Here is a 57,671-nt window from a genome sequence, read left to right as displayed (position 1 = left end):
AAAAAAACTTAATACAAAAAGGAACCCTCGATAACAAAGTGATCAAGGGTTCCACATCATATAACTTTCATTAAGAAAGTTTGAATTTTTGTATTTCATCCTGTAGTTCTAAGGCATTTTGACTAAGTTCTACGGCTACTCCACTTACTTGTTCCATCGTCGCTGTTTGCTCCTCGATTGCAGCAGCAATACTTTCGATATTAGCAGATGCATTTGTTGTGCCAGTTGCAATTTCATTTGCAGAAGCTGATACCTGTTCAGCTGATGCAGAAATTTCCTCAGAGGTTGCAGAAATTTCTTCAATCTGGATATTCATCTTTTCTACTGCGGTTACGATTCCTTCGAAAGAAATCCCTGCTTGACCAATAATTTTTACACCATCTGATACAGAGGTTAAAGATTCTTCCGCTGCTTTCTCAACGTTTTCCATATCGCCCTTAATCTCTTGGATTAACTCAACAATTTGGTTGGCAGATAACTTAGATTCCTCTGCTAACTTTCGAACTTCATCGGCAACTACTGCAAATCCTTTCCCTTGTTCGCCAGCACGTGCAGCCTCAATAGCAGCATTTAATGCAAGTAAATTGGTTTGATCAGTTATTGCGGTAATTACATTTGTAATATTTTCAATTTCAGCAGTTTGTTTACTTAGTCTTTGGACTAACTCATTTACCATATTAGATGAATGATTGATCGTATTCATTTGATTACTAGCTTGATCGATGATTTTTCCACCAGATATTGCTGTATGATAGGTTTCTTTAGAGCTTTCGTTCAAGCTTTGTGTGGATTCTGCGATACGTTGAACTCCAGTTGCAGTTTCTTCCATTGCTAAGGCACTTTCGCTAGCTGATTGCGCAGCAGATGTTGAAGCATGAAGTGTATCATTTGCGCGATTAGCCATTTCCGTTGTGGAAGCAGTAACTTCCTCGGTGCTAGCAGACAATTCTTCAGCTGCTGCACTCAAATGTTCGGAGTTTTCTTGGATCCGTCCGAGTAAAGAACGAAGGTTATTTTTCATCAAATTATTAGCAGTTGCTAATTGTCCAATTTCATCTTGTGATTCGACAGGTATATCATTTTGAGATAAGTCACCATTAGCGATTGAATGGGAAATACTAGCCATAGCTTTTAATGGTAAAGTTATTTTTTTATGTACGAATAAAACTAATAAAATCCCTATAATTATACTAATGATACACATTACAATCGAGATAGTTGTTGATAGACTTAAAGCATCATTCGTTTCATCCGTTAAAATCTCTAATTGTTCATCCTGATACTCCATTATTTGTTCAGTCACTTGAAGAATATCGTCATTTGCTTTAGCGATATCTGTATTAAGTATCTCTGTACCCGCCTCTTTATTTTTTTCTTCCGCATATCCTAAATAGGTAGAAGTTGCAATGTTGAATGCCTCATTATGTGCATTTAATTGTTCTATTAACTCTGCCATCGTGTCTGAAGATGACATGCCATCGATTTCAATGATTCGTTCATCAACATAGTTGGCATAATATTCTAGTTTCTCTAATGTTTCAGGTGTGTTATCTGTTAGTAAAGCCCGGACATATTGTCCTTGCATTCCAATCCCTACTCGAATTTCTTCAATAACAAGTATTTGTTTTACCCGATCGTCTAGGGCCTCATCCACTTTGTCTTTTACATTTGTTGAACTTAATATTGCCATACCAGTTGATACAAAAAGTAATAATATCATTGCTATGAAGGATAGATTTAACTTTTTTCCTATACTCATTTATATACCTCTTCTCGTTACTATTTAGTTCATGTGGTTATTATCGACTATTTTTTATCATAATGAAGCTGAATTATAAATAATTTTATATCTTTATTACCATAATTACTTTTATTAATATATAATATTTTGATAAATTAAATAATTTTATGTTTCCAGGTTACTTTTAATACTCTTAGTTGAAACAATATATCTACTTATACGTATAAAAGGGAGGAGGGGATTTACATGTGGGAGGAATTACAGGAGCGTCAATCGGTTTTAAAGATGGAGATTAATAGGAGGGAAAAAGCAAAAAGAAAGCAGCAAACACTGGCAGAGCAATTAGAAACAGCATTACATAAAAAGCAGGAATATTGGACGAGATTAAAGGAAGAACAAAAAGATGTAGAAGATCTAGATAGGTTTTCAATTTTGAAAGTGGTTAGAACATGGACGGGAAAGCAGGATCTAATTCGAGAGAAGGAAATAAGCGAGCTAGCTGCTATAGAAGCGAAGTATAGAGAAATTGAAAAAACAGTAATAGATTTGGAAAAGGATATAACCGTTAACGAAAGAGAATTAGAAAAAGGGGACTGGGAATCTCTTGACTTGGAGTGGAAACAGATTATTGAAAAGAAGAAACAATGGCTTCTTGTAAATAATCACGCTGAGGCGACTCGTCTCGAGAGGTTATACGAACAGAAGACGATTCTTGCAACAAGTATCCGTGAAATAATAGAAGCCATAACAGCTGGTAATGAAGCTAAAATAGCATTAAAGAGAGCGTTAAAGTCGCTTGAAGGTGCTAAGGATTATTCTACGTGGGATACCTTTTTAGGAGGAGGAATAATCGCCACTTCTTTAAAACATAGTAAGCTTGACGAATCGGAAGAAGCAATTCACTATGCTCAGCGTTCCTTACAACGATTTCATACAGAACTTTTAGATATCCAGAAAATCAGTATCGAAAACATAGCTATTGAAAGAGAAAGTTTTGTTACGTTTGCAGATTATGTGTTCGATGATATTTTTTCAGCATGGTCAACTCATTCCAAAATAAACAATTCAATAGACCGAATGGAACAGACACTTCAAAATTTATCGAGTATATCTGACCAATTGCAAAAGCAGCTTAAAGAAACTCAAGAAAAACAATCTAATGTAGAAATAGAAATTGCCCAAATCATTGAGTACTAACATAAAAGAATTTTATTCAGTTCTGACAGAGAGTAGAATGCGCTTTCTGTCATTATTTCTTGGGAAATAATCTGACAAATTAAATGTATTTTCGTCTAAATATTTTGTTTAGGTAATGCTGAGTCGTTTAGTTAGATATTCTCGAGTGAATCATTGGTATTTACCTATACTTATTTTCAATAAATAGAGGATGAAGAATATCTAAAGTGATTGAAATTTCACTTTACGTTGTGTCTGTATGTAGACTAAATAGGGAATAGTATAAGGACACTCAAGTCGGGAGGAAATGATATGTACGATCCAACTATCTTTGAAAATTTAAAAGTGGCATTTGAAAACCATGTATACGATTTAGACAACTTAGAACGAAAGATAGATATCAAAAATCGGGTTGACCAAATGGACCTTTCGATTATCGCTAGAACTTTTAAGATTGAATTTACTCTTGTTGACCAGTCAGACATAGCTGCGGAAATTATACTAGACGCATCTCTAGAGGATCTAGCAGGTGAAATACTCGAAATTAGAAATAAAAATATAGGTTGTACACTGGCGTTGAAATTTAACAAAAATATTCAAAATCCTGATCTGCAATGTGAGGAAATAGAACAAGCTATCAAAAATATTTGGGAAGACGACATAGTGTTAACTCAAACACTAAGTTTTGAATTTGGAACAGAACTTTCTAGCTATACAAACACAATAGAGGTTAGGTTCACACAGAAAATAAATGAAGATCAAATAAGTGATCTTGAAATGTTTCTTGAACATGTTTTAGAAACGTTAGACATATTAAATAAAATATAATAAGCAATTTACTATCTTTCTGTGTGGAAATGGTATATAGTAAAGATAATAATTAAATTGCTTAGATAGAAACAATGAATTCACATATTACAAAAGGTAATCGTGAGTCTTCGGTAGCTTTTTGTAATATGTGAATTTTTTATTCACCATAAATGGAGGTTTTTTACATGACACAAGGTACAGTAAAATGGTTTAACGCAGAAAAAGGTTTTGGATTTATCGAGGTTGAAGGTGGAAACGACGTATTCGCTCATTTCTCAGCAATCCAAGGCGACGGATTCAAATCTCTTGACGAAGGTCAAAAAGTTGAATTTGACGTTGAAGATGGTCAACGTGGACCACAAGCAGTTAACATTGTAAAACTTTAATTCTTAGGAATTAATTAAACATAGTTAGCAAATAAAAAGAGATGCCCATTTTGGGTGTCTTTTTTTTTTTGCTGAATAATACCATTGAGATATAGTTGTTGTTTGGAAGCTTACTGTTCTAAATTTGAATGAAGGCAATACAAATTATAATAAAAAGTTTACTGCGATTACTTTAGTGGCCTTGAATGAAACGAGTTCCTAGTGGATTATATATAGAACTTTTGGGATGTTTAAGATTTTGGACACATGTCCCTGTCAGCTTTTATTCGCCAAAAGTGATAATATTATACTTAGAGAATATTAGAATGGGATGAGTAAAAGATGAGTAATACACATATTTTTTCAAAGCGTGAAGAGATAGCTAATGCGATTATTCATGGAATTGGTGCTGTTTTTAGTGTAGCTGCTCTTGTAATATTAATCGTATCCTCCGTAATGCATGGAACAGCTTGGCATGTTGTAAGTTTTACATTGTTTGGTTCTTCGATGATCCTTTTATATTTGTCATCTACACTTGTCCACGGTTTTCCAGCAGGACGCGTAAAAGATTTCTTTGAGATCATGGATCACTCAGCTATCTACTTTTTTATAGCAGGTACTTATACACCTTTCTTATTTCTTGCTATTAAAGGTACATTAGGTTGGACATTGTTTGGTATAGTGTGGGGGCTTGCAATTGCGGGTACTGTGTTTAAAGCTTTTTTTGTGAAACGTTTCTTGCATACTTCTACCTTATTATACGTCGTTATGGGCTGGTTATTGGTATTTGGATGGAAACCACTTTTGGAGAATGTATCTTCCCAAGGGATTATACTTCTAGCAATTGGGGGAATCCTGTATACAGTAGGAGCTGTTTTCTACGTGTGGCGTGGATTTACCTACCATCACGCAGTTTGGCATGTATTTGTTCTTGCAGCATCTATACTGCATTTCTTTGCTGTCATGACATTGCTACCTTAAAGTAGTAAGCACTTAAACAATGGCTTTGTAGAGAGTTGTTTCAGCAAATGTTATAATAGTATCTAAATGTCTGGCACCAGGATTAGTACTGGATGGCCTTTAAAGTTAGTATGAGGGAAGAGATGAGGATAGTTATGAACAAAAAATCTATATATGGATTAACATTAAATCAACTGATTGAGTGGCTTCATGAGCATGGCCACAAAAAGTCTAGAGCGCTAAAGGTTTGGGATTGGTTATATAGAAAACGTGTCACTAATTTCGCCGACATGACAGACGTGCATGAAGAATGTATTCAATTATTGCAAGATAACTATACAATACAAACGTTAACGGAGCACGTAAAACAAGAAGCAGCCGATGGAACGATGAAATTTTTGTTTAGACTACAGGATGGAAACTTGATCGAAACAGTTATGATGAGACATAAATACGGCATTTCCGTTTGTGTGACGACTCAAGTCGGCTGTAACATCGGTTGTAGTTTCTGTGCAAGTGGCTTACTCGCAAAAAGTCGTGATTTATCAAGTGGAGAAATAGTGGAACAGATTATGAATATCCAATTGCATCTCGATCAATTGAAGCAAAAAGATATCGTGAGCCATATTGTCGTAATGGGGATTGGGGAACCATTTGATAACTTTACAAATTTGTTAGACTTCTTAAACGTAGTTATTGACCATAAAGGGCTAGCGATAGCTGCAAGGAAAATAACTGTTTCAACAAGTGGAATTGTAGGTAAAATCTATGAATTCACAGATACGAAGATTCCAGTAAATCTAGCGATATCCTTACATGCACCAAATAACGAACTACGAACTAGAATTATGAAAATAAATCGAGCTATGCCAATTGAAAAGCTAATGGAATCTCTAAAATATTATTTAGCAAAAAACAACCGTAGAATTACGATTGAATATATTCTACTTAAGGATGTAAATGATACAAAAGAGGTAGCTGAAGAGCTTGCCGATTTACTTAATGACATAAAAGACCAGCTTTACGTCAACTTAATACCTTATAATCCTGTCGATGAACATAGCCAGTACCAAAGAAGTGAACAGGAATCTGTGTTGTCATTCTATGACACGCTGAAAAAAAGAGGTGTCAACTGCAAAATTCGTCAAGAACATGGAACAGATATTGATGCGGCCTGTGGACAGTTGAGAAGCAAACAGCTTAAAAAGGAAAAAGTGCGTTAATTAGCGTACTTGTTTCCAATAAGAGCACTCAGATTTAGAACATATATCTGAGTGTTTTTTTATTTTGTTTGATACTCCACTTTAGTTAAGAAAAAAAGAAAACGATAACTTTATTTGACGAAGTGTGCCATTTAATTTATGGATAGTAAATTTAATGATACGATATTAGAATAAACTTATCATTGGGGGAGATTCCGTGTTTTTGGATAAGCTAAAGAAGGAACTGCATTACAAGCAGCCGCTTTTTATAGGAGAGGATACAGCGCTACGTTTTGCTGTTTTAATACCACTTGTGCAAGTGGATGACGAATGGCATGTTTTATTCGAGGTGCGTTCATTAACCATGAGAAAGCAACCAGGGGACATTAGCTTTCCAGGTGGTCGAATCGATCCTACAGATGCATCTCCAATGGAAGCTGCAATAAGAGAAACACATGAAGAGCTAGGGGTCGATCCGAAATGTATTCAAGTTCTAGGACAGATGAGTGCATACATTGCATCTCCATCTTTTGTTGTCTATCCCTTTGTTGCAACGATTGACCATCATAAAATCGAATCTTTTAACAGACATGAGGTCGAGGCGGTATTCACTATTCCAGTCAGCTGGCTTAAAAACCATGAGCCTTACATGCACACAGTTTCTGTCCAGCCGATGCCACCTATGGATTTTCCATATGACAAAATTGTCAACGGTGACAAATACCAATGGAGGCCGAGAGATATAGAAGAATGGTTCTACGACTATGAAAAATACACAATTTGGGGTCTAACTGCGAGGGTGTTAAAGCATTTTGTAGAGACAATTAAATTATAATATTTCAGTATAAAACGACCTTTATTGTGAGATTAATAGAGCCCGTGTAGTGACGACATCACTATCACGTGCTCTTTTCTTTTATATTTAGAAGTTGAAGAATCACTCAGATGTTACGAGTTTATATGTTCGAGTCGTTCAAAATTAATTGTTTCAATTAAACCCCCAAATAATTATGTGATATTAAATCGTTTTTTAATAAAAAACGATTTAATAGATTTGAACGGAAAGGCTCCGCCTAGAGCATAAATAAACGCTGTTCGGATTACTTTACGTATAAAATGGACTTACTTATTTATTAATTTTATAAAAATTTTTAGGCCTAGATGCCTAATGCTATTCTTTTTTATCTTTAAATATAATATAATAGGACTACTATTAATTATTACCTTTAGTATGTACAGGTTGCAAAATTTAAGTACAATTGACTCATTAAGCTTAAAGTGGGGAGTTTGGGCGATGCGATTAGTAAAAATAGATAAGTACAAGCCAGGAATGAAATTGGGTAAACCAATATTGAATGACAATGGTAAAATTTTGTTAGCAAAGGGAGTAGAACTGATAGATCGGCTCATCCCAAAATTGAAAAAGTATAATGTTTCAACCATTTACATAGAAGACGAAGTATCTGAAGGGATAGAAATTGTTGAGTCTATACCAGAAGCGTTACGTGTGGAAGCTTTACATACAATTACCGAGGGGTTTCAAGCATTAACGGACTTGAATCAGTCAAACTCAAATCTTCAGGGAATGATGAAATCAAGTAGAGCAATACGTAGCTTTCAAAAGGTTTTTAAGGATATAGTTGCATCACTCACGGACAATCAGCATGCATTAAATTTATTGGCTACAACAAAAGTACACGAAAACTACGTATTCAATCACTCATTGAACGTTTCTATATATGCGTGTCAGCTTGCACTCGAAAATGGGTTACCTCTTAAAAATGTGGAAGAAATCGGAATGGGAGCTATGCTACATGATTTAGGAAAAGTACATGTTCCTTTAGAACTATTAAATAAACAAGGTGAATTAACAAATGAGGAAAATGCCATAGTCAAACAACATTGTGAAAAAGGTTTTGAGGTACTACGAAAAATTCATGAAATTCCATTAACAGTTGCTCATTGTGCATTTCAACATCACGAAAGAGTAGATGGTACTGGCTATCCTAGGGGATTAAAAGGTGACGAAATTCACAAGTATGCGAAAATAGTTAGTGTTGCAGACGTGTTTGATACAGTAACTAATCCAAGAGCCTTCAAACCGGCAGTGTTGCCACATCAAGGACTCGAGATTTTGTATGCGGGAAGTGATACGCAGTTTGACACACATCAAGTTAACTTGTTTAGAGAATGTATCGCCATTTATCCTCCGGGCTTAACCGTTACATTAAATGATGGTCGTACAGGTATTGTTTCAAAATATAATTATAATTCAGCTGGTCGACCAGTGATCAGAATTACCAATAATGAAGTAAATGAAAATGTTTCCCCGTATGAACTTAATCTAGGAGCACGGGAAAACCTGATGCTTGAGATTGTAATGGCAGATGCACTGATTTAGGTGGTGTGTTTTAAATAGGGCACCAGGTTCTTATTGAGTTTAAAATTGTGGCTAGAACCCGGTTCCCTTTATGGCTTTACGTCCACCACATCTGACTGATAGAATCTTTCACGATAATGGGTTTTAAGTTTTCAACTGCTTTTGTGAACCCCTCTTCGATCGACATTAATCCATCCTCATGTTCGATACTTACTACATAATCATATCCATATAATCGTAGAATACTAATGATGTCGGCCCAAGTTTTTTGATCGTGTCCAAAACCAACAGATCGAAAATACCATGCGCGGTCACGCATATTGGCATAATCGGTCATATCCGTAAGTCCATTTCGGTTCATATTTTGCTGATCTATAATTGTATCCTTTGCATGGAAATGATGGATGGCATTCTCACGTCCGAGAATTTTTATGGCCTCAACTGGGTCAATGCCTTGCCACCACATATGGCTAGGGTCAAGGTTAGCCCCAATCATAGGTCCGCATGCTTCTCTTAATCGCAATAGTGTTGCAGGAGTATGTACAGAGAAACCACCATGTAGTTCTAAACCGATCTTGACATTAAGTTTTTGTGCTAAATCATTTTTTTCTTTCCAGTATGGTATAAGTTTTTCTTCCCATTGCCATTTTAATATTTCTTGGAAATCATGTGGCCAAGGTGCTACTGGCCAATTAGGATAGAGGGCATTTTCATGATCACCCGGACATCCCGAGAATGTATTTACTACAGGCACATCTAGTTTTGATGCAAGATGCATTGTTTTTATAAATAATTCATCAGCTGGACCAGCAATTTTTTTCTGTGGGTGCAGAGGATTTGCATGGCAGCTTAACGCGCTAATGATTAAGCCATGATCACTGATCTTTTGCTTAAAGCTCTCCAATTTCGTATCATCGTTTAACAATTCATCCACTTTACAATGAGCATCGCCAGGATATCCACCAGTACCTAATTCAATTGCTTCTATGCCCTTAGAAGAAACATAACTTAACATATCTTCAAAACTTTTATCGGAGAAGAGTACCGTAAAAACACCTAATTTCAATGAGAAAACCTCCTTTATTTATCAGAATATACTGTAATGTAAACCGTTACATTATTACCTTATATAAATTGTTCAAGTAAATCAATAGTTATTTCTAATGAAAAAATAGTTATTGACGCATAATTCGGAATATAATAACATGTAAATGTAAACGATTTCATTTTCCTTTTATGAAATCAGAGAAAGTGAGACTACGTAAATGACAAACATTCAGCAGGTGGCTAAACAAGCAGGGGTATCTGTAGCCACAGTATCAAGGGTATTAAACGGTCAAAATACTGTAACTTCGAAAACAAGAATTAAAGTAGAAGAGGCTATAAAAGATTTAAATTATGAGCCTAGTATGTTAGGGAGAAATTTAAGGAATTCAGAAAGTAGAATTTTTTTAATACTAATTCCGAGCATTTCTAACCCGTTCTATTTAGAAATTATTAAAGGAATTGAACATGTGGCGCTAAGTCAGAATTACAATATCCTATTATGTGAGACTGATTCAAATCCGGAAAAAGAAAATATTTACTTTGACCTTGTTAAGAAAAAAATGGCAGATGGAATTATTTCAATGGATCCAGCAGTTAATATTGAAACATTAAAAGAGCTAGCAGAAAAGTATTCCATCATTCAATGTAGTGAGTATAACGTTGATAGTGGGATACCTTACGTATCGATAGACAATGAAGAAGCATCTTATCGGGCGGTCAAGCATTTGATACAAATAGGTCATAAAAAAATTGCTCTAATGAATTCCGATGAAAAATTTTTATATGCAAGACAGAGGGAGATGGGTTACCAACGAGCATTAGAAGAACATGGTATTCCTTGGAATGATGATTATATTATTTATACAAAACAACTAGGATTTGAACATGGACAACAAGCAGTGAAAAAGATTTTAGCAATACAGGATCGTCCAACAGCAATATTTGCTGTATCGGACCTTTTGGCAATCGGAGCACTCAAAGAAATAAATGCATCTGGATTACATGTACCAAATGATGTAGCAGTAGTTGGTTTTGACAAAATCGATTTTTCTAGTATGACAAACCCAACGCTCACTACGATTGCTCAGCCTATGTATAAGATGGGTACTGTGGCTGGGGAAATGTTAATCGATAAGATCAGAGGTAATGTCGTGGATAGTGTCATATTGAACCATGAACTAGTTCTTCGAGAGTCTACGTGAGAATGTACAACTAAGGTTATTGCTCTGTTATTAAATGGATATTAATAATAGAGCGTTGCCCTTAGTTTCACATGTAATCGATTACAAAAAGGGGAGCTTTTCATAAAAACAAAGGGGGAATGGTGTTGAAGAAGTTTCTGATCATATGTTTATCTTTAGTAACAGTTTTTAGTTTAGCAGCATGTAGTGATAATAAGAATTCTGCAAATGGAAAAGAAGACGATACTCTAAAAATCGGTATTTCTTTACCTTCAGCAACACATGGATGGATGGGAGCACTAATTGATAGTGCTGAAAAGCAAGCTAAAGCACTTAAAGAAAGTGATGGCATTGAATATGTAATGACGAATGCAGCTGACCCAAATAAACAAGCAAATGATGTAGACGATTTGATAGCACAGGGTGTGGATGTTATTGTCATGCTCCCAATTGAGTCTGCAGCACTTTCACCTGTAGGACAAAAGATTAAAGATGCGGGAATTCCTTTAGTAATAGTGGACCGTGAGCTTGAAAATGATGCAGCTACAGTTGTTGTAAAAGGCGATAATGAAGGTATTGGAGTAAATGCGGGTAAATATTTTGTAGAAAAGTTAAATGGAAAAGGAAAAGTTGTGGAAATTTCCGGACCACCAAGTTCAGTTACAGAACAACGTGGATCAGGATTTAAAGAAGCGATGGAAAGTGCAGAAGGTATGGAAATAATTGCTTCACAAAGTGGTGACTTTTCTACTGAAAAATCGCTAGAAGTGATGGAAAACATTTTACAAGCACACCCGCAAATAGATGCAGTATTTACACAAGACGATGGAATGGCACTTGGTGTCTTACAAGCTATCAAAGAAGCTAAGCGAACAGACATCCAATTTGTAACAGGTGCTGGTGGCGGAAAAGCTGTATTTGAAGATATCAAAGCAGACGGTTTTATAACAGCAACCTTCCTATACTCTCCAACGATGGTAGAGGATGCAGTGAAGATTGCGGCAGATATTGCAAAGGGTAATGATCCAGAAGAATCTATGGTAGTCAAAGAAGCTACTCAGGTAACAAAAGAAAATGTGGATGAGTTCTATGATCCAGAATCTAAATTCTAAATGAATATTAGGAAATACAATAGTTGTGCAAACAGTTGTTGTATTTCCTCTTTTCCTATATTAGGAGGGATAAATACCATGACTAAAAATCCTTATATAACAATGAAGAACATGAAGAAGTCATTTAATGGTGTACCCGTATTAAAGAATGTGACTCTTCAAATTGAAAAAGGAGAGATTCATGCATTGTTAGGTGAAAACGGTGCAGGTAAATCCACTCTGATGAATATTCTAGGGGGAGTTCATCAACCTGATAATGGCTCTATCTACATAAACGATAAGGAAGTTAAGATGAGCAATCCAAGAATATCGCAGGAGCAAGGGATTAGCTTTATCCATCAAGAACTAAATATGGTAACAGATCTCAAAGTGTATGAAAATATGTTTTTAGGTTCTGAACTTCGAAACAAAATGGGATTTTTAAAAGTAGAAGAGATGTGCCAGCAAACACATGACATCTTAGCTAAGCTAGGTGTGGACATAGACCCAAAGGAATACGTAAGAAATTTAGCAACTTCCTATAAACAACTGATAGAAATATCGAAAGCCTTGCTTCATAAATCCACCATTATAATTATGGATGAGCCAACAACCTCATTAGCTGAACATGAAGTGAATCGATTATTTGAGTTAATGAAGAATTTAAAGAAATCAGGCATCTCGATTATTTATATTTCCCACAAACTGAAGGAAATAAAAGCAGTTTGCGACCGTTATACCGTATTACGTGATGGAGAAATGATTAAAAGTGGAGATGTAGAACAAGAAGATCTAGATACAATAACTAAGCTAATGGTTGGAAAATCAATTTCCCAAAATCGATTTGTACATGAACATACATTTGGTCCAGTATTGCTAGAGGTGAATAATTTAACTAGCTTTGGATTATTTAAGAACATTCATTTTCAGGTGAAAAAAGGAGAAATAGTAGGCTTTACTGGTCTAGCAGGGGACGGCCGTACAGAACTTTTTGAAAGCTTATTTGGATATCGAAAGAAATACACTGGTGAAATAAAGATCAATAACCAGTTGATAAAAATAGATCACCCACGAAAAGCGGTGGAAGCAGGAATAGGTCTTGTTCCAAAGGATCGCAAGGAAAATGCAATCATTAAAGATTTAAGTGTGATCCATAATATGAGCTTGTCATCTATAGGGAATTTTGAGAAATCAGGATTTATTCTAGATAATGCTGAGAGAGATAAATTTCAGTACTATAAAGAGCTGTTGAACATCAAAGTTCACAACCCACGTATTACAATCGATAAGTTAAGTGGTGGTAATCAGCAAAAAGTCATCATCGCCAAATGGCTTGAAGTCGGAGCGGATATACTAATCTTCGATAACCCTACCCAGGGAATAGACGTAGGGGCAAAACAGGAGATTTATCAACAAATTGTGGCATTAGCTGAACAAGGGAAATCGGTGATTATATTGTCCTCAGAGGCACCCGAGGTAATGAGAATTTGTCATACGATTAATGTGATGTACCAAGGGGAAATAACAGCACGATTTAACGGAGAAGAAGCAACGGAAGAAGAAATTATGCATTATGCAACCGGCTCGAAAAGGGAGGCCGCTAAAATTGGCTAATACAAATGTAAAAGAATATAGTCCGCAAGTTTCAAGTGCAAAAAGTCGTCTTACATGGCTGTGGTCAGAATATAGCGTCATTATTGCTTTCATCATTATTTTTATAGCATCTACTATTATGAATCCTAGATTTCTAGATATTAATAACCAGCTAAATATACTAATGCAGGTTTCTATAATTGGAATTGTTGCATTGGGTATGACTGTCGTTATGCTTTCTGGTGGAATCGACTTATCGGTCGGATCCGTGCTTGCGCTAGTCGGTGTCATCACAGTTTTAGCGTTAAATGCGTCAGGAAGTATACTTGTTGGGATTTTTACTGCATTAGTTGTTGGTTCATTTGCAGGATTCTTAAATGGATTAATGGTTGCAAAAGGCAGGATTGCTTCGTTTATTGCTACATTAGGAATGATGGCGGCAGCACGCTCCATTGCGTTATATATTGCAGAAGGTGGAAGTGTTTCAGGAGAGGTTAAGGGGTTTACTGCCATCGCGAATAATGACTTATGGATATTTGATTATCCAGTTTTAATTTTCTTTGCCATGACCGCGTTGGTATATATTTTGATGCACAAAACGAGGTTTGGAAGATATGTGTATGCACTTGGAAGTAATGAAAAAGCTGCTATGCTTTCTGCAATTCGAGTGGACCGTATTAAAATTGCTGTGTATAGTTTGGCTGGGTTATTGGTAAGTGTAGCTGCTATCATTGAAACGTCACGCTTAAATTCTATTTCATCCTCAAGCTCGGGAGTTCAATATGAGCTCGATGCGATTGCTGCCGTTATAATAGGTGGAACAAGGATGACAGGTGGTCGTGGGAAGATTATAGGGACACTTTTCGGAGTACTCATTTTAGGAATTCTAAATAATATGATGAATTTAATGAATGTTTCTCCGTACCTACAAGGATTTGTAAAGGGCCTAATCATAATTATTGCTGTAGTATTCCAAAAAAGAGAGTAGGTGTAATCATATGGGGTTAAAAGTAGGGATTATTGGGTGTGGGTCAATTACTAAATTGCGCCATGCACCAGAATATAAAGCAAATCCATTCGTGGATGAAATCTTTTTTTATGATCGAAACCCTGAACGTGCAGAGGCGTTAGCAGTCATGTTTGATGGTACAGTAGTACAAAGCGTGGATGAATTATTTACAGATCCCACGATACAAGTAATTAGTGATTGTTCTTCGAATGAATATCACCATATATTTTCCACTAAAGCACTATTAAATGGGAAGCATGTTCTGTGTGAAAAGCCAATTTCCCTTACAATTGAACATGCAAAAGAAATACTTGATGCCCAAAAGCAATCCGGGAAAAAATTTATGGTAGATCATAATCAGCGATTTACTCGCGCGCATCAAAAAGCGAAAGAAATCATTAAAAGTGAAGAACTTGGTAAAGTGCTGACTTTTAGAACAACTTTTGGACACTCGGGACCGGAACAATGGGGAATAAATAAATCAAATTCCACATGGTTCTTTCAAAAGGAGCGTTCTGGTCTTGGTGTTGCTGGAGATTTGGGAATCCATAAAGTGGATTTATTGCATTACTTATTAGATGATGAAATTGAGCAGGTAAGTGCCTTCCAGGGAGCACTCGACAAAGTCGATGAAAATAACGAACCGATAGAAGTATGCGATAACATCGTATGTAGTTTAAAAACAAAAAAAGGTCGTATAGGTACTGCTACGTTCTCTTGGACATATTATGGTGAAGAAGATAATAGTACAATTATCTATTGTGAGAAAGGCATTTTGAAAATTTATCATAGTGAACAGCATCAATTAGAAGTGATTACAAAAGATGGAGAGAAAATACAATATCAACTAGAGAATATCCAAACAAATAACAATCAAACAAATAGTGGTGTAATCGATGCATTTATCGAATGTATTCGCTTTGACCAACAGCCGCTTGTCACTGGAGAGGATGCATTATCTTCGCTAAAAGTCATTTTAGGTATTATAGAAGCGGCTGAAACGAATGCGGTTGTAAAGATATAAAGCACAAGGGTTAAATTAAATTTAATATAAAAGCCGTTTTCTGAGTGAACAGAAAACGGCTTTTATATTATAATTATGATTTTTTTTTGTGAACCTAACTATTTCGCAGTATAGCCGCCATCAACGTGAATAGTAGTACCTGTTACGAAGTCATTTTCTGCTAAGAAGACAACTGCGTGAGCAATTTCTTCAGGGTTACCAAGGCGACCCACTGGATGTTTTGCTACTAAACCATCATAGAAATCACCTAATGATTCTTTATTTACTAAACCTGATTCGATGAATCCCGGAGCTACAGCATTTACGCGAATGTTACGATCAGCATATTCTAATGCAACTGATTTTGTGATTAAGTTAACTGCACCTTTGCTAGCTGCGTAAGGGATTGACGTTGGTTCCCCAACAGTACCTAAAATCGAGGACGTATTAATAATTGCACCGCCACCAGTTTTTAACATTTCACGAAGTGCATACTTAATACCATAGAATACACCATCTTGGTTTACGGCGATAACACGTTTGTATTCATCATCTGTTAATTCGTGTGTAGGTTTTTGAATACCAATACCAGCATTGTTGAAAATAATATCTAGTTGACCAAATTTATCAACCGCTGTTTTTACAAGGTTTTCAACAGATTGCTCGTCTGCTACGTCTGTACGTACAAATAATACATTTTCAAACGTTTCTTTTAATTGTTGTACTACAGCTTTACCAGAATCCTCGTTGTAATCACCAATAACAACTTTTGCACCTTTTGCTAAAAAAGCTTTTGCAGTAGCTAATCCTATACCAGAAGCTCCTCCTGTTACAACCGCTACTTTATCTTTTAAATCAGTCATGATAAATCCCTCCAATTAGTTTATATAAAAATTAATAACAATCTAATTGTATTCCTCTATTTAAGATATTTCAAATTAGAGAATCCTAATTATAAGATAAATATTAAACGAATATTAGCACTTGGTGAAGATGGTGTAGTTTTAGGTTATTGACCTATCTCGAACTATCTTATAATATCCAACAACCTAGCCCTTCAAACATTTATAATTAAGGTTCTTTCCAGTTTTGTTTCCATAGGAAATGAAACGCCAGAATATTAAACGAGTTGATAGCACTATTTTTTTGAACTAATATTAGTATCAAATTTATTATAGCTTGATAATAATACTTGCAGTTTGTTTGGAAACAATATAATATTTAAATAGTAATCGTTACTATTTACAATTCGATACAATTGTGTTGAATGGTTAGGAGAAAAATGGAGAATAGAATACCGGTAACAATATTAAGTGGATATTTGGGTTCAGGAAAGACAACTTTACTGAATCATATTTTACAAAATCGTCAACGGCTTAAAGTAGCGGTCATCGTAAATGATATGAGCGAGGTGAACGTTGATGCTTCTTTGGTAAAACAGGGTGGTTTTTTACGTACGGAGGAAAAGTTGATTGAAATGCAGAATGGGTGTATTTGCTGTACGCTTAGGGAGGATTTGGTAATCGAAGTGGAGAAGTTGGCTCAACTTGGAGATATTGATTACATCGTAATTGAGTCCTCTGGTATCAGTGAGCCTGTTCCGGTAGCTCAGACATTTACTTACATTGATGATAGCCTGGGCATCGATTTATCAAAGTTTTGTAAACTAGACACTATGGTTTCTGTCATAGACGCAAATAGATTTTGGCAAGATTTTTCTTCTGGAGAAACGTTGCTAGATCGTAAGGAAGCAGCGACTTATGACGATGTACGGGAAATAGCCGATTTACTTATTGACCAGATTGAATTTGCGAATGTATTAATTTTGAACAAGGCTGATTTAGTTGATGAAGAGACAATAGGCGAGTTAAAAGCTGTCCTTAAAAGCTTTAATCCAGATGCGAAAATCATAGTGACAGTAAACGCAAATCTTGCTTTAAACGAAGTATTGAATACAGGCTTATTCGATTTTGAAACATCCAGTCAAGGAGCGGGGTGGATTAAAGAGTTAAACGAAGAACATGTTCCTGAAACCGAGGAGTATGGTATTGCCTCTTTTGTCTATCGAAGTCAAAGACCTTTTCATCCAGAGCGCTTAATGAATTGGATTATGGATTGGCCAGTTGAAGTGATACGGACTAAAGGATTTTTATGGCTAGCAACTCGGGATGATACTGCTGTACTGCTATCTCAAGCTGGGCCATCTCTAGGGATAGAAGGAGCTGGAAATGGGATATGGAGTATGGCATCAAGATGACAGAACTAGTATTTATCGGAATAGATATGGACCAGCAACAAATCACATCCGACCTAAACCATTGCTTGTTGACAGAACACGAGTATGCACAGGATTGGACTAGTTTTTCTGATCCACTACCAGCTTTTGAAATTGGTATTCAGATTAAAGAGGAGGAAGTAAGATGAGAGTAAATATCACGTTGGCCTGCACAGAGACAGGTGATCGCAATTACATAACGACCAAAAACAAAAGAAATAATCCAGAGCGTATTGAATTGAAGAAATACTGTCCAAGACTTCAGAAGGTGACACTTCACCGAGAAACGAAATAAAAAATTTTACGTAATTTTAAAACGTAATGATTACGATATAGGAGAGGGTAAAATGGCAAAAAAATCAAAAGTGGTAAAAGATAAAAAGCAACAGAAAATGGTGGCCCATTACGCAGAGCTTCGTAAAGAACTGAAAGATAAAGGGGATTACAGGGCACTAAGCAAGTTACCGAGGGATTCTTCACCTTCACGCTTGAAAAACCGTTGTGAATTGACTGGTAGACCGAGAGGTTATATGCGCAAATTTAATATGTCACGTATTGCTTTCCGAGAGCTTGCACACAAAGGACAAATCCCTGGAGTTAAAAAAGCAAGTTGGTAATGAAGTATTGAGGTATTATGTACTAACAGGGAGGTGAGGGAAATGAACGAACGATTAATAGAGTTTCTCTTAAGAAGTGAAGTCGCAAATCTCCCAAAAGAAAAACAACGCCTTTATAAGTTTATTGTTGATGCAGAAGACTGCTTGGTCGATATAGCGGAAACAGTCGATGAGTTTCAACAGTTGTTAGTGAAACACTCTCCATATGAACAGGCAGTACACCATTTCAACATACCTTTCAATGAGATTGTATACATGATGGATGAAATTGAAACGGAGCTTAACAGAAAAGTTAAAAAGCGATGTGAAAAAGTGGAATGGATAGATTATACGGACCAATTTTCTCGAAGCGTTACAGCTAATAGCAGCAAACGCATATATTTGTTTATCAATTAGTGGAGTTAGTTATTTTCAAAATGAATGTATGGACAATAAATAAATTTCCTAAATAACAAGAAGTGAAAAAGAGACCTGAACGGTCTCTTTTTCATGAAGTTATGTGTTTAAATCCTAGATAATCATTTCGTAGTGAGGATTATCTATAACGAACTAAACTATTTATTAATCCTTCATTTTAAACTTGTGCTATGGATAAAATAGTTTTGTTTGAAGAATATCCATAGCACGTTCAATATCATCTAAATCTTCTTTGGAAGCATTCTCTAGTCGCTTTAGAAAACGAGATTCTATAGTTGCAAAAGCTTCGTTCATCAAGTCTTCTCCATCATTAGAAAGACGAATATATTGTTTTCGTCGATCTTCGGTATCATTTAATTTCTCGATTAAATTTTTCTTACTTAACTTGCTGAGCTCACGACTTGTGTTCGGCATAGACATGTTTTGACAATCGTTAATTTCACTTGGCGTCACTGGTTGACTAACTGAAATATATTCAAGAATGCTATATTGAACCTGCGAAATGGAGTCTGACTTCGCATTTTTTGTTAGTTCATGTGTTACTCGATGAACAGAAGATGTAAATGATACTAGTTTATAAAAAAGAGCATTTTTGTCCATTTCTCTCACCTCTTATAGACAAGGTAACAAAAATGTTATCGAAAAACAATTATCATTTGATAATTAAATTTCTTCGTGCTATTATTTAGTTATCAAATGATAACAAAGAGGTGCGCTATGAAGATGTTGTTAATTTACACATATCCAAATCACAAAAGTTTAAACTATGCATTTTTACAAAAAGTTATTGAGGGGAGTAATGAAAATGCCAATATAGAGGAGTTGCAGGTTTTAGATTTATATGAAGAGAATTTTGATCCTCTACTAGTGTTTAACGAGCAAAAGCGAAGACGTGATATGTATACTGATCCAAATATTGAAAAATATAGAAAACAAATTATGTGGGCAGACAAAATTGTTTTTATCTATCCAATATGGTGGGGGAGACCACCCGCAATGCTATTGGGATATATAGATCAATTATTTTCCTCTAATTTTGCTTATAAAGATAAGAAGGGACTTTTTCCAGAAGGACTTTTAAAAGGAAAGTCTGTAGTATGTGTGTCTACCATGAAGGGACCAACTAATTATCCATTTCTTTGGTTGAACAATTCTCACAAAATTTTAATGAAAAGAGCACTATTTAATTTTGTTGGTATCAAGAAAGTGAAGTTCTTTGAATTTGGAAATATGGAAAGTCCGAAGGGAAATCAAAAGAAAAAGTTAGAAAAGGTTTATAATTATTTCAAAAAGATTGAGCATTAAGAAAACCGAAAACGATTTGAACAACAAGATAAGTACATGAAAGTCATAAAATGATTAAATGGCATGATTCGAAGTAACACTGAATCATGCCTCATTTAGTTACATGAAAGCATTAATAAATAAAGACAGAAAAAGAAAGGTAGTCATGGCACATCCAGCTGCAATGCCTTTTCCTCTACGTTCTGGATCTGCCGATTGGAGTGCGTGCCTAAAGTAAAAAAAAGAGCCCGCAGAAATAAGGAGAAATTCTAATAGAAAGCTTGCTGAAACAGATTCCCATAGACCGAAACCAAGAAGCGGAAAATCACCTACATTTCCAGGGAAAATAGGCATATCCGGTCGATGAACGATCAAATCAAGAATCCAATGGCTAAATACGACGGCTCCTGTTATAACTGCTGATTTTTTACCCCAAAATACTCCTGCAAGATACGCAGCTATTATGGAAAGAAATAGTGCCCCAATGAAGGAATGAGTATAGAATGCATAAATCATCGCATTAGCATATCCACCATCGCCCAATGGCTCTATCGACTCTTCACCTGCTAAACTAAATGGTACAAAGGCAATATCAAGCAATTGGGAGCTGACTAGTAGCGACCAAAGTGGCAGTTCTGGAGCCTTACTTTTAACAACAGCGGCAACTCCAAAGTGTCCAGCGAACATCTCAACCACCTCCTTAATAATAACTTTAATGAAGCACTTCCATTATAACTTGCCAGTGCAAGTGGTATTATAAAGTATTTGTAAATTTTTCAGATAATTGCGTACTGTTAGTTTGTTATCTTATAAATGGAGATATATTAAGAAATTTCATATGGAGGGCATTAGTATTGATAAAGTAAAGTGAAGAGTTAATGGCTGACGGAGAATATTATAAAAGCTTAAAGGAGATTAGAATTTTCTAATCTCCTTTAAAGCGACTCCAATTCACTTTGGAACACTCAACATCCGCAATTATCAGTTACTTTAGTATCTTGGGCTATTTCTGAAACAGGAAAGTCCATCTCTTGCCAAGCTGCAATACCCCCGGTTAACTCTTTAACTTTATAATCTCTTTCTAATAACACTTTCGCTACTTTGGCAGCAGTATTGCACCAGACATCCCAGCAATACACAATAATTTCCTTGTCCTTTGGAATTTCACTTAAGCGATTTTGTAATTCTTGTTCTGGTATAACATTCGCATCTTTTATAGTTAACCTTCTTACATGGGCTGGACCGTTTCTAACATCGATTAAAAAGTATTTTTCGGAATCCATTTGGTGGGATTTCAGAAAATCCATAGGGCTTATAGTTGCTTCGAGACGTGCATTAAAATAATCTAGTGCGTTCATATTTGATATCCTCCTATTTTCTACAGTGAGCTCCAAACTTTAACAAGGAACTCTTTAAACAATTGTTTCTCTTGCTGATTTAAAGGGGTTAAAACTACCGATTCTACATGGCTCAAAAACTCCCACCGGGAATCCAGTACTTCTTTTCCTTTCCTGGTAATTACAAGGCTATATGATCTTCTATCCTTAGGATTTTTTGTCCTCTCAACAAATCCTAGGGTTTCCATATGATCAATATGACTCACCATGGTTGTGCGATCGATCTGTAGGTTTTCAGAAATGTCTTTTTGTGAGGAGTAAGGATTTCCCTCAATAAATAAAAGTACTCCATATTGTCTGGCGTTAATAGTGAAGTCGACAAGTCCATCAGCAAACTTACTTTCCATTTCCTGTAATATCTTTCCAAGTAAAAAACCATAGGAATTATTCCATTTCTCCATTTTAATTTTCATCTCCCATATTAATCAGTTTAATATATAATCAGTTTAACTGATTAATTTATGGAAAACAAGTATCTAAATTTTATAATCTGCAGAAGAATATCTATATAAAGTCTTCCAAAGAAATAAGAGAAGTTTATGTGAGAGGAAACTAAGTTATACTGTAGGAAATTAGATTAAGTACTGAGATTCATAATTTCGGTTGAACAGGAGTTATTAAAGTGAAAGAATTCAAAGTAACTTACTTTTTTGATGAAAACCATTATATAAGAAGATTTATCAATGTTGAGTCTCAAGAAAAGGCGGTAGAGTTAATTCAAAAAGAAAGGGATGAATTTATTTCATTTATCGATAGCAGGGGGATATACCATGAACTGAACACCAGCGGAGTTAGAGTGACTCAAATATCGGAATATCACAGAATAGATAAAACAAAGAAAGCATTAGGGTCTGATAAAACCTGATGCTTTCTTCGTTTTGCTATCTTGTCTTTGTTGTTTACCTTTTTACTTCATAATGCAACTCAGCAAACTGATTAAAACGATTGATGCTTTTTAAGGTAAGCTCTAATTCAAAATCAACTTCTTTAAACAATGGAATCCCTTTTCCGATTAATACCGGAGACACTGTAATAATTAGCTCATCCACTAATTTTTCATTGATAAATGAGTGTATTAGATCTCCACCACCCATTACCCAAATACTTTTACCTTCTTTGTTTTTCAAGTGATTCGTTAAATCGACAACATCTCCACTGAAAAATTTGACGTTCTCATTATCCTGACTTAAGGTTCTGGAGAAAACATAGCATTCCTTACCCTCATAAGGGAAGCTTTCAGTTTCTTGTTCAAGGAGCCAGTCGTAGGTACGTCTGCCCATAATAACCGTATCTACTGTGTCATAGAAGTCAGAATATCCATTATCTCCTTCACCATCTACCTTAAACAACCATTCCAAAGAGTCGTCCTCTGTGGCGATATATCCATCTAAGCTTGTTGCAATGAACAATACTAGTTTTCTTTGATTTGTCATAATAATCTCCTTTTAATTTGATTTCTAGAGAGACCACACCAAACAGGTTATAGATATAATAACGGAATTTCTTTCAATATGGGTTGTTGAGTGGGTTGCACAACGTGTCTGGTAAGTTCTTGTGTAAAAGTAGTATAAAGGTACCCGGGTTAAGATACAACACAGAAAAAATTCTAAGTAGTGTGGAAGTGGTGTCTAACAAAGGGAGCTTTAAAATATAGGAGAAAATAAATGAAAATCTCGTTTCATAAATATCTAACTTCACCAAGGTTCTGAGTGAATCTTGACCTGTTTCCGGTTTTGGGATAGAAGGAAAATGCTTGAATCATGAAGGTTTTAATAAAAAATGTTAGAAGTGAATTTTTTAGGGAAAAGAAACATTAAGAAGAAAAATAGGAAGGTGAATATGATGAAAAAAGAGTCGAACCATGAAAAGGATTCAAATCAAAAAGATCTAACTGTTGAGCAAGGAAAGTCCAATGAGTTAAGTGAAAAACAGAAAGAAGAACTTCAAGTGAAAGATGGCCAAAATGATCATCATGTGGATGAACGGGGCGGAAGATAAGTGTAGAAAGTTAATAGGATGAAATCCATGACTTCATGTGGCATGCTAACTTAAAAGAATCAAACAATAAAAACACCTTTCATTTAAGAGCAGGTATACCTAATCATTAATGGAAGGTGTTTTTTCTATGGGAGAAAACCATAAGAGGTCCAACCATAGTCATGCTAATGGTCGAATAATACTTGTTTACTATTCGTGTATGTAGGTTTTCCTACGTAATAAGCCGTAACTTATTTATCCTCAACTTCTATCAAATAAATGCCTTTCTCAAATCCACCACGTTTTTGTTTCTTAGCAATACGGACTTTCTCTAAATCCTCGTAAGTTGCTTCGTGAAGAGGAAGAGCAGCATGAATTAACTCTAAAATGTCAGCTAGTTCCTCTAATGCAGATATATGGTTCATCGTTCTTTGGAACTCCTGTACTTCTTCATGTAGTTTTTTCTTTATTTCTGTTAAGTGTTCGGAAGGATCAAGTGTACGTGTCGTGAATTTGCTTCCTGAGTTTTCGATGACCTGTGGTATTAGGTCGCGTACTAGCTTGTTATAGACGGGCATTGGGTATCCTCCTTTTTCTTTTATTATAGAGAACATTGGATTATTTGAAAGGGAAGTTTTAGGGGATAAGTTTTTTTGGTGGCATAGTTAATATATCTATTGCTCTTTCTCTAACAGATATTGTTATGAGTTTGATTTTCTTACGGTGGTTAAGAAAATCATTATTCGTAGCTGTCGCTGTATAACCTATGTATTTGTTGAATACAAAAAAGTTTCTGTATACAATGAACTTAGAAACATAATATAAAAGACTGGATACGCTAATATCCAGTCCTACAACTGCTAACCGCAGAAAGAGCGGTTGGTCCTGGGCCTAAAATAACCGTCGAACCTTTGCTGAGGGACGGTTATTTCTTTTTAATAAAGAAAATAATCAATGTCACAACGATTGAAAAAGTTGCTAAAATTACAGCACTTAGCTGTTTCAACAAGCTGATTGCTTCGTATGTGGTCAATGGCATCACCTCCTTGAAAGGAAGTGACAAACCACCCGCTCTGCTATGCAATTGTGCCTTTATTATCACTTAAGAAAATGAACGTTCTGTATTATATCGAAGATCATATTAAATAAACTATCCAGGAAAGAAACAATCAGTAATGTTTCCTTTCTGGATTTTTTAATACTTCGCAAGAAACATTCGTGTTAGTTTGAAAAAACATGAATATCTAAACATTCGTGTTTGTTTGCTACACAGGGACAAGCACAATTTTCATAATTTCTCACTTTTAAGACAAGCTATAAAAAAAGAGAAAGGTGATCGAATGGATTATAATTATGGAATAGGTATTATGCAATATGAATAAGCCCTTCGTACCGCAGCTTGTATATTTTGAACCCAATGCACTAGATTATCCGCTTGGAAAAGAACTGAAGCAAAAGTTTGAGAAAATGGGGATTGAAACGCGTTTTACGACTTCGCACAATCAAATTCGGGATTTGCCTGGGGAAACGGATGCTCAAAAATATCGTATCGCAAAATCCACCTTAGTCGTTGGTATTCGAAAAACGTTAAAATTTGATACGTCCAAGCCTTCGGCAGAATATGCAATCCCGCTTGCGACAGGGTGTATGGGACATTGTCATTATTGTTATTTACAAACGACGATGGGCAGCAAACCGTATATTCGAACTTACGTAAACGTGGAGGAGATTTTCGAAGCGGCGGATCGCTACATCGAAGAACGAGCACCTGAGATTACTCGGTTTGAAGCTGCGTGTACATCCGATATTGTAGGGATTGATCATTTAACGCATTCATTAAAAAAAGCAATTGAACATATTGGTCAAACAGAATTGGGTAGATTACGTTTTGTGACGAAATTCCATTTTGTCGATCATTTATTAGATGCCAAGCATAATGGGAATACCCGATTCCGTTTTAGCGTAAATGCTGACTATGTCATTAAAAATTTCGAGCCGGGCACATCTCCTTTGGATAAAAGAATTGAGGCAGCAGGGAAAGTGGCAAGAGCTGGCTATCCGCTAGGCTTCATTGTTGCTCCCATTTACCTTCATGATGGTTGGGAGGATGGCTACCGCAACATGTTTGAACGACTTGATAAGGAATTGCCACAAGATGCAAGAGATGATATTACATTTGAATTCATTCAACATCGGTTTACAAAACCCGCGAAAAAAGTGATTGAAAAGAATTATCCAAAGTCAAAACTGGAGTTAAATGAAGATGAAAGACGCTACAAATGGGGTAAGTATGGAATTGGTAAGTATATTTATCAAAAAGACGAAGAGGATGAAATAAAATCTCGTCTATACGGCTATATGGAAAAGTACTTTCCGAATGCGAAGTTAGAGTATTTTACTTGAGCAATCATAAAAAGCGTAAGGCTTCTGGGAACAGAGGCTTTACGCTTTTTTTTGTTGTCCCTGTGTAAGAAACATTCGTGTTAGTTCAAACAAACACGAATGTTTGAATTTTCATGTTTGTTTGCTACACAGGGAGCACATTAAAATACTGCTTTGTCTTATTTATAAACGTATGAATAGCAGGTGATACGTAGCGGTTTTTTAAATATGTTAAATAGACAGTTCTTTCCAGTGCAGGTGAATTAATAGATTTTTTTACAAGTGTATTATCTGGGAGGGCTTGAAGATAGTTTTCTGGAATTAGCGTAATTCCAATACCTTCTCGTACCAGACTTAATGCTGTTTCAAAGCGTTCAATCTCGTACTTGATGGTAGGAATTATATCTTCCATTTCAAAAGCATTCAACACATCTTCTCTTGTTTGAAAACCTTCACTACTAATAATGAACGGCTCTCCTACAAGGTCTTTTAATGTTACTGATGAATTATTTGTTAACGGATTGCTTTCATGGAGTACTAATACGAGTTTTTCATTATATAAAGGAATGGTTTCGATATCGTTCTCTTGAATAAATTGATTTGTTATGATGGCGTGTGTCTTGTAGTTTCGTAACGAATTTTTTACATTATCACCACTTAGAACTTCGGTTAATTTTATGCGCATATTGGGAAAATCATCATTGTATTGAAGAATCACCTTTGGAATCCAATGCTTTACTGACTCAATCATTCCAAGTTGTATCTCCCCACTTCCTATATGCTTTACTTCATCCATTTCTTTTTTTACCCTGTCCATCTCTAATAAAAGTTGAACTGCTTTACTATATAAAATAGCTCCTGCCTCAGTTAACTCAATGCTTCTCGTATTACGATCAAGAATTTGAAAGCCTAAATCACTTTCTAAACTTTTTATGGCATTACTAAGGGATGGTTGAGATATATGCAGTTTTTGTGCTGCTTTAGAAAAGCTCTTATAGTCGACAATCGTCACAAAATACGCCAGCTGTTTTAAATCCATAAATGTCACTCCTATTATTTATAGTTTCAAACTATATATTTATAGTAATTATATATTAGAACTAATAAATGTGTTGATTTATAATTGATAAAAATATAAATTCATAAATTTCAGAAAGGATGAATGGTTTGCTAAAAAAAGTAAATGAGGATATTTGGTTAGGTCGGACTGATCATCTTGAGAATAGAACAAGTTTCCGATATCACCAAATTGTTGAATTGGAACAAATAGAAAAGCTTGAATCCTTAAATGAAACTTGTGTAATTATCGGTTTTGAAAGTGAAGAGGGTGTGCGTAGAAATAAAGGTCAACTAGGAGCAGCAAAAGCACCTAACGCATTACGGTCAGAATTGGCAAAGCTACCCTGGAAACTTTCTAAAGAAAAACGTCTTGCAGACATAGGGACAATTGAGTGTATTGGGAATGGCCTAGAAAAAGCCCAACAACAACTTGGGGAAGTAGTTAATAAAGTTCTAAATAAAAAAATGATCCCGATTATTCTTGGCGGCGGTCATGAAACCGCTTACGGACATTATCTCGGTGTTCGGAATCATATTGGAGAAGATGCAAAATTAGGGATTATCAATATTGATGCACACTTTGACTTACGGCCATACGATGAAAAGACTTCTTCGGGGACGATGTTCAGACAAATACTTGAACAAGATGAAAATAGTAATTATTTCGTTCTTGGTATCCAACGATACGGGAATACACAAGAGCTATTTGACAAGGCAGATGAATTAGATGTTACCTATATTTATGAAGAGGAAATGCATCATGGACAGTTTGAACAAGTAAATACAGCTTTAGAGAAGTTCATCCAAAAACATGACTATATTATGCTGACGTTATGTACGGATGTACTAAATGCTGCATTTGCACCTGGTGTAAGTGCTCCATCACCGTTTGGTTTGGATCCGACTATTGTTCGTGCGATTATCAAGGCAGTAATTTCCCATGATAAGGTGTTGTCTTTTGATATTTCCGAAGTAAATCCGGCCATGGATGAAAATAATCGAACTGTAAAACTCGGAGCATATTTAACAAATGAAGCAATTACATCATTTTTTAGGAGGAAGAAAGAATGACACTAGCTCTTGACCAAATTACAACAATCTTTCTTTCCATAGCACTTTTGGTTTTAGGTACATACCTAGTAAAGAAGGTTGGATTTTTAAATAAGTTCTGTATACCCGCTCCAGTGGTAGGTGGATTACTATTTGCATTCCTCGCTACAATAGCCAAATCGTTTGGTTTGTTTGAAGTTACTTTGGATACATCTTTACAAGGATTGTTTATGCTGACCTTTTTTACTACAGTTGGCTTAGGTGCAAGTTTTAAACTGGTTAAATTGGGTGGGAAGTTACTAGTTATTTACTGGCTAGCTTGTGGATTTTTAGCGCTTGCCCAAAACACAATTGGTGTGTCTATGGCATATTTGTTTGACCTTCACCCTTTAATAGGAATGATGGCTGGAGCAGTTTCAATGGAAGGTGGACACGGTGCAGCAACTGCATTTGGACAAACTGTTGAAGACTTGGGCATTAATTCGGCACTTTCTATCGGTGTAGCAGCTGCTACGTTTGGTCTCGTTGCAGGGGGACTTATTGGAGGGCCAATTGTTAAATATCTTGTTACAAAGTATGATCTGAAATCAACGGAAACCGATGATGATACACCACAGGTTGATCTTGAGGAAAATAATAAAGCAATCAAAACGAATACATTTTTCACACAACTACTGCTAATCACTTTCTGTATGGCACTTGGTACATACTTAGGAGGCTTGTTCTCCTCAGCAACTGGATTTGTTCTTCCTGGATACGTTGGGGCTATGTTTGTAGCAGTTATCGTGAGAAATATTGTAGATAAGGTTAATCCTAAAACCGTAGATATGAAGAGTATCGGCTTAGTAGGTGATATTTCTTTAGGTATCTTCTTATCCATGGCACTAATGAGCATTAAACTATGGGAAATAGCGGATTTGGCGCTTCCTTTAATCGCAATCGTCATTGTCCAGGTTATATTCATTGTTCTTTTCGGTATCTTTGTTTTGTTCCGTCTATTAGGAAAAGATTACGATGCTGCTGTTATGGTAGCAGGATTCACCGGACATGGCTTAGGTGCAACACCTAATGCAATGGCGAATATGGCTGCTGTAACCGAAAGATTCGGCCCATCGAAAAAAGCATATCTAGTCGTACCAATTGTTGGAGCATTCCTCATAGATGTGTTTGCAATGCCTATTATTATTACGACAATTAACTTATTCCAATAAACGATAAATAATCCCTTGTTCATGTTGTTGAACAAGGGATTAATTATCGTCCTTGAACATTCGTGTTTGTTTGCTAAATCAAGAACAATCAACAACTTGCGATTTGTGTTCCTGATCTTGCGATTTCTCGAAAGTATATTGCGATTCTCGAGGTAGACCTTGCGATTAGAAGCACTTGACTTGCGATACGCACAAAAACATGAGTCAACTTGCGATTTGTGTTCCTGATCTTGCGGTTTTCCGAAAGTATATTGCGATTCTCGAGGTAGACCTTGCGATTAGAAGCACTTGACTTGCGATACGCACAAAAACACGATTCAACTTGCGATTTGTGTTCCTGAACTTGCGGTTTTCCGGAAGTATATTGCGATTCTCGGGGTCGACCTTGCGATTAGAAGCACTTGACTTGCGGTATGCACAAAAACACGATTCAACTTGCGATTTGTGTTCCTGATCTTGCGGTTTTCCGAAAGTATATTGCGATTCTCGAGGTAGACTTTGCGATTTGTATTACTTGTACCAACACAAGAGTGAAGAATCACCCCATCGCTTCATACAACTTCGTTAAAGCCTCATAACGCTCCGCATCAAAATCCTTCTGACCGCGCATAAACTTTTCTTTTAGATTAAAATAACATATCTCAAAATATTCCTCGTTATGATGATGAATGAAAGGATGCGCCACCTTCTCGTTAGATCCATCTCCGAAGTAACGCTCCATTTTATCTATCGTGCGAATATTAATATTGCGTGAACGCATTTCATGCAAAACAAGCTGGGTATAGGCAAACAAATCGTCTTTTGAATAGTCATAAATATAGTTAATCAAAATATGACGGTCTTCCTTTGCAAAAATACTATTCAATTCACGCCACTGTGCCAACAGTTGGGATTTCGGCAAAACGTTTAGTAAACTGTGGTGCCATAAACGCAAAAAATCACCTCCTGTTCAATCTATTGATATGATAACAAAATAATTTCATTTTTATGTTCATAAAACCTTCCAGTAATGATTGAAGTCGATGAAACACTTTAATTTCCCTATTACAATAAAATGAAAACAATAATAGTGGTTATTTTATTATCAGTTCATAATGATTATTAAAACCGTGATTGTCTGTTCTTCATTGTAAAAATTGGATGTAGCTTCTTTCCTTTTTTATCCACTAAATACTATTTATAGCATTTTGTGGGAACATTCCTTGTCTAATTCCTCGATTTGCTCTTCTTTTATCCAAAAGTTATTATTCCATAAACATACAAACGCTAAAGGAGAATATGTTCCTACCTTTAAATGTTCAATTAAATTTATCCCCTAATTATGATTAATAGAATGACATCCGCACAGAATAAGTAGTAGCTTCTGTAAGAAAAGGATGTGTCACATGGATTTTTTTCAAAGTCAGGAAACGCTAACTACTATTGAATGGGTTCTTCGAGCAGTTGTTGCATTTGTCTTTTTAATCATTGTTGCTAAAGCCTTAGGGCAGCGTGCCATCTCTCAGTTAAGACTTTTAGATTTTGTGATAGCATTAGTCATTGGAAATATAATTGCCCATCCATTATCTGATGAGAATCTAGGGCTAAAAGGATCTGTTACTACAACAACTGTATTGGTCACCTTATATCTGGGTGGGATATTTCTAATGCTTAAATGGCCATGGTTTAGAAGACTAGTAACGCCTCCTCCAATCGATCTTGTAAGGGATGGTGAGATTATATATAAAGGGTTAAAAAAGGCGAGAATCTCTATTGATGTTTTACTAGAGGAGCTCCGGGAGGAAAAGGTAGAGGACGTAAAGAAAGTGGCATTAGCTGTTTGGGAGGCAGACGGGAAAATTTCTGTATTTTTGAATTCACAATATAATCCAATAACCCCTGCAAACTATCAGATGGTAACAGAACCTTTTGATTTACCAAAGCTAATAATAAAAGAGGGGAAACTAGAATCTAAGGAGTTAAAACAAATTAATAAAGACGTGGAATGGGTAGTTTCTAACTTGAAAATTCAATATCAGACCGATATAACTAACGTTCTGCTTGCTACCATTGATAAGAAAGAAAATTTGAAGGTTTTTTTATATAAGTAAATTGAATTGGACCTTGTGTAAGAAACATTCATGAATGTTTTTAACCTTTGTAATTTGTTTGCTACACAGGGAGAAAATTCAATTCACGCCATTGTGCCAGAAGTTGGGATTTAGGCAAAACGTTTAGTATACTGTGGTGCCATAAACGCCAAAAAACAAATTTCGGAAACCAAGTACTAAAACAATTAAGACTAGCGCCCAAGCTTTATGAGAACCTAATACCTTTTACTGTCCAGGGACAACCTCTGGAAAAGATTCCTTTAGGAATTTTAGGAAATCTTGCATCATCGGACTAAAATGCTGATTTTTTCGGTAGATTAAATAGATATATCGCTCGTTTACATAGTTAGGTAAAGGTTGGGTAAAGAATCGACCTTCTTTTATTTCTTTTTCTACACTTAACTTCGGAAGGATAGCGACACCAATGTTAAGCTCTACTGCTTCTTTAATCGTTTGAATTGAACCGATTTCCATGATGATATTGAGTCGGATGCCGTTTTCGAGCATCCACTTTTCTGCTAATGTGTGACTTACTGCCTGTTTTTCATGCAAGATAAAAGCGTACTGGGATAACTCAAATGGCTTTATATTCGTTTTGATTCGCAACGGATGATCTTTATGCATGATGAGAACAAGTTCATCTTCCATGATTGGGATGATTGTTAATTCGGGGTCGTATAGCTTTCCATAAGCAATGACGCCGAGGTCCAATTTATAGTTTTTAACCTCTTCTAAAATAGTAGGTGCTTTATGTACGACTAACGAAATATACATACGATTATGCTCTTTTTGAAATTGTGCTAAATACGGCGGCAAAATATAAGATGCTGTCGTTTGACTGGCGCCAAGCTGTAATTTACCGCGCTTATTATTTTTATAGTCATTCATTACTTGTTCAGCTTGTTCAGAAAGCTGGATTATTTGGTGAGCATAATGATAAAATGCTTCCCCGGCATCGGTTAGAATCCAGCGTTTCAACTGAGGCTGTTCAAATAACTCCACACCTAACTTCTCCTGCAACCCTTTTAAATGGAAAGTCGCAGTCGGTTGTTTTATTTTTAATAACTCCGCAACAGTGCTAAGCTTTCCAGTCTGCACTGTTAAGACAAATACGTTTAACTGTTGTAAATTCATCACCAAGCACCTACTTTCTTTGTTTAATATAGATAAAATCTATGGGTATATCAATATAATTCAGTATTATTTAATAAATCATTTACATTCCCTACATATTCTATTAATCGCCTTCCGTTACTCTAAGGGTAACAAAAATTGAAAAGAGGTAGAGGAATGAAAAAACATTATTGGTTATTATCTGGATTTGCAGCGTTAATGTTAGCAGGATGTTCGTCAGATGTAGAGAGTAAAACTGCAGAAGAAGCAAGTGCTGAATCTCCAGAGTCAACAGAAGTCATGGAAGATCAAACAAAACAAACAGAACCACTTGTAGTGTATTTAAATGACTTTGATGAATTAATCGAACCTTTATTTGAAGAAGCATCAGGCTACGATATTGAACTAGTTAGTGGTAATGGTGCAGAAGTACAATCACGCATTGAGGCAGAAAAATCAAATCCAAATTGGGATGTTGTGTGGCTAGATGGTCAAGGTTCTTTTGCCAGATGGGAAGAGGATGGGATTTTACTAGAGAATATATCGTTAGAAAATGAAATAAACTTAAATGAGTTTGGAGAATCACTTGTACCGACATCGAAAGCATACTATCCAACAGGTGCACATGCAGCAAGTGTCATCGTCTACAATACCAACGAAATATCCGCTGAGGATGCTCCTAAAACATGGGAGGACTTAACAAACTCTAAGTACAAAGGTGTTGTAGGTATGGCAGATCCTGCAGTAGCAGCACCTGCATATCCATTCGTCGCTTGGTTTTTTGAAGATTTAGGAATGGATGGCGGGAAGGAATTCTTCACAAAGTTATTTAATAACGGTACAAAAGTATATCCAAAAAATCCGAACGTTGTTGAGGCATTATTAAGTGGAGATTTAAAAGTAGCAGCGCTTCAAGAATCTAATGCTTACAAAATGAAACAAGACGGAGAGCCAATTGAAATCGTATGGCCAAAAGAGGGAGCACCAGCTTCTGTACGTTATGCAGCTATTAGTAAAGAGACTGACCAAGAAGAAGTAGCGAAAGCATTTATTTCCTTTCTATTAGAAAAAGAAACACAGGAAGAAATGATTTCAGCTGGTACAGAAGGTTACTTTACATCTCCGGTGAAAGAAGTTGCGAGCCCAGAAAATCGTCATCAGGAAGCACCACTATTTATAGCTGATCCAGCTAATGCTGCCAAAAATGAAGCAGAAATTAAAGAATGGTTCGCCGACCAATCTGTTCAATAAAGCTTATGGAAATCTTAAATAAAGAAGGTACAATTGCATATGCGTAATTTCTTTCAAAATAAGCACACTGCTCCAGCCATGCTGGGGTGGGGTGTTGTCATTATATTATTCATCTTAATTTTACTTCCACTTTTAGCAGTTCTCATCCAAATATTTTTACCTGGTATTTTTTTCGGGAAGCTCGACTTTGCGGGCTTCGGGCTTGTATTTGAGATTTTCGAAAGGAAACTGTGGAGTAAATCACTGACGAATTCTCTTATGTTAGCGACAGGCACCGCTGTTTTAGGTACTATACTCGGTACAGCATTAGCAATAATGCGTACATCGAGAGCATTTAAAACGAAATTTGCGCTTGATTTTACTGCGTGGGCATTATTGATATTACCATCTTTTATCATGGCGCAGGGTTGGGTTTTGTTTTCAAGTGGTAAAGGTATCGCAGCTAACGTATTTGGAATGGAGTGGGTAACCGATTTAGTGTTTCAACCAATAGGTCTCATATTTATAATGACTCTTTGTAAATTTCCATTTGCTTATTTAGCTGTAACGGCTGCACTAGAATGGAATGTTTCACAATATAATGAGGCGGCACGTCTAAATGGGGCTTCTGGCTGGCATGCGTTACGAACAGTGCAAATCCCATTAATGATTCCAGCATTATTATCTGGTGCTGCACTTATATTCATGGATACTATAGGAGACTTTGGTTTGCCAGCTTCTCTTGCTGCTGTCTATAGTTTTCCAACACTTTCTTATTCCATTTATACATCCTTATACACTGCACCGATTCGCTTTGATATGGCAGGGATTTTATCATTCTACTTAGTGGCAATCATTGTTGTAGTTATGCTATTTCAATTATTTATTCTTCGAAAAGGTGATTTTTCATTCATCACAGGACGTGCAATTCGAAAAGAGCCGTTACAAACAAAAAATAGCTGGATCTATGATGTTATTAATAGTCTTTTTTTAGTAGTTGCACTTGGTATTCCAATTGGCAGTAGCTTACTGGTTTCGTTTATGGATAAGCTTGGAGATGGTGTTTCGCTAAGTAATTTTACGTGGCGACATTATACGGAGCTACTTAACATAGATTCTACGATTTTTGTAGGACTGAAAAACTCCATAGTTATTGCGGCTTTTGCAGGTATGATTGGTCTTGTTGTTGGCGTATGTATTGGGTATGTATTAATATTTACCGATTTCAAATACCGCGCAATGATCGACTCACTTTCGGTTATATCACTTGCTGTACCTGGAGTAGTACTAGGAATTGGCTATATTTTCATTTGGAATCAACCATTTTTAGAAAGCATCCATCTGCATTTATATGGGACACCCGCCATATTAGTTCTAGCTAGCATAGCAGGGGCTATCCCAATTGCAGCTCGACTTATGATTAGTTCCATGACGAAAATCCCTTCCAGTTTATTGGCTTCTGCTTCAGTTCAAGGAGCATCATTATATTATCGGATTCGAACAATACTGTTGCCATTGATGCGTGCTTCCTTGCTCACGGCAGGCTTAACAGCATTCGGCACGAGTATTTTTGATTTGGCAATTACATCCATTTTATATCCGCCGAATTTTGTTACATTACCAGTAGCGATTAATAAGGCATTTGAAGATTTAAATTATGGATTTGCAACAGCTGCAACCATTACGAGTGGCACACTTATCATTGTTATTATGATGGCATTTAAATGGTTCGTTGAAAAAGGGTTCAGCCTTATGTTACGAGCAATAAAAAAGGAGAAAAAACATGTCATTACAGATTCAAAATGTATCAAAGAAATTTAATCAATTTCATGCGGTCGACAAGGTCAGTTTTGCTGTCCAACCAGGAGAAATCGTCAGTATCTTAGGCCCATCTGGATGCGGTAAGTCTACTCTTTTACAAATTGTCGCGGGATTACAATCATTAGACGAAGGGGAAATCACCCTAAACGGTGAGGTTATTTCATCGTCACATTTCACATTACCCCCTGAAAAACGCGGTATTAATATGGTTTTTCAGGATTACGCATTATGGCCTCATATGACTGTTCGTCAAAATATTTTTTATGGCTCAAAGGTTCGAAGGGTGAGCAAGCAGGAGCAATCGGAGAACCAAAAATTTTTATTTAATCTACTTCAATTAAACGGATTGGAACATCGCTATCCTAGCGAACTTTCTGGCGGTCAGCAACAGCGTGTAGCAATTGCACGTGCATTATCAACAAAGCCTGAGTTGTTACTACTTGATGAACCACTGTCTAATTTAGATATGCAGCTACGTTTTGAAATGCGGAATGAATTATCTTATTTATTGCGAAAGCTTGGTACTACAGCTCTACACGTCACACATGATCCAGTAGAAGCGTATGCATTGGCGGACCGTATTTTAATGCTACGGGATGGTAAAATCGAACAATTTGGTACGCCTATGGAGGTGAGGCAAGCCCCAGCCTCTTTATGGGTAGCTGGCTTGCTCGGGATGAATAACCGTCTGCAAGCAGTAGCTATAAATAGCAATACAGTAAGAATAGGTGCATCCATCCTGCATGGGATCGGCACACTTACGGTGAATGAGGATGTCATTGTAGTGATGGATTCAGAAGCGTTGAAATTAGAAGAACAACAAATAGATTCACAACAGAATACTTTAAATGGACGTGTGACACATTCTATTTTTGAAGGACATCGATGGCGTATTATGTTGGAAACAGCAGGAGGCCGTTTAACTGTACTCCATGATGTGTCAGTAGAAGTTGACAGGGATGTAATGGTGTCCTTCGATCCGAGCGATACATTTTTATATAAACAACCAGAACAGGCAGCTACTCCTTTTCTAGTAAATTCAGGAAAGTAGGTGGATGTTTTGGTACGTATTTTGGCTATTTCGGATATTCACGGACACGTCGATGCACTTCATGTATTACTGAAGTACGCAAATTACCAATCTGATCAAGATGAATTGTTTTTATTAGGAGATTATATAGATAAAGGTCCAAATAGTGAGGAAACATTAAAGGCAGTGGAGCATTTAGTCCAAGAGGGGGCCAATGCCATTATGGGAAATCATGAGAAATGTGCACTCGATGATATCGCTATTGGAAAGACTGCATGGATAAAATGGAAAACCTTTTTACAAAGTCTTCCACTTTATATTGAGAGGAAGCCATTTTTATTCGTCCATGCTGGCATTCGTACGGGAATACCCCTCCATGAACAAAAAATTACGGATTTGCTCACGATACGAGAACCTTTTTTCAATCAGCCAGTTCAAGAAGACGTAACAGTCGTCTTTGGACATACGCCAACTAACCGACTAGGTGTAAACGTTGGCTCCCTGTGGAAGCAACAAAAGAAAATCGGAATTGACACTGGTGCGGGTCAACAGCAATATCTTAGCTTAATCGACTTAACCAATAGCTTACAATACCGTATACTCCTAGCAAATCAGTTAGATAGCCAAGTAGAGATTTTATCATTTTAGCTTGACACTGCTAGATAATTTTAGGTAACGGGTCCAATACAATTTAGACTAGTATTCAAGTGGAGAAGCTTCAAAAATATAAACGCTTCTAAGTACCGGATACCCCATTCACACAAGATTCGCGCCGTTGCAAACACGGACTACCTGAGCTTAGAATTTTTCATAAGAAACCAAAAGGTCTTCAGAATGTGATTATTCCGAAGGCCTTTTGTCGTCAATTCGAAAAGTGAATGCAGTTAACATACCTGCAGTAAGTGCGTTCATTTAAAACATTTCTTTGAATTTTAAGAAGGATTTATATAATAATATATAGAATTGTAAAGTAGGTATATACACAAAGTATACAAACTTTTAAGTGATAGCTAATTTATACGGAGAAGAGTGATTCTATGGAAAATCATCAATTGAGTAAAATGTATGATTATCATGTGTGGGCAAATCAACAAGTGATTCAGCACATGAAGAAGCTTCCAGAGAAAGTTTATAACGAGAATGTTAAAAGTGTATTCTCATCGATTTCAGAAGTTTTAATTCACCTTTATGGTGTAGATATTATTTGGCTGGAGACGATGAAAGAAAGTAGCTTCCAAAATACGATTGAGATAGTAAAGCGCCGAAAATCGAAAGTAGCAGGAGCTTCGATAGATGAACTCGAAAAGTTTTATGCTGAGCTATCGGAAGAATTTTATAACTTTCTTGCAAATGAACAGAATCTCGAACGAATTATCATCACGGAGCATCCTAAATATGGTCGATGTGAATTTGTACTTAATGATCTCCTAACTCATGTAGTAAATCATGGAACCTATCATCGCGGAAATATAACGGCGATGCTTCACCAACAAGGGGAGCAAGGTGTACCAACAGATTATGTATATTATATCTTCGCATCCCAAATGTCATAACAATTAAAACACCGTTCGAAAACCGTGTTTTAACGATATCTTTATTTTCAATGAAAATATTTAATATATGTATAGTAAATTTTTAAAAGGAGCTGTAGAAGTTGGTAGATTATAAGGTTAAAACCTATGAAGAAGCTATACAAGTAATCGATGAGCTCGGGTTGCTACCTCTTGCATCCTTAGTGCCTGGTTATCCCTCGTTGAATAGCATAACTTTAGAAGAAAACTGGCACTCTGATACAGAATTTGATCCTTGGATATGGAGGACTAAATTTTCGTCTGACGGCATTGCAGGTTACGGGAAATTTATTAAGAAGAAATCAATACTAGTATCTCCTAAACTTCTCCCATACCTAAAAATAATTTTGGGATCTGATGAATCGATTGAAGACCGTTATTTAAGTGGAAATGTATCACGGGAAGCATATAGTTTATATAAGATTATTGTTCAAGAAGAGGGAATAGATACGAGAGCATTAAGGTCAAAAGCAGGACTAAAGGAAAAAGAGAAAAAGAAGCTATTTGAAAACGCATTATTAGATTTACAGGGAACAATGGATATTGTAATCTCGGGCATCCAAGAAAAAAAGAATGAAAATGGAGAAACGAATGGTTGGAGTAGTACCGCCTTTGAAACATACGATTCTTGGACAAGCAGAAATAAAATAGCGAGTATGGATATAAATAGAGAAGATGCCAAGAAGTATCTTTTGGCTCACTTTTCAAATGTTTGTAGTAATGAATCCTTAAACAAATTCGAGAAAATTTTTAGATAGACTGTCCCTGTGTAAGAAGAGGCTGGGACAAATGTAGAAATTTTATTGGATAAGGAGAAAGCTTTACCGAATTATGGATATTTAATAAAGTTGATTGGAATGGAGGGGCGACTCCTACGGGAATAGCGTGACGCCTGAGACTACAGGCTCAGGCCACGCCCGTGGAAAGCGTCCCTGGAATGGAAATCAATTTTGTGCACAGTAAAAAACAGCATTTTTCGACAGAGAAAAATGCTGTTTTGGGGTTCTGTCCCAGCCTCTTGAACTTTCGTGTTTGTTTGCTGCACAGGGGAAAATTATTCTATAAAAGCGACAGCGCGAACAGTAATACCTTGAAGTTTTTCAGCTTCCTCCAACATATATGCTACAGCTTGAATGGGATCTTTATAATCGGATACGTCTATTAGAAAAAAATAATATTATCCCTTAAACTAGAAAACACCTCTTATACAGAGGTGTTTTAGCATTATTATAAGTAATTTTTCATCCATTCTTGGAAGTTAGCAATTACTATATCGATAAATTCGATTGTTGATTTGTCTGTTAATTCACCACTATCATTAAATTTTGTATGCGCTGCTCCAACGTATACTTCGTTCATTGGTAGTAAAGGTGAATTTAGGCCACTCGCGAATAAAATATCACGTAGGTGCATTTGAGCTTTTACTGTTCCTAGAACACCCATAGAAGCTCCCATAATCATAGATGGTTTTCCATTCATTACTTTATCTACACGGCTCATCCAGTCAATTGCATTACCTAATACACCTGGAATTGTAGAATTATATTCTGGTGTTACCCAAAGTACTGCGTCTGCTGCTTTTACTTTAGCTTTGATGTCTAATACTTCCTGCGGTGCATCCAGTTCGATATCTTGGTTATACATTGGGATTGGCTTTAAGTCTAAGATTTCTAGCTCAAACTTATCTGCATAGCGTGCTTGTACATGTTTTGCTAGTTTTAAATTGAATGAATCTTCACGGATACTTCCTACGATTGCAACTACTTTCATGATGTGTTCCCTCCAAATTTCCCTTGTAGTGTGTGACTTCTTGTTATTAACGATGACACAATACATTTCTTAGCGGTGCCTCTAATTTGAGTAGCTGATTTTCATATTGTGCCATGTCTTTGCCTCAGTCCTTTGTTAGTATAGAAGGTTACTAAAAGTAAGTCAAAATATTTGGCTCAAGTTTTTCTATTTAGGTATTTAAGAAAATAAAAAGAATCTGTAGTGGCTTCGTCTGGAAAAGATTGGATTTTACTTATAGTTACTTTTAATCCATAAAACTTTCAGTGCAATGAAGAAAAGTATCTTATACACTTCGTTTTATGAAAATGCAGAAATGCAAACAGTTCCAGTGGTGACTTCTCCTATTCCTAATATTACCTCTATGAATTTCAATTATTTTTGGTTCACTTCTTTTTATGAGTTAAAAAATTATTTTCTATATCGCAAAAAGATATTTCCATATAAACCCTCGTATAAAAAACATTTTTAGATGCACGTTATAACAGTCGACACAATCAGAATTTAGAAAATCTAGTAGACCATTTACTTTTGTTTGAAAGCAATCTATTGCCACTTGTAAACAAAAAGGTTTGTATCATTCATTTTTGGGGCAATACATATAAGGGATTATTGAAAATGTAAGATGGGGGTAGAACTTTGAAGATTAAAATTGCGATTTTTACATTATTTTTATTAAGCATGACTTTTTCTACTGCAAGTGCAGTAGAACCATTATTGGGGCAATATAATTTAGCGAATGAAGATATGGATGAAAATCTTATCTATGAGGAAAGTTCTGTAGTTCTTCCGGATCCGTCTATTCATACAGTTGTAGATGGGGATAACTTATATGATATTGCGTCTACATATAATATTTCGGTTGATTTACTTATGGAGTGGAATGGATTAGCCGACCACGTGATTTATCCAAAAGACCAGCTAGTATTAAGTAGTGATACTACACTAGAAAAGCACCCAGATACTATACCGCCAGAAGGGCCTGGAATAGAGATGACAGTGGAGGCAACTGCTTATACTGCCTATTGTTATGGCTGTATTGGAATAACAGCTTATGGTATCGATTTAAGATCGAATCCAGAAGAGAAAGTAATTGCAGTCGATCCGACGGTTATTCCGCTTGGTACTAAAGTGTGGGTAGAAGGGTACGGAGAGGCAATTGCTGGAGATACTGGTGGTGCTATAAAGGGGAATAGAATTGATGTGTTTATTCCTACCTATGATGGTGCAATTGAATGGGGCAGACAGGAAATAACACTTAAAATAATGGAGTAGTCCTATGAGAATAACTATGTGTTTATAACGCCATTTTTCCAAACAGATTCTAGTTGTTTGGGAGGATGGTTTCTTTTTATTTTTTTAGAATGTTTGTTTTTGTAAGTTTTTGGGCAATACTTAGTCAAATTTAAAAGTGATTGAAAGATTGCTTGTAAGGAGGATTTAGTATTGAAAGCAAAAACGATGTTAGTGATTTTAATCATTACTTTTTCGATGAGTTCAGTAACGTATGCTGCTGACCCTTTTTTAGTCGCCACGACTGATGGAGAAGGATCTGATATATTTAAAGCAGATATTGAGACAGATTTTATTTTTTTCGATGATGCATTAAATCTGGAACTAGCTTATGATATTCTTTTTGAGCCTGCAAAATATACAGTGAAAAAGGGTGATAATCTATTTCGGATTGCACTTGAGCATAGTATTTCATTGGAATCGCTAGTGGAATGGAATAATATTGAAGGGGATTTAATCTTTCCGGGGGACGAGTTGCATGTAAGTGATAAGGGAATCCCTAAAACTGTTAATAAAGTAGCAGCTGCATCAACTGTAGCTAGAAGTTCTCCACCTCCTGATCCGGTAGAAGAACCGAAAGCAACCGTATCATCTTCTATAGTTGAACCAGCAAGTTCCGGAGAAGAGATGATTGTTACCGCTACAGCCTATACAGCTTATTGTGAGGGGTGCTCAGGAACAACTGCATACGGAATTGATTTGCGAGCCAATCCCAATCAAAAGGTAATAGCCGTCGACCCTCGTATAATACCACTAGGTACAAAAGTTTGGGTAGAAGGCTATGGAGAAGCGATAGCTGGTGACACTGGAGGAGCTATTAAAGGTAATAAAATTGATGTTTTCATTCCTTCATATGATAATGCTATTGCTTGGGGAGTCAAAGAAGTGAAAATTAAAGTTATCAATTAAACTCAAAAACAGATCAGTGATTATAAGCTGATCTGTTTTTTTGTTTGATTCTCTATTAAAATACGAATGAACCTTATGGAAAGCAAAGTTGACGGTGTAAGAGTATCCCTATTTACTTTGTAAAATTCCTTCATGTAGTTTTTATAAGCAAATAAATAAAATAAGGTGCACCAATTACTGAGATGACGATTCCAACAGGTAATTCCATCGGTGCTAAAATGACTCTACCAAGTGTATCTGCTAGTAGTAGTAATAGTGCTCCCAGCAAAGCTGATAGTGGCAACATTTTGGAATGTGAGGCTCCAACTAAGCGTCTAGCCATATGTGGGGCTATTAAACCAAGAAAAGTAATACCTCCTCCAACTGATACACAGACACCAGCTATAGCTACAGAGATAAATAGCAAAAAACGTCGTTCTTTTTCGATATTTGCACCTACACCTATAGCGATAGAGTCTCCAAGCTTTAATACATCCAATACTCTAGATTTGTAAAGAGCAAGAGGAATTAGTACAACTAACCAAAGGAAAATCATCCACACAAACGTCCAATTCGTCCCCCAAATACTACCAGAAAGCCAAACTATAGCTTTCATAAAGTTAATCGGCTCCATTTTCATTTGAAAAATGGTTAGTCCTGCTCCAAATGCTGCATTGATTCCAATTCCGACAAGTATAAGTCTAACTGGTGTTACTCTACCATTTTTCCAGGAAAGAATGTAAATAAGGAATGCAGCAGTAAAACCACCGATTAGTGCTGCGAATGGCATGACGAAAATAGAAAGCCATCCGGTCATAAATATAGTTCCTTGGAAAAAGTACATATAAAGAACGACTGTAAAGCCTGCACCGGAGTTGATACCAAGAATACCAGGATCAGCAAGTGGGTTTTGTGATATTCCCTGCAAAATAGCACCTGATATTGAAATTCCCAAACCAACAAGTAATGCCATGAATATTCGAGGTAAACGGAACTCGAATATAGTCAGTTCATTTTGGGGGTTACCATATCCAAATAATGTGGCAATAACATCAGCTATCGGGATTTTCATATAACCTGCATTAATACTTATAAGGACGGCAACAATGATTAAAGCAAAGGTCATTATCATAAGAAATTTATATTTTGCTTCATTTTTAGATAAAGTATTTGTCATTATAGTCCTCTCCCTTCTTTACGCGCTAGATAGAGGAAGAACGGTACACCAATAAGGGCAGTAATCGCACTAACAGGCGTTTCAAACGGGGGGTTCACCATACGTCCGACGATATCTGCAGTTATCAATAATATCCCGCCTAATATAGCAGAGCAAGGAATTATCCAGCGATAATCGACTCCTACTAAAAATCTAGTGATATGAGGAATTACGAGACCTACAAATCCAATCATACCAGCAATGGAAACTGCAGCTCCTGTTAAAAGAAGAACGGCGATTGTCCCCAAAAATTGTATGTAACCAGTTCGCTGACCAAGTCCTTTTGCGACATCTTCTCCTAAACTTAACACAGAGATAGAACGAGACAGGATTAATGCTAATATAAGCCCCACAACGATAAATGGAATAGCAAACAAAATATGCTGAGGCTGAATACTAGAAACACCTCCAGCGTACCAATAGCTGATGTCCTTCGAGACATTAAACTTAATACCAATAGCTGTTGATAGAGAACTAAGTAGGGATGTAATGGCTGAGCCGACTAGCGCTAATTTCACAGGGGTAACCCCACCCTTAGCCATAGCGGAAATTCCAAATACTAAGCCAGCCCCGAGACCTGCTCCAACGAAAGAGAACATCATTAAGCCCAAATAACTTATACCTGGTAAAGCCGCAAGAGCAATGGCTATTAAAAATGATGAACCAGAGGTAACACCCATTATGGATGGAGAGGCCAAAGGATTTCGTGTCATCCCTTGCATAATTGCTCCAGAAACAGCTAACGCTGCTCCTACACAAATAGCAGCAATTGCACGAGGTAGTCGAAGTTCACGGATAATAACATGTGAAGAATTGTCTGGGTCAAAATGAAAAATGGCTTTCCAGACATCTTGATAACTTAAGTTAGATGCACCAAAATTTATGGACACAATCATACTAAGTCCTAATAGCATAATGCCGATGATAATGACGGCGGAGCTAGTGAAAGGATTTTTAAATTCTTTTGTGGTTTTTTTGAGATTCTTTGATTTTGTATTCATATGTATCATTATCCCCATCATTCGCAAAAATAAATATTGACAAATGAAAGATTCTGTATTCTAATTGAAATCGAGAATCATTATCAATGAAGTAATTATAACATATGAAAAAGGAGATTAACATGAAAAATTTACTAGGTAAAAATAAGTGGCTGCAATTAGTTGGAGCAAGCGCGTTGGCTTTAACATTGGCAGCTTGTGGTGATGAAGAGAAGACAGACAATCAGACTTCGACAGACCAAACAGAACAAAAAGCTGACACACAAGAAAGTGATACTCGTACATTGACGGATGCGATGGGCAATGAGGTAGAAGTACCAGCTAACCCAAAACGTGTACTAGCTTCATACTTAGAAGATAATTTAGTTGCTTTAGGAATAACACCTGTTGCACAATGGAGCGTAAAAGACGGAGCTAGTATCCAAGGATACTTAAAAGAGGACTTAAAAGACGTTCCAATGATTCCACATGACTTGCCATTCGAAGCGGTTCAAGAATATGCACCAGATTTGATCATAATGGACTCAGCAAGTATGGTAGAAGGCGGTAAATACGAGCAGTACAGTAAAATTGCTCCGACATATGTAATTGGTACAGAAGTAAATAACGACTGGCGCGATGAACTAAAACGTGTAGGGGAAGTATTTGGTAAAGAAGCAGAAGCCCAAAAGGCATTAGAAGATTATGATGCAAAAGCTGCGGAAGCTAAAGAAACGATTGAAGCTGAAGTAGGAAATCCTTCAGTAGCAGCAGTATGGCTAGTAGGCGGGAAATTCTTCGTAGTAGGAGAAAATCTATCTAGTGGAGCTGTAATGTACGGTGATTTAGGATTGAAGATACCTGCAGTAGTGAAGGAAATCTCAGCAAGTGCAACTGGTAACTGGAGCGAAATCTCTTTAGAAAAATTGGTTGAGTTGGATGCAGAACATTTATTCTTAATCAACAGTGATACAACAAGTGGTTCAGCTGCTCTAAGTGATGCTTTATGGAATAGTGTACCTGCAGTAAAAGCTGGAAATGTATATGAGTTCTCACCAGATGAAAGCTGGTTATATACTGGTACAATCGCAAATGAACAAATTATCGATAATATTTTAAAAAGTATTGTAAAATAATTAAGCAAAAGCTCTCTCCCAACTATTGTGAGAGAGCTTTTATTTGTTTTTTAGTTCTTCTGCCAATTTAGAACTACGAAATCTTCTATGACGTTTTAATTCTTCTATTACTTCTCGTGGTTGATAAGAAAGTCGAACATGATAATAATTGATATACTCTACTAGGGCGAAAAGATAAAGAAAAAGAAGCCAATAGAATACGTTTGAAAAATAGAATAATTGATAGAGTAGAATAACGAATCCCATACCGAGCAAGAGTATGTTCAGCTTCTTGAATGCCGTGAAAAATTTAAGTTTATTTTTTGGCAAAAAAGAGAAATTCCTACGCTTAGCTTGTCGCCATTTCAAAAACCAATAATAACTCCCTTGTAATAAAAGAAATTCCAATAAGAAAAAAGCGAACAAAGTGTCTAAAGAAGTTAAATATGGTTTTGTCCATTCATAAGTATTTAAATACATTATCCACACCGTCGCAAAAGCTATTGTTGCAGCCAATTCTCCTGTAAATAATTTAAATAGTTTTGTAGTTAGTTTATGATACATTTATTCACCCCATTCGAACCAAAATAAAAGTCTAGAATCCATAATACGACACTTTAGTTATTTAATCTGCTAAAGGGTTGAGAAGATGTGCAGAATGTTGCATAATAAGAAAATTAATATTTAAATAATGGGAGCTGTTTATATGTCAATCAACACACAAGCAAAAAGTAATTCGCAACAGCAAAACACCTATTTAGAAAACCGTGGACGTCTGCTAGTAAAATGTCCAGATAAGCCAGGAATCGTCTCTGTATTATCTACATTTTTACATACACATAATTCAAATATTATTGAATCTAACCAGTATTCAAGTAATCCAGAGAATGGTACATTTTTCATACGAATTGCGTATCATTGTGACACACTGCTTGAAACAGCATCTAAAATGGAAAAGGATTTCGAACAAATTGCTGCAGCGCATAATATGGAATATAGCTTTAACTATTTGCACGAACGTAAACGTTCTGCAATTTTTGTTTCCAAGGAACCACATTGTTTAATGGAGCTTTTGTGGGAATGGCAAAACGGAGATTTAGATACCGATATTGTCGTAGTCATCAGTAATCATGAAGACGCACGACCATTTGTCGAAGCTTTAGGTATTCCATATTATTATATACCAGCAAACAAAGAAATTCGAAAACAAGTGGAAGCAGAACAAATTCGGTTAATGGAGCAATATAACGTAGACTTACTAATTTTGGCTCGCTATATGCAAATACTAACGCCAGAGTTTGTAGGGTATTTTGAAAATCGTATTATTAATATCCACCATTCATTCCTGCCGGCATTTATCGGAGCTGGTCCATACGAGCGTGCTTACGAACGTGGAGTAAAACTAATCGGTGCTACTTCTCATTATGTAACAAATAATTTGGATGAAGGTCCTATTATAGAACAAGACGTGGAACGGGTAGACCATCGTGATGACGTAGTTGAGTTAAAGAAGATTGGCCGTACTATCGAACGACGAGTATTAGCGAAAGCTGTGAAATGGCATTTAGAAAATCGTATAATCGTGGAAGGTAATAAGACGATTGTGTTCCACTAATAAATATTATAAAGAGTTACTTCGCCACTTTTGACGTCTAAGAGGATATTAATGCTTTTGTACTGAAAGGAAAGTCGAAATAAGGAAATATTGACCAGGTATGAGTTGAATAGGATATCTATTCTGTATATAATGAACATAGACTAGAGAGACTGGATACGCGAATATCCAGTCAGCAATTACGACCGCAGAAAGAGCGGTTGGTCCAAGGTCAAAATAACCGTCAAACCTTTAGCTCAGGGGACGGTTATTTCTTTTTTACAAAGAAAATGATTATGGTCACTACTATGGAAAAGGTTGCTATCAGTACAGCGCTTAGCTGGATCAACAAACTCATCATCTGGTATGTTGTCATGGCAACACCTCCTAACGAGAAAAGTGACCAACCGCCCACCCTGCTATGTAATTGCCCACTTATTATAACATAAAATCGAACTAATGTTCTATTTTAATGAATTCAAAACTAAATAATGTTGAAAAGCCCGACAGATCAACGTTTGTACTCTGTTAGGGCTTGTTTTTGTATTAGCGGCAGCATGACTTTCCTTCGAGGTTCGCTGTAGCGATGGCCGAATGGTTCAACTAAAAAACAGCGAGGATAAAATAATCCCCACTGTTTGAAGTTGCATGTTTTTAGATTTGAATTAGTTTCTGCGCTCGAATATCTCCTAAGAAGAACTTTCCATATGGAATCATTTTTTGAATGGCGATGGATGCTACTATTGGGGTGATTATCCCTAGTGTAGTAAAGCCAATAATGCCATATTGGAAATAATTATTCAGGATGATATCCGTAAAAATATGCAAATACATTATAGAAATCGAGTGTTTTTCAATTTTCGCCAACCAATCTAGCGATAGAATAGCGGTAACTCTTTGAAACAGTCCAAGAATAACGACTATAAACGCAATAGGAATGACTAAGTCCAGCAGTAGATGTTCGTATCGCAGGAATTTCATACTTAGGTGATAGTCGATATAGCCAAGTTTGTCTGTTATTATCGCAGTGATTGCAATGACCAAAGCTCCTATCAACCAAGATTTCGTAATGTTCATCCAAATTGATTTGGCATAATAGCCAAGAGCAAAATAGACGATTGCCATTAGAACGACGTCTAGGTTCCAAAGCATAGGAATTGTTTGTGAAGCTTCGTCTGGAGCGCCGTTAATATATTGCATAGCGAAAATACTCTCTAGATGAGCAACGATATAAAAAACAATGAGTAGTACAATTTGCTTGACTCGACTTAAATACTTTGTCATCATCATGAATAACAAATACGTAAAGAAAAGTGTCGTTACAAACCAGAAAACTCCATAAGCACCACGTGCAAAACGGCCCGCAATAACTAACTTCCATAAATCTTGCAAGTACCAGGATAAGTCAAAGTTACCTCCAGCAAGCTCCATTCCATATCGAACAGTTGTAATAGCTAATAAGAAAAACAAGTAAGGAACTATTAGCTGTAGGAATCTCTTTTTTATAGAGACTCTTGTGTCTTGATCTTCTTTTAATTCTTTAAAAAATAATCCACTTAATAAGAAAAAAGCTGGCATATGAAACCAGTATATATATGTGATGAACGGAAAATCTAATTCACCTGGATAATGTCCGATGACAACTAAAATCATTAAGAATCCTTTTGTTACATCGACCCATGTTAAACGTTTGTTAGCCATAAAACTTCCTCCAAAACATTAATTTCTATGTTTGTTTATCCGTTTTTGGGTAATTATAAACGTATAGTGTGTTTCAATTATATTACATATTGTTAAAAGGAGTTTTGTTATATGTTGGAAATAATTTGTTTTGGGGACAGTATCACTGCTAGAAAAGAGGGCAATCCATCACCCATTTTAACTCATAAATTGATCTCAAAAATGCCTAATTATGAATTTATTAATGCCGGAGTATCTGGAAATACAACGGAGCAAGCAATGTTCCGTTTCAATAAAGATGTGTTATCTAAGCGCCCTGATGCGGTGACTGTACTTTTTGGAGCGAATGACTCAGCGACACATAAGTTTGTAGATTTAGAAACGTTTAAGCGTAATATTTCTTTATTTGCAAAGCAGGTGGGGCCTGAAAAGACAATATTGATCAGCCCTGCTCCTGTGGATGAGTCTCTTCAGCCGAATAGGACGAATGAACGTATGGAGCAATATGCACAGGCTGTTCAGGAGGTTGCCGAAGAAACGGGTAGTTATTTTATCGATTTCTTTCATATTTTTTATTCCAAACCAAACTACAGGGATCTATTAGTAGGGGAGAAGAATGATGGTCTGCATTTTGGTGAAGCTGGCTATGAATTGCTTTCTGATTTAATAGTGCAAAAAGTGGAGGAAATGGAGATTGAGGATGGTTTCTTTAAAAAACTAGTAGACAGATTAATGAGAGGCTAGTATTTTTAAGACGATTCTTGGAGATGATAGGATGAAGATTCGAACGAGGAGTGGATTATTTTGCTGCAATTACAAACGGAGTTGGAAGGAAAAGAAATTGGTTTCGGTGATTTAAGAAGTAGAATAGATAGCCTAGGCTACACGATTGGCGGAAATTGGGATTACCATAAAGGTAGTTTTGACAATGTATTATGGAGAGATGAAGCGGAAACAATATACTTGCGACTTCCATTCGAAGTGGTGGAGGGAGAGCTAGACAATTACGATGCCCAAATTAAGTTCCAAACCCCTTATGTCATCAAGCATGTAGTTAATATAGGTTTAGACGAGGATGAAAATTCTTTGCTAACATCGACAGGCTTCAATCAATTCCAAAATCCAGTTGATAAGGACGGTCAAATTGCCAACAAAAATAAATGGACAGTAGCTGGTGAGCAAGCAGTTGAGAAAATCGTACGGTTAGTCCAATAAAAAAGAGATCATTTCGTAGTGGATGCGAAGTGATCTTTTTTAATAGATAGCGTATATAAGAATGTCCTGTGAACACTGGGTTTGTGGTATTTTTTTCAAAATGAATATTACGACTGATTTCCGTTTTATGAAGTGAAATAGCGAACGAAATTGTATCTTCGAGAGTTTCCTTTATCAATAGGAAAGTAGCTTTTCTCTAGTTATCCAAAAACGTACTTACCTGTTTCTAAAAGTTGTAGGAGGGTGTGGACACTGGGCTCAGAGGATCAGGCTTCTCTTTTTATCCGGTTTTTCTTAGCCCCCGAAGCTACCCTAAAGACCCCACACTTACAATATTCGATATATTTCATTATAATAGAAGCAATAGAGATGTAACTGGAAAGGAAAGCGACCGATGAAATATGAACGAATGATTAATTCGGAGCAAGAAACAAAGGCACTCGCTGAGCAATTGGCAGTCCAATTACATGCCGGTGATGTACTGACGCTAGAAGGCGACTTAGGAGCAGGTAAAACGACATTCACAAAAAGTGTGGCGAAGGGTTTAGGAATTACACGAAACGTAAATAGCCCAACATTTACTATATTAAAGCAATATGAGGGCAGGCTGCCGTTAAATCATTTAGATGTCTACCGACTTGCGGATAGTGATGAGGATTTAGGCTGGGACGAGCTGTTTTACGGCGATGCGGTAAGTATCATTGAGTGGGCACATTTGATAGAAGAGGATTTGCCAGCAGAACGACTGGCGATTCAGATTCTTCGTCTAGATGAGAATGCCAGAAAATTTACGTTTATGCCCTATGGCAAACGATATGAACAATTATGTGAGGAGCTTTTTGAATGATTTGGTTAGGAATAGATACATCAAATACACCTCTTGCGATAGCTATTGTAAAGGATGAACAAGTACTTGCTTCGTTTCAGTCATCAATGAAAATTACGCACTCGATTGGCACGATGCCAGCTATTGAAGAATTAATGGGAAAAGCAAATATTAAGCCAAATGAAATAGAAGCCATTGCTGTAGCGAAAGGACCGGGTTCCTATACAGGAGTTCGTATTGGAGTAACGATTGGAAAAACACTCGCTTGGACACTAAAAGTGCCAATATATTCGGTGTCAAGCTTACATGTACTTGCTGAGAATGCTCCGTATTTCCAAGGTGTTGTTTGTTCCATTATGGACGCACGTCGTAGTAATGTATTTGCTGGAATTTATGCAAACGGTGAAGTAGTAAAGGAAGCACATATATCCTTAGTTGATTTACTAACAACTCTAGATAATCTGGAACAGCCAGTGTTATTTGTCGGCATGGACGTTTCGATACACTGGGAGCAAATAAAAGAAGTACTTGGAGATAAGGTTCAGCAGGCTAATGCCGCTTTCGATTTACCAAATGCAGCTGTATTAATAGAAATGGCGAAAAAAATGGAGCCTTCCGAAGTACATACAGTTGTGCCTGAGTATTTGCGTATTACCGAAGCAGAGGCAAACTGGATGAAAGAGCAGAAGAAAAATGGAAACTAATATAACGTATCGAAAAATGACTTTAGATGATATAGATCAAGTACTGTTGATCGAACAGGAGGCATTCGACACACCTTGGACGAGGGAAGCCTTTGAGCACGAAATGACGACAAATTTGTATTCACATTATCTTGTTGCTGAAACAGAAGCAAAAGATATAATCGGATACTGTGGCATGTGGATAGTTATGGATGAAAGTCATATTACTAATGTGGCAGTAGCTGAACGTATGCGTGGAAACAAAATTGGCGAAGGATTGATGCGGGAGGCTATCCGTGTAGTAACAGAGCAAAATGTAGTACTCATGACACTTGAAGTTAGAGTATCAAATGATGTGGCGAAAAACTTATATTATAAACTTAACTTCCAAGACGGAGGCATACGGAAAAATTATTATTCAGACACCGGAGAGGATGCACTTGTGATGTGGGTGGAATTTAAATGAGAAAAGACCAATATATATTAGGAATTGAAACGAGCTGTGATGAAACAGCAGCATCGATTGTAAAAAATGGGCATGAGATTATATCCAATGTAGTAGCATCACAAATCGAAAGCCATAAACGATTTGGTGGAGTAGTACCAGAAGTCGCATCGAGACACCATGTGGAGCAGATTACGATTGTTATCGAAGAAGCATTAAAACAAGCGGATATGACACCACAGGATTTAGATGCAGTTGCAGTTACAGAAGGCCCAGGGTTAGTCGGAGCACTTCTGATAGGTATAAATGCTGCGAAAGCATTCGCTTTTGCAAATGGGCTTCCACTAGTTGGAGTCCACCACATCGCGGGGCATATTTACGCTAATGCACTAGTACAGAAGATGGAATTCCCACTTTTGGCATTAGTTGTTTCTGGAGGTCATACGGAGCTTGTATTGATGAAGGAAGATGGACAGTTCGAATTAATCGGTGAGACTAGGGATGACGCTGCAGGTGAAGCGTACGACAAAGTAGCTCGAGTATTGAATCTTCCATATCCAGGAGGTCCACATATCGATAAACTTGCTAACGAAAGTGATGAAGCATTGCAATTTCCTAGAGCATGGCTAGAGGAAGGGTCATATGATTTTAGCTTCAGTGGATTAAAATCTGCAGTTATCAATTATCAGCATAACGCCGAGCAACGGGGGGAAGAAATAAATCCTAACCACCTAGCGGCAGGATTCCAGCAAAGTGTAGTGGAAGTGTTAACGACAAAAACTATACGTGCAGCACGTGAATTTAAAGTGAAGCAAGTAATTGCTGCTGGTGGAGTTGCTGCAAATAAAGGACTTCGTAATTCACTAGAGGAAGCTTTTACAAAAGAGAATATACCTTTTTATGTACCACCCATCAAGCTATGTACAGACAATGCAGCCATGATTGCTGCCGCTGGAAATTCTAAGTATTCAGCAGGACATTTAAGTGATATGTCGATGAATGGTAGACCAGGTCTAGAATTAAATAGTTGGAATTAAGAAAAACAAATGCGCCTATTTTAGTACCGAGATTCTGAAACGAGTCAAAGCCTATTCGCTTGTAGTCTAGACTCTAAACAACTAAATGAAATACTCAAATCCTCTTTTCTTCGACAAGAAAAGAGGATTTTTTATCATGGAATTTAGAAGTTGTCAATAGAGAACATTCGTACTTATGCACATTTTGTGGATAACATGTGCGTAACTTAGACGCAAACTATATATAGTATGATTGTTATACACATCAATGTGGACAACTTATTTTTAAAATTGTGGACAATGTGGATAAACCTGTTGATAGATTGATATAACTAGTTTTTCTTTGTGAATAAATATGTGGAGAAAAGTTATTATAAAATAGTACTTGACCAACATATATGTATACTATTCGACACTGCAACAATTATAAGATTAAAACATAAGAAGGATTATCACTGAAATTGTAGAATTCTAGTAATAGGTGGAAAGTATCGGAATAGGTTGTAAGGTTTCATTCTGGCCAATAAAAATAAGATAGAATATTATTACTCAATTTTAGTGAGGAAACTTAGTGAAGATGTTTTTTCAGTATAATTGGTTGGTTAGGGAAGACTGGTATCTATGGTGTGAGAGATTAAGTGAAGAAGAACTGTTATGCAAACGCACAGGTGGAGTAGGAAGCATTTTAGAAACATTATTTCATATAGTAGATGTGGAATGGAGTTGGATTCGTGTTTTACAGGATCAGCCCGATTTTCAGGAGAGTTTTGAAAATTATAGTACTCTGGAGAAAGTAAGGCAATTAGACGCAAAATTTCGATTGGAAGTCGAAGCCTTTGTAAACAACTGGAATGATAGCATGGAAAGTCGCATACTTTACGATACGTTGCCAGATGGAAGAATTGAACGGGATACTTGGGGTGAAGTTATTCGACATGTAATTGCTCATGAGATACACCATATCGGACAATTATCTATTTGGGCAAGAGAATTAGGAAAAAAACCGATATCTGCTAATGTAATTGGACGTGGACTTGCTGATTCAGCAAAAGAATAAATGATTCACAAGACAAACGGAGTTGTAATTTACCGCACATCTTCGATGAAGTTTTATCTTTATCGGAGGCATCTGATTACCTTAAAAATAAGTGAAAAATCTATTGAGGCAATTATAAGTCAGGATAAAATACAATTGAATAATTATGGTTCATTTTTAGGTATGATGTTCCCTTATTCAAAAGTATATGAGGAGGTTATCTTTTCAAAAAAGTCCTTAGATGCTTGGGTAAATGAGACAACAAAAAATAGGAACGAGTTTTCTAAAGATAATTAGGAAGAATCAGTTAGGTTCTATACACATATTTTGAGATTCAAAGGATTAGGTCATTTTTAGAAAAGGTAAAAGAGTGCAACAGCTAAAATATTTTTCTAACAGCTTATTTCAAATGTTGTAAAACGATGGAGGACATAATGTTGAATACGACAAGTATAGAGGCCGTAAAGAGGCATTTGGATAAATACTTTAATAAAATTCATCAAAAAAATACTCAATCAAGCATCCAAATTCTGATTGATAGTAAAAAGTTAGATTTTCAGTATAACTATTCATCAGAAGATTCAAACCAACCTTTCCATATTGCAAGTATTGGTAAAATGTTTACTGCTACTCTAATAATGATTTTAATAGACAGAAATAGTTTATCCTTACACGATCCGATATCAAATTATTTTACAAATATAGAACTTGAAAATCTCTTTATATTTAAGGATAAAGATTATATGAAAGAAGTTACCGTAGAACAATTATTAGCGCATACTTCAGGAATCGGTGATTATTTCGAAGATCCAGTAAATTTAGGTAGTCCGATGTCTAAATTGATCGTTTCCGAATCTGAAAAGAAATGGACTCCTTATGAATTAGTTGAATTCACACGGAAAAGGCAAAAAGCTGCAGGGATACCTGGGAAGGTCTTTCATTACTCAGATACTGGTTATATTTTACTTGGTTTAATCATTGAAAAAGTTTCAGGAAAACCATTTCATGAGAATCTACATGATGAAATCTTTACCCCACTTGGAATGCAGGACTCTTATATGCTATTCTATTCGGAACCTAAAAATCCCCTACAAAAATTTCAAAAGATTTGGCTTAACGGCACAGATGTAACAGACTTTCAAAGTCTAAGTGTGGACTGGTCGGGAGGTGGAATAATATCTACTCCAAATGATCTTCTTTCTTTTAATAGAGCTTTTAGAGAAGGAAGATTATTTAATGAAGAAAAAATACAGTTTATGGAAAAATTCAAACATAAATTCAGAACTGGTATTCACTATGGAACAGGGCTAATGGAAATCCGATTTGAAGAGTTCTTTTTTCTATTGAAAGGGTTACCAAGAGTAAGAGGGCATATTGGAGTTCTTTCAACTCATTTGTTTTATGACCCATCTACTGAGACCCATATTATTATGAATTTTGGATCGAGTAAACTAATGGTTCAAAGTTTCAAGGCATTAATTGAAGTTATTAGACAACTAAAAAGAGTAAAATCATAAGCAATTAGAAAAGGTAGTGAAGCCAAAAAAACGAATTGGTTTCACTACCTTTTTCTTTATGGGGCTATTTCTTCTAATTGTTCCTGTAATTCTAACCATTCATTTGATAGGTCATCTTGTTTTTCCTTCAACTGATCTAGTTCACGCTGTAATTGTTGGACAGCTTCGTGGTCTTGGAAGATTTCAGGGTCACATAGCTTTTCTTCAATTGTAGCAATTTCCACATCAACAGTTGGAATCTGACTTTCCAATTCCTCTAGCTGACGTCGAAGCTGGCGTTCTTTTTTCTTTGATTCTTTATCAATTGTGGATGTGTTCACTTTCGTAACTACCGTATTTTCAACAACTGCATTTTCTAATGCTAGTTCTTCCATTTCTTCTTTTTTCTCTAGGTAATAGTCGTAGTCTCCAAGGAATAGGGTTGCATCCTCGCTTGCTAACTCAATAACCTTTGTTGCAATTCGGTTTATAAAATATCTGTCATGGGATACGAATATGATAGTCCCGGGGAAGTCGAGTAATGCATTTTCGAGAACTTCTTTACTGTCTAAGTCTAAATGGTTGGTAGGCTCATCGAGTACGAGTGTGTTCGCTTTTAAAAGCATTAGCTTTGCAAGAGCGAGTCTTGCCTTTTCACCACCGGATAGTGTAGATACCGTTTTTTGTACATCATCTCCTGAAAACAAGAAACGGCCTAATACAGTGCGGACATCTCGTTCATTCATCAACGGCCATTCATCCCATAGTTCTTGTAAAGCTGTTTTGTTGCCAGTTAATGCAGCTTGTTCTTGATCATAGTATCCAAATTGGACATTCGTACCATACTGGATTTTCCCATCAGCGGCATTTAATTGTTTCATAATTGTTTTTAGTAAAGTTGATTTGCCCACTCCATTTGGTCCAACGAGTGCAATGCGGTCTTGCTTGTACACAGAGAAGGAAATATTCGATGAAACAGTTTTGTTTGGATAGCCAACTGCAATTTGCTCCAGACGAAGTACGTCATTGCCACTTGGTCGATCGATAGTAAATCCGAAAGAAGCAGATTTTTCATCACCATCTGGGGATTCCATCCAATCTGTTTTCTCAATAACTTTACGTCTAGATTGAGCCATTTTAGTTGTAGAGGCACGGGCAAGATTTTTACTGACAAAATCCTCGAGCTTTGCTTTTTCCTCTTGCTGTTTTTCATACTTCTTTCTATCTAACTCATAGTTTTTTGCTTTTTGCGTTAAGTACGAACTGTAGTTGCCAACGTATCTTACTACATTATGCCGAGATACTTCGTAAACAAAGTTGACTACTTGGTCTAAAAAGTAACGGTCATGTGAGACGATAAGAACTGCACCGCTATAATTTTTCAGATAGTTTTCTAAAAAGCTTAGCGTTTGAATGTCCAAATGGTTGGTAGGCTCATCGAGGATTAGCAAGTCTGGCTTACTTAGAAGCATTTTTGCAAGTGCTAGCCTCGTTTTTTGTCCTCCTGACAATGCTTGGACAGGCTTATCATAATCATCTGGGAAAAACTGCATGCCGTGTAATATAGAGCGTATATCTGATTCGAAGCGATAGCCACCTGCCTCATTAAAGGCTAACTGTAATTCATCGTACGTTGCTGCCACTCTTGCATAAGCTTCAGTATCTTCATATATAGTAGGGTCTGCCATTTGTGATTCTAGGGAACGAAGCTCTTTTTCAGAGTTAATGAGATGACTAAAGATTGTCTTCATTTCCTCCCAGATTGTCAATTTAGATTCGAGACCTGCATGCTGTTCTAAATAGCCAAGACGAATATTTTTTGGCATAATTATTTCGCCTGAATCATACGACATTTCACCTGCTATTATTTTAAGTAGTGTAGATTTTCCGGCACCGTTTCTACCAACAAGGGCAACCCGGTCTCGATCCTGAACCTCTAGCTTTACGTTAGTTAATATATCTTCACCGTTAAAGGATTTTGTTATTTGATTGACTTGTAAAACAATCACAATTATTCGCACCTCAATTCTATCCTTAGTGTAATAGATAGGGCTTGTCGTTGCAACGCTCTAGGTTTACAATGGTAGAAATGTCTAGTAAGATAATAACGATTTGTTTGACTAAACTAGGAGGATTTTTATGAAGCCAGAAATACCGAGAATTCCTCAAGCAACTACGAAAAGACTTCCATTATATTATAGATTTTTACAAAGCTTTCATAATGCTGGGCACAAACGAGTTTCTTCGCAGGAATTGAGTGAAGCGATGAAAATCGATTCCGCAACAATTAGGAGAGATTTCTCTCATTTTGGTGCGCT

At 36.4% G+C, this 57,671-nt stretch carries 59 protein-coding genes and 1 pseudogene (1 of these 60 only partly in view); 42 read left to right on the top strand and 18 right to left on the bottom strand.

The window, feature by feature from the left end:
- Positions 1-70 precede the first annotated feature (70 nt).
- A complete protein-coding gene (locus MKY60_RS17850) occupies positions 71-1,759 on the bottom strand; it encodes a methyl-accepting chemotaxis protein (protein ID WP_093495898.1) in 1,689 nt (562 codons plus the stop codon).
- A gap of 228 nt (positions 1,760-1,987) precedes the next feature.
- Here MKY60_RS17850 and MKY60_RS17845 point away from each other — a divergent pair, with 228 nt between their 5' ends.
- From MKY60_RS17845 to MKY60_RS17815, 7 genes are all read left to right on the top strand, one after another.
- Positions 1,988-2,938 carry a hypothetical protein gene (locus MKY60_RS17845; RefSeq protein WP_340930858.1) on the top strand — a complete coding sequence of 317 codons (951 nt, stop codon included), beginning with the start codon at positions 1,988-1,990 and terminating at the stop codon, positions 2,936-2,938.
- 291 nt (positions 2,939-3,229) lie between these two features.
- The gene (locus MKY60_RS17840) at positions 3,230-3,745 is read left to right on the top strand and encodes a hypothetical protein (RefSeq protein WP_093495900.1); all 516 of its coding nucleotides are present in this window, start codon (positions 3,230-3,232) and stop codon (positions 3,743-3,745) included.
- 167 nt (positions 3,746-3,912) lie between these two features.
- Positions 3,913-4,113 (top strand): cold-shock protein, encoded by a 201-nt coding sequence (locus MKY60_RS17835; RefSeq protein ID WP_090568691.1) that lies wholly within the window; start codon positions 3,913-3,915, stop codon positions 4,111-4,113.
- A 321-nt stretch (positions 4,114-4,434) separates the two neighbouring features.
- Positions 4,435-5,073, top strand: coding sequence for a PAQR family membrane homeostasis protein TrhA (gene trhA, locus MKY60_RS17830; protein ID WP_090568695.1), 639 nt, complete (start codon positions 4,435-4,437; stop codon positions 5,071-5,073).
- 134 nt (positions 5,074-5,207) lie between these two features.
- A complete protein-coding gene (rlmN, locus tag MKY60_RS17825; RefSeq protein WP_090569160.1) occupies positions 5,208-6,275 on the top strand; it encodes a 23S rRNA (adenine(2503)-C(2))-methyltransferase RlmN in 1,068 nt (355 codons plus the stop codon).
- Positions 6,276-6,471: 196 nt separating this feature from the next.
- Complete coding sequence (locus tag MKY60_RS17820) at positions 6,472-7,089, top strand: NUDIX hydrolase (protein ID WP_093495901.1); 618 nt, start codon at positions 6,472-6,474, stop codon at positions 7,087-7,089.
- A 459-nt stretch (positions 7,090-7,548) separates the two neighbouring features.
- Positions 7,549-8,655: an HD-GYP domain-containing protein gene (locus MKY60_RS17815; protein WP_340880553.1), complete on the top strand. Its 1,107-nt coding sequence runs from the start codon at positions 7,549-7,551 to the stop codon at positions 8,653-8,655.
- 76 nt (positions 8,656-8,731) lie between these two features.
- Here MKY60_RS17815 and MKY60_RS17810 read toward each other — a convergent pair whose 3' ends face one another.
- Positions 8,732-9,700, bottom strand: a complete 969-nt coding sequence (locus MKY60_RS17810; RefSeq protein WP_340880552.1) for a sugar phosphate isomerase/epimerase family protein — start codon at positions 9,698-9,700, stop codon at positions 8,732-8,734.
- Positions 9,701-9,899: 199 nt separating this feature from the next.
- Here MKY60_RS17810 and MKY60_RS17805 point away from each other — a divergent pair, with 199 nt between their 5' ends.
- The 5 genes from MKY60_RS17805 (at position 9,900) to MKY60_RS17785 (ending at position 15,579) form a co-directional block, all read left to right on the top strand.
- Positions 9,900-10,883, top strand: coding sequence for a LacI family DNA-binding transcriptional regulator (locus tag MKY60_RS17805; RefSeq protein ID WP_093495904.1), 984 nt, complete (start codon positions 9,900-9,902; stop codon positions 10,881-10,883).
- A 125-nt stretch (positions 10,884-11,008) separates the two neighbouring features.
- Positions 11,009-11,974 (top strand): substrate-binding domain-containing protein, encoded by a 966-nt coding sequence (locus MKY60_RS17800; protein WP_090568709.1) that lies wholly within the window; start codon positions 11,009-11,011, stop codon positions 11,972-11,974.
- Positions 11,975-12,052: 78 nt separating this feature from the next.
- Entirely contained in the window at positions 12,053-13,567 is a 1,515-nt protein-coding gene (locus MKY60_RS17795) for a sugar ABC transporter ATP-binding protein (RefSeq protein WP_093495906.1), read from the top strand.
- Positions 13,560-14,534, top strand: coding sequence for an ABC transporter permease (locus tag MKY60_RS17790; protein ID WP_090568715.1), 975 nt, complete (start codon positions 13,560-13,562; stop codon positions 14,532-14,534). The genes MKY60_RS17795 and MKY60_RS17790 overlap by 8 nt, the downstream gene beginning before the upstream one ends.
- Positions 14,535-14,544: 10 nt before the next feature.
- A complete protein-coding gene (locus MKY60_RS17785; protein WP_093495907.1) occupies positions 14,545-15,579 on the top strand; it encodes a Gfo/Idh/MocA family protein in 1,035 nt (344 codons plus the stop codon).
- 98 nt (positions 15,580-15,677) lie between these two features.
- Here MKY60_RS17785 and MKY60_RS17780 read toward each other — a convergent pair whose 3' ends face one another.
- Positions 15,678-16,421 carry an SDR family NAD(P)-dependent oxidoreductase gene (locus MKY60_RS17780; protein ID WP_340930857.1) on the bottom strand — a complete coding sequence of 248 codons (744 nt, stop codon included), beginning with the start codon at positions 16,419-16,421 and terminating at the stop codon, positions 15,678-15,680.
- 419 nt (positions 16,422-16,840) lie between these two features.
- Here MKY60_RS17780 and MKY60_RS17775 point away from each other — a divergent pair.
- The 4 genes and pseudogenes from MKY60_RS17775 to MKY60_RS17760 all read left to right on the top strand — a co-directional run bounded on the left by MKY60_RS17775 (position 16,841) and on the right by MKY60_RS17760 (position 18,846).
- Positions 16,841-17,982, top strand: a pseudogene (locus MKY60_RS17775) (GTP-binding protein).
- Positions 17,979-18,128 (top strand): 50S ribosomal protein L33, encoded by a 150-nt coding sequence (rpmG, locus tag MKY60_RS17770; protein WP_090568728.1) that lies wholly within the window; start codon positions 17,979-17,981, stop codon positions 18,126-18,128. The pseudogene MKY60_RS17775 and the gene rpmG overlap by 4 nt, the downstream one beginning before the upstream one ends.
- 52 nt (positions 18,129-18,180) lie before the next feature.
- Positions 18,181-18,450, top strand: a complete 270-nt coding sequence (gene rpsN / locus MKY60_RS17765) for a 30S ribosomal protein S14 (protein ID WP_090568730.1) — start codon at positions 18,181-18,183, stop codon at positions 18,448-18,450.
- A gap of 42 nt (positions 18,451-18,492) precedes the next feature.
- A complete protein-coding gene (locus MKY60_RS17760; RefSeq protein WP_093495911.1) occupies positions 18,493-18,846 on the top strand; it encodes a hypothetical protein in 354 nt (117 codons plus the stop codon).
- Positions 18,847-19,035: 189 nt separating this feature from the next.
- On the opposite strand, the gene MKY60_RS17755 is transcribed toward MKY60_RS17760, so the two are convergent.
- Positions 19,036-19,467: a MarR family winged helix-turn-helix transcriptional regulator gene (locus MKY60_RS17755; RefSeq protein WP_340930856.1), complete on the bottom strand. Its 432-nt coding sequence runs from the start codon at positions 19,465-19,467 to the stop codon at positions 19,036-19,038.
- Positions 19,468-19,584: 117 nt separating this feature from the next.
- Between MKY60_RS17755 and MKY60_RS17750 the strand changes: the two genes are divergently transcribed.
- Positions 19,585-20,172, top strand: a complete 588-nt coding sequence (locus MKY60_RS17750) for an NAD(P)H-dependent oxidoreductase (RefSeq protein ID WP_241600097.1) — start codon at positions 19,585-19,587, stop codon at positions 20,170-20,172.
- Positions 20,173-20,271: 99 nt separating this feature from the next.
- Here MKY60_RS17750 and MKY60_RS17745 read toward each other — a convergent pair whose 3' ends face one another.
- The 3 genes from MKY60_RS17745 to MKY60_RS17735 all read right to left on the bottom strand — a co-directional run bounded on the left by MKY60_RS17745 (position 20,272) and on the right by MKY60_RS17735 (position 21,949).
- Entirely contained in the window at positions 20,272-20,838 is a 567-nt protein-coding gene (locus tag MKY60_RS17745; protein WP_340880545.1) for a permease, read from the bottom strand.
- A 278-nt stretch (positions 20,839-21,116) separates the two neighbouring features.
- Positions 21,117-21,509, bottom strand: a complete 393-nt coding sequence (locus tag MKY60_RS17740; RefSeq protein ID WP_241600093.1) for a rhodanese-like domain-containing protein — start codon at positions 21,507-21,509, stop codon at positions 21,117-21,119.
- A gap of 20 nt (positions 21,510-21,529) precedes the next feature.
- Positions 21,530-21,949: a MarR family winged helix-turn-helix transcriptional regulator gene (locus MKY60_RS17735; protein WP_241600091.1), complete on the bottom strand. Its 420-nt coding sequence runs from the start codon at positions 21,947-21,949 to the stop codon at positions 21,530-21,532.
- Between the two features lie 221 nt (positions 21,950-22,170).
- On the opposite strand from MKY60_RS17735, the gene MKY60_RS17730 reads away from it, so the two are divergent.
- Positions 22,171-22,413 carry a hypothetical protein gene (locus tag MKY60_RS17730; protein WP_093495913.1) on the top strand — a complete coding sequence of 81 codons (243 nt, stop codon included), beginning with the start codon at positions 22,171-22,173 and terminating at the stop codon, positions 22,411-22,413.
- A 34-nt stretch (positions 22,414-22,447) separates the two neighbouring features.
- On the opposite strand, the gene MKY60_RS17725 is transcribed toward MKY60_RS17730, so the two are convergent.
- Complete coding sequence (locus MKY60_RS17725; RefSeq protein ID WP_241600089.1) at positions 22,448-22,981, bottom strand: dihydrofolate reductase family protein; 534 nt, start codon at positions 22,979-22,981, stop codon at positions 22,448-22,450.
- A 406-nt stretch (positions 22,982-23,387) separates the two neighbouring features.
- Between MKY60_RS17725 and MKY60_RS17720 the strand changes: the two genes are divergently transcribed.
- Positions 23,388-23,546, top strand: a complete 159-nt coding sequence (locus MKY60_RS17720; protein WP_340930855.1) for a hypothetical protein — start codon at positions 23,388-23,390, stop codon at positions 23,544-23,546.
- A gap of 230 nt (positions 23,547-23,776) precedes the next feature.
- On the opposite strand, the gene MKY60_RS17715 is transcribed toward MKY60_RS17720, so the two are convergent.
- A complete protein-coding gene (locus MKY60_RS17715; protein ID WP_340930854.1) occupies positions 23,777-24,103 on the bottom strand; it encodes a nucleoside triphosphate pyrophosphohydrolase in 327 nt (108 codons plus the stop codon).
- A gap of 796 nt (positions 24,104-24,899) precedes the next feature.
- Between MKY60_RS17715 and splB the strand changes: the two genes are divergently transcribed.
- Complete coding sequence (splB, locus tag MKY60_RS17710; RefSeq protein WP_340930853.1) at positions 24,900-25,928, top strand: spore photoproduct lyase; 1,029 nt, start codon at positions 24,900-24,902, stop codon at positions 25,926-25,928.
- Between the two features lie 124 nt (positions 25,929-26,052).
- Here splB and MKY60_RS17705 read toward each other — a convergent pair whose 3' ends face one another.
- Positions 26,053-26,946, bottom strand: coding sequence for a LysR family transcriptional regulator (locus MKY60_RS17705; RefSeq protein ID WP_241600083.1), 894 nt, complete (start codon positions 26,944-26,946; stop codon positions 26,053-26,055).
- A gap of 119 nt (positions 26,947-27,065) precedes the next feature.
- Here MKY60_RS17705 and hutG point away from each other — a divergent pair, with 119 nt between their 5' ends.
- Positions 27,066-28,037 carry a formimidoylglutamase gene (gene hutG, locus MKY60_RS17700; protein ID WP_340930852.1) on the top strand — a complete coding sequence of 324 codons (972 nt, stop codon included), beginning with the start codon at positions 27,066-27,068 and terminating at the stop codon, positions 28,035-28,037.
- Entirely contained in the window at positions 28,034-29,227 is a 1,194-nt protein-coding gene (gltS, locus tag MKY60_RS17695) for a sodium/glutamate symporter (protein ID WP_090568799.1), read from the top strand. The genes hutG and gltS overlap by 4 nt, the downstream gene beginning before the upstream one ends.
- 538 nt (positions 29,228-29,765) lie before the next feature.
- On the opposite strand, the gene MKY60_RS17690 is transcribed toward gltS, so the two are convergent.
- The gene (locus MKY60_RS17690; RefSeq protein ID WP_340930851.1) at positions 29,766-30,161 is read right to left on the bottom strand and encodes a pyrimidine dimer DNA glycosylase/endonuclease V; all 396 of its coding nucleotides are present in this window, start codon (positions 30,159-30,161) and stop codon (positions 29,766-29,768) included.
- A gap of 451 nt (positions 30,162-30,612) precedes the next feature.
- On the opposite strand from MKY60_RS17690, the gene MKY60_RS17685 reads away from it, so the two are divergent.
- Positions 30,613-31,317, top strand: a complete 705-nt coding sequence (locus MKY60_RS17685; protein WP_340930850.1) for a DUF421 domain-containing protein — start codon at positions 30,613-30,615, stop codon at positions 31,315-31,317.
- Positions 31,318-31,542: 225 nt separating this feature from the next.
- Here MKY60_RS17685 and MKY60_RS17680 read toward each other — a convergent pair whose 3' ends face one another.
- Positions 31,543-32,451 (bottom strand): LysR family transcriptional regulator, encoded by a 909-nt coding sequence (locus MKY60_RS17680; protein WP_340880529.1) that lies wholly within the window; start codon positions 32,449-32,451, stop codon positions 31,543-31,545.
- A gap of 156 nt (positions 32,452-32,607) precedes the next feature.
- Between MKY60_RS17680 and MKY60_RS17675 the strand changes: the two genes are divergently transcribed.
- The 6 genes from MKY60_RS17675 to MKY60_RS17650 all read left to right on the top strand — a co-directional run bounded on the left by MKY60_RS17675 (position 32,608) and on the right by MKY60_RS17650 (position 38,840).
- Positions 32,608-33,681 (top strand): extracellular solute-binding protein, encoded by a 1,074-nt coding sequence (locus tag MKY60_RS17675; RefSeq protein WP_340930849.1) that lies wholly within the window; start codon positions 32,608-32,610, stop codon positions 33,679-33,681.
- A 39-nt stretch (positions 33,682-33,720) separates the two neighbouring features.
- The gene (locus tag MKY60_RS17670; protein ID WP_340930848.1) at positions 33,721-35,481 is read left to right on the top strand and encodes an ABC transporter permease; all 1,761 of its coding nucleotides are present in this window, start codon (positions 33,721-33,723) and stop codon (positions 35,479-35,481) included.
- On the top strand, positions 35,444-36,532 hold the full coding sequence (locus MKY60_RS17665; protein ID WP_093495922.1) for an ABC transporter ATP-binding protein: 1,089 nt from the start codon (positions 35,444-35,446) through the stop codon (positions 36,530-36,532). Before MKY60_RS17670 ends, MKY60_RS17665 begins: the two co-directional genes overlap by 38 nt.
- A 9-nt stretch (positions 36,533-36,541) precedes the next feature.
- Entirely contained in the window at positions 36,542-37,159 is a 618-nt protein-coding gene (locus tag MKY60_RS17660; RefSeq protein WP_340930847.1) for a metallophosphoesterase, read from the top strand.
- A gap of 389 nt (positions 37,160-37,548) precedes the next feature.
- A complete protein-coding gene (locus MKY60_RS17655; RefSeq protein WP_340930846.1) occupies positions 37,549-38,064 on the top strand; it encodes a DinB family protein in 516 nt (171 codons plus the stop codon).
- A 101-nt stretch (positions 38,065-38,165) separates the two neighbouring features.
- Positions 38,166-38,840: an AlkZ-related protein gene (locus MKY60_RS17650; protein ID WP_241600062.1), complete on the top strand. Its 675-nt coding sequence runs from the start codon at positions 38,166-38,168 to the stop codon at positions 38,838-38,840.
- A 469-nt stretch (positions 38,841-39,309) separates the two neighbouring features.
- Here the strand turns inward: MKY60_RS17650 and MKY60_RS17645 are convergent, their stop codons facing one another.
- Positions 39,310-39,852: an NADPH-dependent FMN reductase gene (locus tag MKY60_RS17645; RefSeq protein WP_241600060.1), complete on the bottom strand. Its 543-nt coding sequence runs from the start codon at positions 39,850-39,852 to the stop codon at positions 39,310-39,312.
- A 657-nt stretch (positions 39,853-40,509) separates the two neighbouring features.
- Here MKY60_RS17645 and MKY60_RS17640 point away from each other — a divergent pair.
- A complete protein-coding gene (locus tag MKY60_RS17640) occupies positions 40,510-41,145 on the top strand; it encodes a 3D domain-containing protein (protein ID WP_276517623.1) in 636 nt (211 codons plus the stop codon).
- Positions 41,146-41,316: 171 nt separating this feature from the next.
- Positions 41,317-42,072: a 3D domain-containing protein gene (locus tag MKY60_RS17635; RefSeq protein WP_340930845.1), complete on the top strand. Its 756-nt coding sequence runs from the start codon at positions 41,317-41,319 to the stop codon at positions 42,070-42,072.
- A 130-nt stretch (positions 42,073-42,202) separates the two neighbouring features.
- On the opposite strand, the gene MKY60_RS17630 is transcribed toward MKY60_RS17635, so the two are convergent.
- Together MKY60_RS17630 and MKY60_RS17625 are read right to left on the bottom strand one after the other, a co-directional pair.
- Positions 42,203-43,228 (bottom strand): FecCD family ABC transporter permease, encoded by a 1,026-nt coding sequence (locus MKY60_RS17630; protein ID WP_340930844.1) that lies wholly within the window; start codon positions 43,226-43,228, stop codon positions 42,203-42,205.
- A complete protein-coding gene (locus MKY60_RS17625; RefSeq protein WP_340930843.1) occupies positions 43,228-44,268 on the bottom strand; it encodes a FecCD family ABC transporter permease in 1,041 nt (346 codons plus the stop codon). The genes MKY60_RS17630 and MKY60_RS17625 overlap by 1 nt, the downstream gene beginning before the upstream one ends.
- Before the next feature lie 122 nt (positions 44,269-44,390).
- Between MKY60_RS17625 and MKY60_RS17620 the strand changes: the two genes are divergently transcribed.
- The gene (locus tag MKY60_RS17620; protein ID WP_340930842.1) at positions 44,391-45,383 is read left to right on the top strand and encodes an ABC transporter substrate-binding protein; all 993 of its coding nucleotides are present in this window, start codon (positions 44,391-44,393) and stop codon (positions 45,381-45,383) included.
- A gap of 39 nt (positions 45,384-45,422) precedes the next feature.
- Here MKY60_RS17620 and MKY60_RS17615 read toward each other — a convergent pair whose 3' ends face one another.
- Complete coding sequence (locus tag MKY60_RS17615) at positions 45,423-45,926, bottom strand: hypothetical protein (protein WP_340930841.1); 504 nt, start codon at positions 45,924-45,926, stop codon at positions 45,423-45,425.
- 142 nt (positions 45,927-46,068) lie between these two features.
- Between MKY60_RS17615 and purU the strand changes: the two genes are divergently transcribed.
- Positions 46,069-46,977, top strand: a complete 909-nt coding sequence (gene purU / locus MKY60_RS17610; protein ID WP_090568888.1) for a formyltetrahydrofolate deformylase — start codon at positions 46,069-46,071, stop codon at positions 46,975-46,977.
- 633 nt (positions 46,978-47,610) lie between these two features.
- On the opposite strand, the gene MKY60_RS17605 is transcribed toward purU, so the two are convergent.
- On the bottom strand, positions 47,611-48,657 hold the full coding sequence (locus MKY60_RS17605; RefSeq protein ID WP_090568891.1) for an acyltransferase family protein: 1,047 nt from the start codon (positions 48,655-48,657) through the stop codon (positions 47,611-47,613).
- Positions 48,658-48,768: 111 nt separating this feature from the next.
- Between MKY60_RS17605 and MKY60_RS17600 the strand changes: the two genes are divergently transcribed.
- From MKY60_RS17600 to MKY60_RS17565, 8 genes are all read left to right on the top strand, one after another.
- Positions 48,769-49,380 (top strand): SGNH/GDSL hydrolase family protein, encoded by a 612-nt coding sequence (locus tag MKY60_RS17600; RefSeq protein ID WP_340930840.1) that lies wholly within the window; start codon positions 48,769-48,771, stop codon positions 49,378-49,380.
- Between the two features lie 60 nt (positions 49,381-49,440).
- Positions 49,441-49,851 carry a YugN family protein gene (locus MKY60_RS17595; RefSeq protein ID WP_241600054.1) on the top strand — a complete coding sequence of 137 codons (411 nt, stop codon included), beginning with the start codon at positions 49,441-49,443 and terminating at the stop codon, positions 49,849-49,851.
- Between the two features lie 394 nt (positions 49,852-50,245).
- The gene (tsaE, locus tag MKY60_RS17590) at positions 50,246-50,698 is read left to right on the top strand and encodes a tRNA (adenosine(37)-N6)-threonylcarbamoyltransferase complex ATPase subunit type 1 TsaE (RefSeq protein ID WP_241600053.1); all 453 of its coding nucleotides are present in this window, start codon (positions 50,246-50,248) and stop codon (positions 50,696-50,698) included.
- The gene (gene tsaB / locus MKY60_RS17585) at positions 50,695-51,381 is read left to right on the top strand and encodes a tRNA (adenosine(37)-N6)-threonylcarbamoyltransferase complex dimerization subunit type 1 TsaB (protein ID WP_241600052.1); all 687 of its coding nucleotides are present in this window, start codon (positions 50,695-50,697) and stop codon (positions 51,379-51,381) included. The genes tsaE and tsaB overlap by 4 nt, the downstream gene beginning before the upstream one ends.
- Positions 51,371-51,826, top strand: a complete 456-nt coding sequence (rimI, locus tag MKY60_RS17580) for a ribosomal protein S18-alanine N-acetyltransferase (protein ID WP_093495942.1) — start codon at positions 51,371-51,373, stop codon at positions 51,824-51,826. Before tsaB ends, rimI begins: the two co-directional genes overlap by 11 nt.
- Positions 51,823-52,842 carry a tRNA (adenosine(37)-N6)-threonylcarbamoyltransferase complex transferase subunit TsaD gene (tsaD, locus tag MKY60_RS17575; protein ID WP_241600051.1) on the top strand — a complete coding sequence of 340 codons (1,020 nt, stop codon included), beginning with the start codon at positions 51,823-51,825 and terminating at the stop codon, positions 52,840-52,842. The genes rimI and tsaD overlap by 4 nt, the downstream gene beginning before the upstream one ends.
- Before the next feature lie 550 nt (positions 52,843-53,392).
- Positions 53,393-53,878, top strand: a complete 486-nt coding sequence (locus tag MKY60_RS17570) for a DinB family protein (RefSeq protein ID WP_093495944.1) — start codon at positions 53,393-53,395, stop codon at positions 53,876-53,878.
- Between the two features lie 413 nt (positions 53,879-54,291).
- Positions 54,292-55,374, top strand: coding sequence for a serine hydrolase domain-containing protein (locus tag MKY60_RS17565; RefSeq protein WP_340930839.1), 1,083 nt, complete (start codon positions 54,292-54,294; stop codon positions 55,372-55,374).
- Positions 55,375-55,430: 56 nt separating this feature from the next.
- Here MKY60_RS17565 and MKY60_RS17560 read toward each other — a convergent pair whose 3' ends face one another.
- Positions 55,431-57,362, bottom strand: coding sequence for an ABC-F family ATP-binding cassette domain-containing protein (locus MKY60_RS17560; RefSeq protein ID WP_340930838.1), 1,932 nt, complete (start codon positions 57,360-57,362; stop codon positions 55,431-55,433).
- 130 nt (positions 57,363-57,492) lie between these two features.
- On the opposite strand from MKY60_RS17560, the gene MKY60_RS17555 reads away from it, so the two are divergent.
- Positions 57,493-57,671 carry the 5' portion of a redox-sensing transcriptional repressor Rex gene (locus MKY60_RS17555; RefSeq protein ID WP_093495947.1) on the top strand. 463 nt of this gene lie beyond the right edge of the window, so only the first 179 of its 642 coding nucleotides appear in the window; its start codon is at positions 57,493-57,495; its stop codon lies off the right edge, out of view.

This window comes from Psychrobacillus sp. FSL K6-1415, assembly GCF_038003185.1.
In the GTDB taxonomy this organism is placed as follows: Bacteria; Bacillota; Bacilli; order Bacillales_A; family Planococcaceae; genus Psychrobacillus; species Psychrobacillus psychrodurans.
Note: the sequence above shows the minus strand (reverse complement) of the source record. Positions and strands in the feature narration are given on the sequence as shown.

Bases quoted from the DNA above. Each gene is read 5' to 3' on its own strand.
- purU (WP_090568888.1), top strand. From the start codon at position 46,069: ATGTCAATCAACACACAAGCAAAAAGTAATTCGCAACAGCAAAACACC.
- splB (WP_340930853.1), top strand. From the start codon at position 24,900: ATGAATAAGCCCTTCGTACCGCAGCTTGTATATTTTGAACCCAATGCA.
- MKY60_RS17805 (WP_093495904.1), top strand. From the start codon at position 9,900: ATGACAAACATTCAGCAGGTGGCTAAACAAGCAGGGGTATCTGTAGCC.
- MKY60_RS17725 (WP_241600089.1), bottom strand. From the start codon at position 22,981: ATGACAAATCAAAGAAAACTAGTATTGTTCATTGCAACAAGCTTAGAT.
- MKY60_RS17845 (WP_340930858.1), top strand. From the start codon at position 1,988: ATGTGGGAGGAATTACAGGAGCGTCAATCGGTTTTAAAGATGGAGATT.
- MKY60_RS17785 (WP_093495907.1), top strand. From the start codon at position 14,545: ATGGGGTTAAAAGTAGGGATTATTGGGTGTGGGTCAATTACTAAATTG.
- MKY60_RS17685 (WP_340930850.1), top strand. From the start codon at position 30,613: ATGGATTTTTTTCAAAGTCAGGAAACGCTAACTACTATTGAATGGGTT.
- rimI (WP_093495942.1), top strand. From the start codon at position 51,371: ATGGAAACTAATATAACGTATCGAAAAATGACTTTAGATGATATAGAT.
- MKY60_RS17715 (WP_340930854.1), bottom strand. From the start codon at position 24,103: ATGCCCGTCTATAACAAGCTAGTACGCGACCTAATACCACAGGTCATC.
- rpsN (WP_090568730.1), top strand. From the start codon at position 18,181: ATGGCAAAAAAATCAAAAGTGGTAAAAGATAAAAAGCAACAGAAAATG.
- MKY60_RS17835 (WP_090568691.1), top strand. From the start codon at position 3,913: ATGACACAAGGTACAGTAAAATGGTTTAACGCAGAAAAAGGTTTTGGA.
- MKY60_RS17720 (WP_340930855.1), top strand. From the start codon at position 23,388: ATGATGAAAAAAGAGTCGAACCATGAAAAGGATTCAAATCAAAAAGAT.
- MKY60_RS17675 (WP_340930849.1), top strand. From the start codon at position 32,608: ATGAAAAAACATTATTGGTTATTATCTGGATTTGCAGCGTTAATGTTA.
- MKY60_RS17750 (WP_241600097.1), top strand. From the start codon at position 19,585: ATGAAGATGTTGTTAATTTACACATATCCAAATCACAAAAGTTTAAAC.
- MKY60_RS17615 (WP_340930841.1), bottom strand. From the start codon at position 45,926: ATGTATCATAAACTAACTACAAAACTATTTAAATTATTTACAGGAGAA.
- MKY60_RS17565 (WP_340930839.1), top strand. From the start codon at position 54,292: ATGTTGAATACGACAAGTATAGAGGCCGTAAAGAGGCATTTGGATAAA.
- MKY60_RS17680 (WP_340880529.1), bottom strand. From the start codon at position 32,451: ATGAATTTACAACAGTTAAACGTATTTGTCTTAACAGTGCAGACTGGA.
- rpmG (WP_090568728.1), top strand. From the start codon at position 17,979: ATGAGAGTAAATATCACGTTGGCCTGCACAGAGACAGGTGATCGCAAT.
- tsaE (WP_241600053.1), top strand. From the start codon at position 50,246: ATGAAATATGAACGAATGATTAATTCGGAGCAAGAAACAAAGGCACTC.
- MKY60_RS17735 (WP_241600091.1), bottom strand. From the start codon at position 21,949: ATGGAGAAATGGAATAATTCCTATGGTTTTTTACTTGGAAAGATATTA.
- MKY60_RS17815 (WP_340880553.1), top strand. From the start codon at position 7,549: ATGCGATTAGTAAAAATAGATAAGTACAAGCCAGGAATGAAATTGGGT.
- MKY60_RS17745 (WP_340880545.1), bottom strand. From the start codon at position 20,838: ATGTTCGCTGGACACTTTGGAGTTGCCGCTGTTGTTAAAAGTAAGGCT.
- hutG (WP_340930852.1), top strand. From the start codon at position 27,066: ATGAATGGTTTGCTAAAAAAAGTAAATGAGGATATTTGGTTAGGTCGG.
- MKY60_RS17665 (WP_093495922.1), top strand. From the start codon at position 35,444: ATGTCATTACAGATTCAAAATGTATCAAAGAAATTTAATCAATTTCAT.
- MKY60_RS17740 (WP_241600093.1), bottom strand. From the start codon at position 21,509: ATGAACGCACTAGATTATTTTAATGCACGTCTCGAAGCAACTATAAGC.
- MKY60_RS17850 (WP_093495898.1), bottom strand. From the start codon at position 1,759: ATGAGTATAGGAAAAAAGTTAAATCTATCCTTCATAGCAATGATATTA.
- MKY60_RS17630 (WP_340930844.1), bottom strand. From the start codon at position 43,228: ATGACAAATACTTTATCTAAAAATGAAGCAAAATATAAATTTCTTATG.
- MKY60_RS17795 (WP_093495906.1), top strand. From the start codon at position 12,053: ATGACTAAAAATCCTTATATAACAATGAAGAACATGAAGAAGTCATTT.
- MKY60_RS17620 (WP_340930842.1), top strand. From the start codon at position 44,391: ATGAAAAATTTACTAGGTAAAAATAAGTGGCTGCAATTAGTTGGAGCA.
- MKY60_RS17605 (WP_090568891.1), bottom strand. From the start codon at position 48,657: ATGGCTAACAAACGTTTAACATGGGTCGATGTAACAAAAGGATTCTTA.
- MKY60_RS17670 (WP_340930848.1), top strand. From the start codon at position 33,721: ATGCGTAATTTCTTTCAAAATAAGCACACTGCTCCAGCCATGCTGGGG.
- MKY60_RS17625 (WP_340930843.1), bottom strand. From the start codon at position 44,268: ATGAATACAAAATCAAAGAATCTCAAAAAAACCACAAAAGAATTTAAA.
- MKY60_RS17645 (WP_241600060.1), bottom strand. From the start codon at position 39,852: ATGAAAGTAGTTGCAATCGTAGGAAGTATCCGTGAAGATTCATTCAAT.
- MKY60_RS17760 (WP_093495911.1), top strand. From the start codon at position 18,493: ATGAACGAACGATTAATAGAGTTTCTCTTAAGAAGTGAAGTCGCAAAT.
- tsaD (WP_241600051.1), top strand. From the start codon at position 51,823: ATGAGAAAAGACCAATATATATTAGGAATTGAAACGAGCTGTGATGAA.
- MKY60_RS17655 (WP_340930846.1), top strand. From the start codon at position 37,549: ATGGAAAATCATCAATTGAGTAAAATGTATGATTATCATGTGTGGGCA.
- gltS (WP_090568799.1), top strand. From the start codon at position 28,034: ATGACACTAGCTCTTGACCAAATTACAACAATCTTTCTTTCCATAGCA.
- MKY60_RS17705 (WP_241600083.1), bottom strand. From the start codon at position 26,946: ATGGATTTAAAACAGCTGGCGTATTTTGTGACGATTGTCGACTATAAG.
- MKY60_RS17755 (WP_340930856.1), bottom strand. From the start codon at position 19,467: ATGGACAAAAATGCTCTTTTTTATAAACTAGTATCATTTACATCTTCT.
- MKY60_RS17840 (WP_093495900.1), top strand. From the start codon at position 3,230: ATGTACGATCCAACTATCTTTGAAAATTTAAAAGTGGCATTTGAAAAC.
- tsaB (WP_241600052.1), top strand. From the start codon at position 50,695: ATGATTTGGTTAGGAATAGATACATCAAATACACCTCTTGCGATAGCT.
- trhA (WP_090568695.1), top strand. From the start codon at position 4,435: ATGAGTAATACACATATTTTTTCAAAGCGTGAAGAGATAGCTAATGCG.
- MKY60_RS17600 (WP_340930840.1), top strand. From the start codon at position 48,769: ATGTTGGAAATAATTTGTTTTGGGGACAGTATCACTGCTAGAAAAGAG.
- rlmN (WP_090569160.1), top strand. From the start codon at position 5,208: ATGAACAAAAAATCTATATATGGATTAACATTAAATCAACTGATTGAG.
- MKY60_RS17780 (WP_340930857.1), bottom strand. From the start codon at position 16,421: ATGACTGATTTAAAAGATAAAGTAGCGGTTGTAACAGGAGGAGCTTCT.